Origin of the sequence: Gordonia alkanivorans, assembly GCF_004011905.1 — a bacterium.
Lineage (GTDB): Bacteria > Actinomycetota > Actinomycetes > Mycobacteriales > Mycobacteriaceae > Gordonia > Gordonia alkanivorans.
The window spans coordinates 1,496,077-1,552,512 of the sequence record NZ_CP027114.1; the positions used below are offsets into that span (position 1 = coordinate 1,496,077).

The 56,436-nt window shown below is 67.4% G+C and carries 54 protein-coding genes and 3 pseudogenes (2 of these 57 cut by a window edge); 32 read left to right on the top strand and 25 right to left on the bottom strand.

The features are described from left to right. From C5O27_RS06815 to C5O27_RS06825, 3 genes are all read left to right on the top strand, one after another. A protein-coding gene (locus tag C5O27_RS06815; RefSeq protein ID WP_035752932.1) for a dihydrofolate reductase family protein crosses the window boundary here: on the top strand, positions 1–10 show its final stretch. It extends 542 nt beyond the left edge of the window; only the last 10 of its 552 coding nucleotides appear in the window; its start codon lies beyond the left edge, outside the window; its stop codon occupies positions 8–10. Positions 11–133: 123 nt separating this feature from the next. Further along, entirely contained in the window at positions 134–1,492 is a 1,359-nt protein-coding gene (locus C5O27_RS06820) for a styrene monooxygenase/indole monooxygenase family protein (RefSeq protein WP_127962257.1), read from the top strand. Between the two features lie 156 nt (positions 1,493–1,648). Continuing rightward, the gene (locus tag C5O27_RS06825; protein WP_035752931.1) at positions 1,649–2,581 is read left to right on the top strand and encodes an oxidoreductase; all 933 of its coding nucleotides are present in this window, start codon (positions 1,649–1,651) and stop codon (positions 2,579–2,581) included. Positions 2,582–2,660: 79 nt separating this feature from the next. Here the strand turns inward: C5O27_RS06825 and C5O27_RS06830 are convergent, their stop codons facing one another. Further along, positions 2,661–3,746, bottom strand: coding sequence for an NAD(P)H-dependent amine dehydrogenase family protein (locus C5O27_RS06830; RefSeq protein ID WP_006359890.1), 1,086 nt, complete (start codon positions 3,744–3,746; stop codon positions 2,661–2,663). A gap of 30 nt (positions 3,747–3,776) precedes the next feature. Beyond that, complete coding sequence (locus C5O27_RS06835; protein WP_127962258.1) at positions 3,777–4,841, bottom strand: Rieske 2Fe-2S domain-containing protein; 1,065 nt, start codon at positions 4,839–4,841, stop codon at positions 3,777–3,779. A 211-nt stretch (positions 4,842–5,052) separates the two neighbouring features. Between C5O27_RS06835 and C5O27_RS06840 the strand changes: the two genes are divergently transcribed. Together C5O27_RS06840 and C5O27_RS06845 are read left to right on the top strand one after the other, a co-directional pair. Beyond that, positions 5,053–6,081, top strand: a complete 1,029-nt coding sequence (locus C5O27_RS06840; RefSeq protein ID WP_127962259.1) for an alpha/beta fold hydrolase — start codon at positions 5,053–5,055, stop codon at positions 6,079–6,081. Between the two features lie 64 nt (positions 6,082–6,145). Then, complete coding sequence (locus C5O27_RS06845) at positions 6,146–6,802, top strand: TetR/AcrR family transcriptional regulator (protein ID WP_127962260.1); 657 nt, start codon at positions 6,146–6,148, stop codon at positions 6,800–6,802. Here C5O27_RS06845 and C5O27_RS22710 read toward each other — a convergent pair. Then, entirely contained in the window at positions 6,799–6,954 is a 156-nt protein-coding gene (locus tag C5O27_RS22710; protein ID WP_164905309.1) for a hypothetical protein, read from the bottom strand. The two genes, C5O27_RS06845 and C5O27_RS22710, sit on opposite strands and share 4 nt — an antisense overlap. Positions 6,955–7,153: 199 nt before the next feature. Between C5O27_RS22710 and C5O27_RS06850 the strand changes: the two genes are divergently transcribed. The 4 genes from C5O27_RS06850 (at position 7,154) to C5O27_RS06865 (ending at position 10,916) form a co-directional block, all read left to right on the top strand. Continuing rightward, on the top strand, positions 7,154–7,798 hold the full coding sequence (locus C5O27_RS06850; RefSeq protein ID WP_127962261.1) for a hydroxyethylthiazole kinase: 645 nt from the start codon (positions 7,154–7,156) through the stop codon (positions 7,796–7,798). Positions 7,799–7,862: 64 nt separating this feature from the next. Continuing rightward, positions 7,863–9,239 carry an LLM class flavin-dependent oxidoreductase gene (locus tag C5O27_RS06855; protein WP_127962262.1) on the top strand — a complete coding sequence of 459 codons (1,377 nt, stop codon included), beginning with the start codon at positions 7,863–7,865 and terminating at the stop codon, positions 9,237–9,239. Further along, positions 9,236–10,117, top strand: coding sequence for a sulfurtransferase (locus C5O27_RS06860; protein ID WP_127962263.1), 882 nt, complete (start codon positions 9,236–9,238; stop codon positions 10,115–10,117). The genes C5O27_RS06855 and C5O27_RS06860 overlap by 4 nt, the downstream gene beginning before the upstream one ends. A 133-nt stretch (positions 10,118–10,250) precedes the next feature. After that, the gene (locus tag C5O27_RS06865; protein ID WP_042375186.1) at positions 10,251–10,916 is read left to right on the top strand and encodes a GntR family transcriptional regulator; all 666 of its coding nucleotides are present in this window, start codon (positions 10,251–10,253) and stop codon (positions 10,914–10,916) included. 7 nt (positions 10,917–10,923) lie between these two features. Here C5O27_RS06865 and C5O27_RS06870 read toward each other — a convergent pair whose 3' ends face one another. Beyond that, entirely contained in the window at positions 10,924–11,637 is a 714-nt protein-coding gene (locus tag C5O27_RS06870) for a cutinase family protein (protein ID WP_127962264.1), read from the bottom strand. A gap of 161 nt (positions 11,638–11,798) precedes the next feature. Between C5O27_RS06870 and C5O27_RS06875 the strand changes: the two genes are divergently transcribed. From C5O27_RS06875 to C5O27_RS06895, 5 genes are all read left to right on the top strand, one after another. Next, positions 11,799–12,182 carry an SRPBCC family protein gene (locus C5O27_RS06875; RefSeq protein WP_208651448.1) on the top strand — a complete coding sequence of 128 codons (384 nt, stop codon included), beginning with the start codon at positions 11,799–11,801 and terminating at the stop codon, positions 12,180–12,182. A 133-nt stretch (positions 12,183–12,315) separates the two neighbouring features. Further along, positions 12,316–13,593: a hypothetical protein gene (locus tag C5O27_RS06880; RefSeq protein WP_127962266.1), complete on the top strand. Its 1,278-nt coding sequence runs from the start codon at positions 12,316–12,318 to the stop codon at positions 13,591–13,593. Next, on the top strand, positions 13,590–13,943 hold the full coding sequence (locus C5O27_RS06885; RefSeq protein WP_336619258.1) for a hypothetical protein: 354 nt from the start codon (positions 13,590–13,592) through the stop codon (positions 13,941–13,943). The genes C5O27_RS06880 and C5O27_RS06885 overlap by 4 nt, the downstream gene beginning before the upstream one ends. 57 nt (positions 13,944–14,000) lie before the next feature. After that, the gene (locus C5O27_RS06890; RefSeq protein WP_127962267.1) at positions 14,001–14,513 is read left to right on the top strand and encodes an alpha/beta fold hydrolase; all 513 of its coding nucleotides are present in this window, start codon (positions 14,001–14,003) and stop codon (positions 14,511–14,513) included. 153 nt (positions 14,514–14,666) lie between these two features. Then, entirely contained in the window at positions 14,667–16,151 is a 1,485-nt protein-coding gene (locus C5O27_RS06895; RefSeq protein WP_127962268.1) for a DHA2 family efflux MFS transporter permease subunit, read from the top strand. Between the two features lie 40 nt (positions 16,152–16,191). Here the strand turns inward: C5O27_RS06895 and C5O27_RS06900 are convergent, their stop codons facing one another. Then, the gene (locus tag C5O27_RS06900; RefSeq protein WP_035752906.1) at positions 16,192–16,611 is read right to left on the bottom strand and encodes a DoxX family protein; all 420 of its coding nucleotides are present in this window, start codon (positions 16,609–16,611) and stop codon (positions 16,192–16,194) included. Between the two features lie 285 nt (positions 16,612–16,896). Here C5O27_RS06900 and C5O27_RS22715 point away from each other — a divergent pair, with 285 nt between their 5' ends. The 3 genes from C5O27_RS22715 (at position 16,897) to lon (ending at position 20,188) form a co-directional block, all read left to right on the top strand. After that, positions 16,897–17,040, top strand: a complete 144-nt coding sequence (locus C5O27_RS22715) for a hypothetical protein (RefSeq protein ID WP_006359874.1) — start codon at positions 16,897–16,899, stop codon at positions 17,038–17,040. Positions 17,041–17,108: 68 nt separating this feature from the next. Beyond that, entirely contained in the window at positions 17,109–17,714 is a 606-nt protein-coding gene (locus C5O27_RS06905) for a VOC family protein (RefSeq protein ID WP_127962269.1), read from the top strand. Between the two features lie 131 nt (positions 17,715–17,845). Beyond that, positions 17,846–20,188, top strand: coding sequence for an endopeptidase La (lon, locus tag C5O27_RS06910; RefSeq protein ID WP_127962270.1), 2,343 nt, complete (start codon positions 17,846–17,848; stop codon positions 20,186–20,188). Between the two features lie 57 nt (positions 20,189–20,245). On the opposite strand, the gene C5O27_RS06915 is transcribed toward lon, so the two are convergent. From C5O27_RS06915 to C5O27_RS22935, 5 genes and pseudogenes are all read right to left on the bottom strand, one after another. Beyond that, positions 20,246–21,064, bottom strand: coding sequence for a DUF1353 domain-containing protein (locus C5O27_RS06915; protein WP_127962271.1), 819 nt, complete (start codon positions 21,062–21,064; stop codon positions 20,246–20,248). Between the two features lie 117 nt (positions 21,065–21,181). Further along, entirely contained in the window at positions 21,182–22,447 is a 1,266-nt protein-coding gene (locus C5O27_RS06920) for a sulfotransferase (protein ID WP_127962272.1), read from the bottom strand. Then, a pseudogene (locus C5O27_RS06925) lies at positions 22,447–23,545 on the bottom strand (DUF1214 domain-containing protein). The gene C5O27_RS06920 and the pseudogene C5O27_RS06925 overlap by 1 nt, the downstream one beginning before the upstream one ends. Continuing rightward, positions 23,542–24,201 (bottom strand): hypothetical protein, encoded by a 660-nt coding sequence (locus C5O27_RS22930; RefSeq protein WP_244216657.1) that lies wholly within the window; start codon positions 24,199–24,201, stop codon positions 23,542–23,544. The pseudogene C5O27_RS06925 and the gene C5O27_RS22930 overlap by 4 nt, the downstream one beginning before the upstream one ends. Positions 24,202–24,460: 259 nt before the next feature. After that, a pseudogene (locus tag C5O27_RS22935) lies at positions 24,461–24,694 on the bottom strand (hypothetical protein); the annotation flags it as partial. Positions 24,695–25,047: 353 nt separating this feature from the next. On the opposite strand from C5O27_RS22935, the gene dnaK reads away from it, so the two are divergent. The 8 genes from dnaK (at position 25,048) to C5O27_RS06970 (ending at position 32,524) form a co-directional block, all read left to right on the top strand. Next, complete coding sequence (gene dnaK, locus C5O27_RS06935) at positions 25,048–26,895, top strand: molecular chaperone DnaK (protein WP_035752900.1); 1,848 nt, start codon at positions 25,048–25,050, stop codon at positions 26,893–26,895. Beyond that, positions 26,892–27,515, top strand: coding sequence for a nucleotide exchange factor GrpE (grpE, locus tag C5O27_RS06940; RefSeq protein WP_127962273.1), 624 nt, complete (start codon positions 26,892–26,894; stop codon positions 27,513–27,515). Before dnaK ends, grpE begins: the two co-directional genes overlap by 4 nt. A gap of 215 nt (positions 27,516–27,730) precedes the next feature. Then, positions 27,731–28,927, top strand: coding sequence for a molecular chaperone DnaJ (gene dnaJ, locus C5O27_RS06945; protein ID WP_127962274.1), 1,197 nt, complete (start codon positions 27,731–27,733; stop codon positions 28,925–28,927). Positions 28,928–28,930: 3 nt separating this feature from the next. Further along, positions 28,931–29,329, top strand: coding sequence for a heat shock protein transcriptional repressor HspR (locus C5O27_RS06950; RefSeq protein ID WP_006359865.1), 399 nt, complete (start codon positions 28,931–28,933; stop codon positions 29,327–29,329). Positions 29,330–29,383: 54 nt separating this feature from the next. Beyond that, positions 29,384–29,851 (top strand): SRPBCC family protein, encoded by a 468-nt coding sequence (locus C5O27_RS06955; RefSeq protein ID WP_127962275.1) that lies wholly within the window; start codon positions 29,384–29,386, stop codon positions 29,849–29,851. 75 nt (positions 29,852–29,926) lie between these two features. Further along, positions 29,927–30,229 (top strand): antibiotic biosynthesis monooxygenase family protein, encoded by a 303-nt coding sequence (locus C5O27_RS06960; protein ID WP_006359863.1) that lies wholly within the window; start codon positions 29,927–29,929, stop codon positions 30,227–30,229. 40 nt (positions 30,230–30,269) lie between these two features. Continuing rightward, positions 30,270–31,364 (top strand): hypothetical protein, encoded by a 1,095-nt coding sequence (locus C5O27_RS06965; RefSeq protein WP_127962276.1) that lies wholly within the window; start codon positions 30,270–30,272, stop codon positions 31,362–31,364. 83 nt (positions 31,365–31,447) lie between these two features. Beyond that, positions 31,448–32,524, top strand: a complete 1,077-nt coding sequence (locus C5O27_RS06970) for a DUF7159 family protein (protein WP_006359861.1) — start codon at positions 31,448–31,450, stop codon at positions 32,522–32,524. A gap of 16 nt (positions 32,525–32,540) precedes the next feature. On the opposite strand, the gene C5O27_RS06975 is transcribed toward C5O27_RS06970, so the two are convergent. Beyond that, complete coding sequence (locus C5O27_RS06975) at positions 32,541–33,692, bottom strand: FAD-binding oxidoreductase (RefSeq protein WP_127962277.1); 1,152 nt, start codon at positions 33,690–33,692, stop codon at positions 32,541–32,543. 131 nt (positions 33,693–33,823) lie between these two features. On the opposite strand from C5O27_RS06975, the gene C5O27_RS06980 reads away from it, so the two are divergent. Then, complete coding sequence (locus C5O27_RS06980) at positions 33,824–34,951, top strand: amidohydrolase family protein (protein WP_040004269.1); 1,128 nt, start codon at positions 33,824–33,826, stop codon at positions 34,949–34,951. Between the two features lie 15 nt (positions 34,952–34,966). Here C5O27_RS06980 and C5O27_RS06985 read toward each other — a convergent pair whose 3' ends face one another. After that, positions 34,967–35,926: a serine/threonine-protein kinase gene (locus tag C5O27_RS06985; protein ID WP_127962278.1), complete on the bottom strand. Its 960-nt coding sequence runs from the start codon at positions 35,924–35,926 to the stop codon at positions 34,967–34,969. 87 nt (positions 35,927–36,013) lie between these two features. Beyond that, positions 36,014–36,439: a nitroreductase/quinone reductase family protein gene (locus tag C5O27_RS06990; RefSeq protein ID WP_127962279.1), complete on the bottom strand. Its 426-nt coding sequence runs from the start codon at positions 36,437–36,439 to the stop codon at positions 36,014–36,016. A gap of 87 nt (positions 36,440–36,526) precedes the next feature. On the opposite strand from C5O27_RS06990, the gene C5O27_RS06995 reads away from it, so the two are divergent. Next, complete coding sequence (locus C5O27_RS06995; protein ID WP_035752887.1) at positions 36,527–37,891, top strand: FAD-binding oxidoreductase; 1,365 nt, start codon at positions 36,527–36,529, stop codon at positions 37,889–37,891. Here C5O27_RS06995 and C5O27_RS07000 read toward each other — a convergent pair. Further along, the gene (locus tag C5O27_RS07000) at positions 37,869–39,077 is read right to left on the bottom strand and encodes a GGDEF domain-containing protein (protein ID WP_127962280.1); all 1,209 of its coding nucleotides are present in this window, start codon (positions 39,075–39,077) and stop codon (positions 37,869–37,871) included. The two genes, C5O27_RS06995 and C5O27_RS07000, sit on opposite strands and share 23 nt — an antisense overlap. Positions 39,078–39,371: 294 nt before the next feature. On the opposite strand from C5O27_RS07000, the gene C5O27_RS07005 reads away from it, so the two are divergent. Beyond that, positions 39,372–40,283: a LysR family transcriptional regulator gene (locus C5O27_RS07005; RefSeq protein ID WP_127962281.1), complete on the top strand. Its 912-nt coding sequence runs from the start codon at positions 39,372–39,374 to the stop codon at positions 40,281–40,283. Between the two features lie 19 nt (positions 40,284–40,302). Here the strand turns inward: C5O27_RS07005 and C5O27_RS07010 are convergent, their stop codons facing one another. Continuing rightward, a complete protein-coding gene (locus C5O27_RS07010) occupies positions 40,303–41,985 on the bottom strand; it encodes an acyl-CoA dehydrogenase family protein (RefSeq protein ID WP_127963780.1) in 1,683 nt (560 codons plus the stop codon). After that, entirely contained in the window at positions 41,985–42,626 is a 642-nt protein-coding gene (locus tag C5O27_RS07015; RefSeq protein ID WP_006359852.1) for a TetR/AcrR family transcriptional regulator C-terminal domain-containing protein, read from the bottom strand. The genes C5O27_RS07010 and C5O27_RS07015 overlap by 1 nt, the downstream gene beginning before the upstream one ends. A 195-nt stretch (positions 42,627–42,821) precedes the next feature. Between C5O27_RS07015 and C5O27_RS07020 the strand changes: the two are divergent. Further along, positions 42,822–43,840, top strand: a pseudogene (locus C5O27_RS07020) (zinc-dependent alcohol dehydrogenase family protein). Between the two features lie 107 nt (positions 43,841–43,947). Here C5O27_RS07020 and C5O27_RS07025 read toward each other — a convergent pair. From C5O27_RS07025 to C5O27_RS07060, 8 genes are all read right to left on the bottom strand, one after another. Further along, a complete protein-coding gene (locus C5O27_RS07025; protein WP_127962282.1) occupies positions 43,948–44,703 on the bottom strand; it encodes an enoyl-CoA hydratase/isomerase family protein in 756 nt (251 codons plus the stop codon). Continuing rightward, positions 44,700–45,551 (bottom strand): SDR family oxidoreductase, encoded by an 852-nt coding sequence (locus tag C5O27_RS07030; RefSeq protein ID WP_005197938.1) that lies wholly within the window; start codon positions 45,549–45,551, stop codon positions 44,700–44,702. The genes C5O27_RS07025 and C5O27_RS07030 overlap by 4 nt, the downstream gene beginning before the upstream one ends. Positions 45,552–45,719: 168 nt before the next feature. Further along, the gene (locus C5O27_RS07035) at positions 45,720–46,763 is read right to left on the bottom strand and encodes a ferredoxin--NADP reductase (protein ID WP_127962283.1); all 1,044 of its coding nucleotides are present in this window, start codon (positions 46,761–46,763) and stop codon (positions 45,720–45,722) included. Continuing rightward, positions 46,760–47,473, bottom strand: coding sequence for a TetR/AcrR family transcriptional regulator (locus C5O27_RS07040; RefSeq protein WP_127962284.1), 714 nt, complete (start codon positions 47,471–47,473; stop codon positions 46,760–46,762). The genes C5O27_RS07035 and C5O27_RS07040 overlap by 4 nt, the downstream gene beginning before the upstream one ends. Next, the gene (locus C5O27_RS07045) at positions 47,470–48,954 is read right to left on the bottom strand and encodes a pyruvate, phosphate dikinase (protein WP_127962285.1); all 1,485 of its coding nucleotides are present in this window, start codon (positions 48,952–48,954) and stop codon (positions 47,470–47,472) included. Before C5O27_RS07045 ends, C5O27_RS07040 begins: the two co-directional genes overlap by 4 nt. A 13-nt stretch (positions 48,955–48,967) precedes the next feature. Continuing rightward, on the bottom strand, positions 48,968–49,792 hold the full coding sequence (locus C5O27_RS07050; protein WP_127962286.1) for an SDR family oxidoreductase: 825 nt from the start codon (positions 49,790–49,792) through the stop codon (positions 48,968–48,970). Further along, a complete protein-coding gene (locus tag C5O27_RS07055; RefSeq protein WP_127962287.1) occupies positions 49,789–51,243 on the bottom strand; it encodes an aldehyde dehydrogenase family protein in 1,455 nt (484 codons plus the stop codon). Before C5O27_RS07055 ends, C5O27_RS07050 begins: the two co-directional genes overlap by 4 nt. After that, on the bottom strand, positions 51,240–52,439 hold the full coding sequence (locus tag C5O27_RS07060) for a cytochrome P450 (protein WP_127962288.1): 1,200 nt from the start codon (positions 52,437–52,439) through the stop codon (positions 51,240–51,242). The genes C5O27_RS07055 and C5O27_RS07060 overlap by 4 nt, the downstream gene beginning before the upstream one ends. A gap of 165 nt (positions 52,440–52,604) precedes the next feature. Here C5O27_RS07060 and C5O27_RS07065 point away from each other — a divergent pair, with 165 nt between their 5' ends. Next, the gene (locus tag C5O27_RS07065) at positions 52,605–54,185 is read left to right on the top strand and encodes an AMP-binding protein (RefSeq protein WP_127962289.1); all 1,581 of its coding nucleotides are present in this window, start codon (positions 52,605–52,607) and stop codon (positions 54,183–54,185) included. Further along, a complete protein-coding gene (locus tag C5O27_RS07070; protein WP_005197962.1) occupies positions 54,182–54,811 on the top strand; it encodes a MarR family winged helix-turn-helix transcriptional regulator in 630 nt (209 codons plus the stop codon). Before C5O27_RS07065 ends, C5O27_RS07070 begins: the two co-directional genes overlap by 4 nt. A gap of 99 nt (positions 54,812–54,910) precedes the next feature. Here C5O27_RS07070 and surE read toward each other — a convergent pair whose 3' ends face one another. Continuing rightward, complete coding sequence (surE, locus tag C5O27_RS07075) at positions 54,911–55,699, bottom strand: 5'/3'-nucleotidase SurE (RefSeq protein ID WP_127962290.1); 789 nt, start codon at positions 55,697–55,699, stop codon at positions 54,911–54,913. A 272-nt stretch (positions 55,700–55,971) separates the two neighbouring features. On the opposite strand from surE, the gene C5O27_RS07080 reads away from it, so the two are divergent. Continuing rightward, positions 55,972–56,436 carry the 5' end (the start) of a PEP-utilizing enzyme gene (locus C5O27_RS07080; RefSeq protein ID WP_127962291.1) on the top strand. The gene runs 1,269 nt beyond the window's last position, so only the first 465 of its 1,734 coding nucleotides appear in the window; it begins with the start codon at positions 55,972–55,974; the stop codon falls past the right edge of the window.

The following is a 56,436-nucleotide window of genomic DNA, read 5'->3' on the forward strand; positions in this document are numbered from 1 at the left end:
CCGCGACTGACGCCGCCCGGCGACCACCCATTTGTTCGTGCTGCGTCTAAACCTTCAGCGACGACGATCGCCCCGGCACCCTGTCTCCCAGTCATCACACGCAGTGCATGCAACCGATCTCAGGGAGACACACATGACCACACGACGATCCGTCGCGATCATCGGGGCCGGACTCGCCGGGACCACTGCCGGTCTCGGACTTCTCGACGCCGGCTTCGACGTCACGATCTACAGCGACCGCGACCGTGACTCGCTGCGCAACAAGGTGCCGCCGACCGGCGTCGGCGTGCTCTTCGGCAAGTCCCAGGATTGGGATGCCGAGATCATCGAGGATCTCTACGAGGTCGGCAAGACCACCGGCATGAGCGTCCGCCTGTACGGCGGCGCGGGGGAGGATCGCGCCCCCGTTCTCGAATACGACCCCGACTACGGTTACATCTCCGCTGCCGTCGACCTCCGCCTGCGTGCCGACGACCGCCTCGGCCGGTTCCTGGACCGCGGCGGACGATTCGAGGTCACCACCGTCGATCTCGACAACCTCGACGAGATCGCCGGGGCGGCCGACCTCACCCTCGTCGCCACCGGCAAGGGCGGACTGTCGACGCTGTTCCCGGTCGACGAGTCGCGCACCAAGTACCGCGAGCCGCAGCGTCGACTGCTGCAGGTCACGTTGACGGGCGTCGACCACGGACCGGACGTGTTCGCCTACCGCTCGCAGGCGGGCGGAGGTCACTCGCTGTACAACCTCGACAGCGAGAACGGTGAGCTGTTCGTCGGTCCGTTCCTGCACAAGGACGAGGGTGCGACCTGGTCGTTCATCGTCTTCGCGAAGCCTTGGGGCGCCTGGGCGGCGCGCATCGACGACGTCCACGACGCGGTGGGTGCCCGTCGTACCATCGCCGGCATCTTCGCAGAGTTCTTCCCGGAGGACGCGCCGGTCATCGAGCAGCTCGAGGTCATCGAGTCCGACCCGGTGTCGTGGCTCAAGGGTGCGGTCACCCCGACCGTGCGTCGGGCCGTCGCGACCACCAGCGGCGGTCACGCGGTCGCGGCCATCGGCGACACCGCGATCTCGTTCGACCCGGTCGCCGGTCAGGGTGCACAGAACGCGCTCATCCAGGTCGCCGAGCTGGTCAAGGCCGCGCGCGCCCACGACGGTGAGTTCATCGCGGACTGGCTGGCCGAGGAGTTCGAGAAGCATTGGGAGCGTCGTGGTCACGCGGCCACCGAGGTCACCCGCCTGTTCCTCGGCGACCCCGACTTCGCGACCCACCTGGAGCTGTCGTTTCCGGCTGCCGCCGTCGATCCGAACGTCGCGCAGGCACTGCTCGGCCTGCTGTCCGACCCGAATCCGCTCCTCGGTCTGCGGACCCGTGAGGATGTCGAGAACTTCATCACAGCTGTGGCGGGAGAGCCGTACGACCAGGTCCTCGCCAGGTTCGCGCCGGCCGGTCAGTTCAGCGGCGCCGCCCCGGCGCCCGTGACGGTCTGACCCTTTCGTCGCACGACCACCGGGTGCACCGCACCCCGACTGCGTTCTCCAGAACGCGGCCGGGGTGCGGTCGCGTGTGACACCCGAACCGGAACTGTCACATGAGATGTGATACGAACAACAGCGTCCGTTGTGCCGGAATCAGAGGGGGAGCGCGTGAAGACGGGTTGGACATTGGCCGACGCGCCTCCACAGACCGGGCGGGTCGCCGTGGTCACCGGAGCCAACGGGGGCATCGGCCGTGAAGCCGCCCGCGGGCTCGCCACTCTGGGCGCCACCGTGGTGCTGGCGTGCCGCAACGCCGAGACCGCCGCCGCCGCACGCGACGACATCGTCGCCGAGGTACCCGGCGCGGAGGTGGAGATCCTCGACCTCGATCTCGCCAGTCTCGACTCCGTCCGCGCAGCCGCCGAGGAGATCCGGCGATGCCATCCCCGCATCGACGTGCTGGTGAACAACGCCGGCGTCATGCGCGCTCAGCGCGACCTGACTCCCGACGGTTTCGAGATGGACTTCGGTACCAACTATCTCGGTCATTACGCGCTCACCGGGTTGCTGATGGACCGGTTGCTCGCCGCCGACGCCGCGCGGATCGTCACCGTCGGCAGTCACGCCCACCGCGCGGGCAACATCGATTTCTCAGACCTGCCCATGGACCGCACGTTCACCAGTGCCGGGGCGTACTCACGAGCCAAGCTCGCTCAGATGCTGTTCTCGCTGGAGCTCGATCGCCGGCTGAAAGCGGCTGGGGCCACGGCGATCTCGCTCGCCGCCCACCCCGGTGGCACGCGGACCGGGGTGATGCGCGAGCAGAACAAATTCCTGCAGTGGGCGTATCACGCGCCGTCGCTGCGGTGGCTCACCGATCGGTTCATCATGGATCCGCCCGAAGGGGCCCTGCCGATCCTTCGGGCAGCCACCGATCCGAAGGTCTCGGGCGGCCAGTATTACGGTCCGACAGGGAGTTTCGGCCTCGCCGGCCCGCCGATGCTCGTCGAGCCGTCGCCGAAGGCCAAGGATCGCGCGGTCGCCGAACGGCTGTGGGATATCGGCGCCGAGCTCACCGGCATCAGTATCGATCTCGGCTGAAGGGGATTCCCGAAGAGGCTTCTCGAGGGAGGGAACCCGAGGGTGGATTCACCCAGGTCGATACCGACACCGCGCCGGCTCAGCGCTTGAAGCGGCCGGCGAAGCTTCGTAGCGGGAGATCGGCACTGGTCACGATCCCGGGCGGGGCCGCGACCACCGATCGGATCGAGTTGAGTGCGGGCAGGCCCGTGACGGTCATGCCGATCGACGCGAAGTTCTCCGGGTTGGAGAGGTCGAATCCCTTGCGCGGGAAGATCATGTGCTTGGAGTAGATGTTGGGGTCGCCGGTCACCTGGGTGATGTAGCAGGCCTGAATGTTCCACGACGGGTCGGTGTGCGGTGTCATCTGCCATTCCAGATGCGATTCGACGCGCGGCACACCGTCGACCATTCCCTGGTACTTGATGTAACTACCGCCCAGCGACCCGGCGGGGAGCTGGTACCAACCGAGGTCGACGTCCTTGGTGCACGCACCCAGTTCGTAGGAGAACGCCACCTCGTCGAGTTCGAGATCGAAGGCGTCGGCCATGAGGTACACCGAGTCGGCGAAGACGGCGGTGTACTTGTAGAGCGAGTCCGGGATGGACGGGTCGTCGACCGGCAGGCCGTAGCCGACGGCCTTCCAGGTGTCGACCGAGTGGTGGCAGGAGACGTCCACCGACTCGGTGACCGTGACGTTCTCGATCTCGGCGACGTCGGCGGTGTGCACGATGCCGAGGATCTGTGCCAGACCGGGATTCATGCCGGTTCCGTAGAAGGTGGCACCGCCCTTCGTGCAGGCATCGGCGATGATCTCGCTGACCTTGCGGCCGGAGTGGTGCGGATGGTTGGTGTCCCGGTGGAAACCGGTGATCCAGTCGGCGGTGGTCACGATGTTGATCCCGGCTTCGAGGACCTGGACGTAGAGGTCCTCGTCGGGGAACACGCCGTGGAAGGTGAGCACGTCGGGTCGTGCGGCGATGATCTCCTCGACGGTGCCGGTCGCGATCACACCGACCGGTCCGATGCCGACGATCTCGCCGGCATCACGGCCGACCTTGTCCGGTGAATAGCAGTGCAGACCAACCAGTTCCAGGTCCGGATGATTGCGGATGCGGTCGATCATCTCGGTGCCGAGGTTGCCGGTGGCCACCTGGAAGACCCGGATCGGTTCGGGTGTGGTCATCGTTTGGTCCTTTCGGGACGGGCGTGGAAGTCAGGATTGCGCTGCCGCGCGAAGTGCGTCGAGCTCTGAGCGACGGATACGGACGAACTCGTCGGCTGACGCGCCGCCGTCGGGATAGAACTGTCGGGCCCATTGCCGCAGCGCGGTGAATCCGGCGTACTCCTTGCGGGACAGGGCGGGTGGATCGGAGTAGCGCTGGTGCGCCCAGATGTCGATGTCGGCGGCGAACTGTTCGATGACCAGGTCGGCCATGGTCTTTCCGTATCGGGTGATGTCGCCGGTCTCCTCGCCGGGCTTGCGGCCGATCCAGACGGTGAAGCGCACGTCCGAGGTGTGCTCGTCCACCGGTGTCACCGCGGGCATCGTCCGGTTGTCGACCATGCCCCAGCTCCGGGTGACCGAGCAGCCAAGGCCGGCGTTGATGGATTCGACACCGCTGGTGGCGTTTTCGAGAGTGGCGCCCTCGTCGAAGGCGATGGTGAAGTCGACGTAGGACACCGGACCGGAGAAGTCGTGCCGGGTGAAGTCCGGCATGAACGGTGTCTTGTGGACGAACTTGAAATGTGCGAAGTCGACGCCGTTCTCCATGATGTACTGCGGATGGATCTCCAGGCCCGGTCGGAAGAGCGTCGCGGCGGGCACCGGCGGGTAGTAGTCGTCGGCGGTGGCCTGCCTGTTGTCGCTGCCGAAGTCGGCGAAGATGTCCGGGACGTCGAAATGCGGTGAGCGCCCGTCGACGTCGTGCCAGATCCAGACGGCCTCGTTGCGTTCGACCACGGGGTAGCTGCGGATGCGCCGACCCTTGTTGGGGTGGTTCTCGTAGGGGATGCAGACGTTGCGTCCCTCCTGGTTCCACTCCCAGCCGTGGAAGGGGCAGACCAGGTTCTCGCCCTCCACGTGACCTCCGTGGCCGAGGTGGGCGCCGAGATGTTCACAGTAGGCGTCGAATACGGAGATCCGGCCGGACCGGGATCTCCAAGCGACCATGTCGCGACCGAAGTACTTCATCGTGTGCACGGTCCCGACGGCGATCTCGGTCGACCATGCGACCTGAAACCATCCGGTGGGTGTCATCGACAGCGGCGTTCGCGCCATGCGGTCACGGTAGGACGCGCCGGGCAGGAATACAAGAGGGCTCTGTGAAAAGGGTGAAACCCGCGTTCAAATGGAGGTTTGAGGGGTGCTTCGACCGGTTACTCGGGTGTCCAACAATTTCCCTTCGAAACTGTTGGAACATTCAACGCTGGTTTGTATCATTGAACCGGTGCTGTGACGTGGCTTACAGCAATGACGCCGGGAGGCCGAGATGAACGCAGGTGGAGGGATCGGCGCTGCACGATTGGCGCTGACCGGACTGGTACGACCGGCTGAGGCCCGTCGCCGGCTGCGCAATCAGCAGTTCGAGAACGCGCTGTACAACTCGCGTGCGCCCGAACGCGCCTCCTGGGCCCTCACCGACGACGGTGCCCGGCTTCGGGTCCACCACTACGGTCCGGCCGATGCTCCGGTCCTGGTCCTGATCCACGGCTGGTCGTGCTGCATCGAGTATTGGAACCCACAGATCAACGCCCTCGCCGAGCGTTACCACGTCATCGCCTATGACCAGCGGGGCCACGGGGAGAGCACGTGGGGCGGCCGCACGTTCGACGCCGACGTGCTGGCCGACGACCTCCAGACGGTGGTCGACCAGTCCGTGCCGGTCGGGTCGAAGGCCGTGTTCGTCGGCCACAGCATGGGCGGCATCACCGTGCAGTCCTGGGCGTACCGTCACCGCGACCGGGTCGAGGAACACGCCTCCGCGCTGGTTCTCGCGAACACGACGTGGGGCGGGATCGTGGACGAGACACGCGTCCTGCCGCTGCTCAACAACCTGTGGAAGGCGCCGGCATGGCTCCCGCAGGCAGCCCTCTCGGTGCCCTTCCCGCTGCCCGGCGGCCGGTTCGCCCGCAGCCTTGTCCGGACCCGCATCCTCAACGGCCGGTCCGCGACCGTCGACCACGCCGCCTTCGTCCTCGCGATGACACGCTCCTGCGACCCGGCCGCCCGCGCGAAGGCCGCGGTCGGGCTCACCCGGCTGGCTCTCGGACCCGTGGGTGCCGAGGCGATCACGGTGCCCACCACGGTCATCGGTGGACGCCATGACCTGTTGCTGCCGCACGCGATGACCCAGCGCATCGCCCACACGCTCTCGATCCGGGGCTACCTCGACCAGCTCGTCGTGCTCGACACCGGTCATGCCTCCAACATCGAGGCGGCAGACGACTTCACCGCCGAGATCCATCGGGTCATGTACTCGGCATCGACGCCTCCCCGGTTGGAGGGTGCCGCGAGCTGAGCGGCCGGGTCTTCGCCGAGCGGCAGGGTCGAGGGTGGGTTCGCAACGGATACCATCAGCGTCCATGCCACCCGTCGAAGCCGGTCGGCCGCCGGTTACTGCGGCGGCTGCCGCCCGCCGCGTGAACCGTCGCGGCCAGGCCACCCGCGAGGCGATGCTCGACGCCGCGATCAGTTCGCTGGCCTCGGGTGACCCCGCGTCGGTGTCGGGCAACCGCATCGCCAAGGACATCGGCGCCACCTGGGGTGTGATCAAGTATCAGTTCGACGACATCGACGGCCTCTGGGCGGCGGTGCTGCACCGGACCGCCGAACAGCGTGGCGACCTACCTGTCAGTGTGAAACCCGAAGCGCCACTGGGCGAACGGGTGGAGGCGATCATCGAGCTCATGTACGAGGGACTGACCGCGCCGGAATCCCGCGCGATCGAGACACTGCGGGCCGCCTTGCCGCGCGATCCCGACGAACTCCGGCGACTGTTCCCCAAGACCGCAGCCGAGTTCGCCTCGTGGGGGCCGTCCTGGACCGAATCCTGTCAGCGCGCCTTCGCCGACCTCGACGTCGACCCGGAACGTGTCCGGGAGGTCGCGGCGTTCCTGCCCGGCGCCATGCGAGGTCTGGTGTCGGAGAAGCAACTGGGCAGCTTCCAGGATCAGGTGCTGGCCCGCCGCGGACTCGCGCGGGCGATCGTCGCACTCCTCGCCCCTGCCCGGTTCGGCTAGCCTCGCCAGGCGTCCGAGGTCCGCGAGACGACGGTCTCGACGGTGAGTATCACGACGCACAGCATGGCGACCGTGCCCGGGATGAAGACCAGCAGGAGGACGGCGAACACCGACAGGAGCACTCCGAGGTCGTCGGGTGTGAGGTCACGCATGGCATCCATCGTCGCCCAGGTCGGGGCGGATCGGAGTGAGGCCGCGTGGCTCGTTTCAACCCGGCGTGAATTCAAGTACGACCTCGCTGGCGAACTCCGCATCCAACTGTATACAACTAAATGCAGTTGTCGCCGTGCGATCACCTGGCGTCGTGAATCGGGCATCCCAGACTGGATCAACCAAGGAGTGAAGGTGGAGATGGAGACGACGACCATCGAGTCGTCCGAGGTGAAGACAGCCATCGCACGCCTTCGGGAGAAGGCGCCGTTCGTCTACGGCCTCACCAACTACGTCGCGGCGAACCTGAGTGCCAACGTGCTCCTCGCGCTGGGTGCCGGCCCCGCCATCGGGTCAGCGCCCGGGTGGGCCGCTGCGTTCCCCGCCGGTGCCGGCGCCGTCTGGATCAACGGTGCGGCCCTGATGTCGTCGGTGACAACCGACGAGCTCGACGAGGCGGCCGCGACGGCGCACAAGGCCGGTACTCCATGGGTGCTCGATCCGGTGGCGATCGGTGCCGGCGCGAGCGAGTACGACGCGATCCTCGCGTCGCTCGCCCGGCGTCTCGACGCGGTCGTCGCGGTGTCCGGTGAGGTCGACTATCTCTGCGACCCGGCGGGTCGCGCGACCGCCGTCCCCGGTGGCGACGCGAAGATGCCGCAGGTCACCGGGACCGGATGCAGTCTGGGTGCACTCAGTGCGGCATTCTGCGCTGTCGTCGATCCGTTCACTGCCGCGGCGGCCGCACATGCGGCGTTCGCAACCGCCGGAAAGCGGGCCGGTGAGCGTGCGACCGGCACCGCCTCCTTCGCCATCGCCTTTGTCGACGAACTCTCCCTCCTCTGACGCCGACCGCCTCCGACGTCTGCCGAACCGCCCATCGCCGATCACTCGCAAAGGAGCGAATGAGATGCCCAGCAAGAAGATTCATCTGGCCGCGTTCATGAACGCCGGTCCGCAGGGGACGGTCGGTTGGCGGCACCCGGACGCCGGTGACGGTTTCCTCACCGCCGAGCACTACCAGCACATCGCGCGGGTTCTCGAGGCGGCGCGCTTCGACATGGCGTTCGTGCCCGATGCGCTCGCCGTACCGCGCAGCCTGGGCGGCTCCTTCGCTCCGGCCGTCAGATTCGGTTCGGGCACACCGCGTCTGGACCCGATGACGGTTATCACGCTGATGAGTTCGGTGACCACGAAACTCGGGGTGGCCGCGACGATGTCGACCGGCTACCAGGAGCCCTACAACCTCGCTCGCAGCATGGGCACCCTTGATCACCTGAGTGGCGGTCGCGCCGGGTGGAATGTCGTGACCAGCTTCCAGGATGCGGAGGCGCAGAACTTCAACCAGGACAAGCTTCCCGACCGTGAGGAGCGCTACGCGCGAGCCGAGGAGTTCCTCGAGGTCACCACCCGATTGTGGGACTCCTGGTCCGACGACGCGTTGATCCGAGACAAGGCGTCGGGCCGCTTCGGTCATCCCGATCAGGTGGAGGCCATCGATCACAAGGGTCGGTTCTTCCGGGTTCAGGGACCGCTCGGCGTCCCGCGCCCGCCGCAGGGCTATCCGGTCATCGTCCAGGCCGGCGCGTCGCCGACGGGCCGTGACTTCGCCTCTCGCTGGGCCGATGTCGTGTTCTGCGGTCACGAGTCGCTCGACAGTGCGGTCGCCTTCTACCAGGACATGAAGCAGCGCGCGGCAGCCCACGGTCGAGATCCCGAGCAGCTCAAGATCCTGCCCGCCGCGACCACCGTCGTCGGCACCGACTACCGCGATGCGATGGCCAAGCACGAGGCGTTCTTCGATCTCGTCGACCACGAGGCGGGCCTGTCTCGACTGGCCTATCACGTCAACGTCGACCTCACGAAGTACGACCTCGACGGTCCGCTGCCTTCGCTCGAAGTGGTTGGTGTGGAAGGCCATTACCGCGAGGTCGTGGAGTTCGCCGAGCGGGAGAACCTGTCCGTCCGCGAGATCGGGCGCTGGTACGGCGCCCGCACCGAGGGCAACATGATCGGCTCGGCCACCGACATCGTCGACACGATGGAACAGTGGCTCGACGCCGGTGCGGCCGACGGTTTCATGATCCAGGCGACGCACGTCCCGGCAGCCTTCGAGGACTTCGCCACCCTCGTGGTGCCGGAACTGCAGCGGCGCGGGCTGTTTCGCACCGAGTACGAGGGCGACACCCTGCGCGAGAATCTCGGTCTCGCGCGCCCCGAACGCGGTGAATGGCGCAACCGCGCCAAGAGCGTCGCCGACGCCGCAACTGGTGGGGCAGGTGCGTGACCGGTACCGAGACCGCCCTCGTGTCCGCCGGATGGCTTCATCGCCGGCTGGATTCGACGATCGTCCTCGACGCGAGTGTCGAACGCTCGGTCGACGACAACGGGCAGACCGTGTTCGCCCCCGGTGGTGAGGTGTTCCGCACCGCCCTCATCCCGGGAGCGCGGTTCGCCGACCTTTTCGCGGTCTTCTCCGATCCCGCGGCGGCGGTCCCCTTCACGCGGCCGACTGTGGCGCAGATGGCCTCGGCGGCACAGCAACTGGGCATCACGCCGTCGGACGAGATCGTGGTCTACGACCAGCTCAGCGGTGCGTATGCGGCGCGGGTGTGGCTGGTGCTGCGGTCCTTCGGGTTCGACCGGGCCAGGGTGCTCGACGGCGGTTTCGCCCAGTGGGTGGACCAGGGGTACCCGGTGGCCGATGGCGATGCATCGGGTGAGACCACCGAACCGCGCATCGACGTCCACCTGCGCGATCTCACCGGCCGGGCATTCGCCGACCTGGACGAGGTCCGGGCGGTGGCCGTCGACGAACAATCGTCCACGACGCTCGTGTGTGCGCTCCGCACCCCCGACTACACCGGTGAGTCCGGCGGCGCGCGTCCCGGCCACATCCCCGGCAGCGTGAGCGTGCCCTACCCCGACCTGCTGAACGACGACGGCACGTTCTCGACCGACCGAACCCGAAAGGCACTGCGGGCATCCGGGATCGACGCCGGTTCCGAGGTGATCCTCTATTGCGGCGGCGGGATCAACGCGGCCGGAGCCGCCTTGGCGTTTGCCGAGGCCGGATACCCGCTACCTCGTGTCTATGACGGATCGATGAGTGAATGGCGCGCTCATCCCGAACTCCCGCTGGTGACGGGTCCGCATCCACGATGAGCCCTGTCGCGCCCGGACACGGCCACCGGCTGGGAGGCCCACCGCAACACGTGCGGTGTCACGGCCGGTCTGTCTGCGAGGATCGAGGGGTTCGTCTGCCCGCCCCGCACGACCCCACGGAAGGTGACCGCCGATGAAGAGCGCCCGCGACGCGGTCTACGAAGCGCTGCACGAGCGGCTGACGCACGGCCACTACCCGGCCGAAGCGACACTGATCCCGCAGGCGTTGAGCGAGGAGTTCGGGGTGTCGCGGACTCCTGTTCGGGAGGCGTTGGGGCTGCTCGAACGCAAGGGACTGCTGGTCGCGGCGTCTCGGGGTTTTGTCCTGCGCATCCGCGGCGACGAGGAGATGCTCGAGATCTTCGAGGTGCGGGCCATTCTCGAGTCGAGTGCGGCCGCGGCGGCCGCTGAGCGTCACACGCCGGTCGACATCGCACGACTCAAGGAAGCGTTGGCGCTGAGTTCGAACTACACCGAACCCGCCGATATTCGGCAGGCGCTCAACGTCTTCCACGACTGTGTGCTCCGCGCCGCACACAACCAGACGATCTACGACATGGAACGAGACCTGCGCGACCAGATCAAGGTCAGTGCACCGTGGTTCACCCCGACCGGCCGCGAGAGCTTCGAGAGTTCGGTCAGCGAACACGAGCAGATCCTGTCGGCGATCATCGGCGGATCGGCTGAAAAGGCTCGGTTGCTGATGCTCGAACACCTGAATCACGACAGGGACGTGCGTATCTCGCAGCTGGTCTCCCGGACGATGGGCGGCGTCGCGGGGGAGAGCTCCGCTCCCTGAGCGGCAGTCAGGCGCGTCGGGCGACGAAGCGCGCGGCGTCGAGCGTCATGCCGTTGACCGAGTAGAGCGTGTGCAGGGCGTTCGGGCCGCCGACCGGCGAGCCGTCGCAGATGGTGTCACCGGCGACGCAGTAGCGCACCGTCTTGCCGCGGTAGGGGGTCGACACCCGCACCGGGGGCGCTCCGATGTCGGTGATGAAGCGATCCGACGGGGCTCCGAAGAAGACGATCGCCGCAACGTTGCGCGAGAGGGACGCCGGCAGCGGCGGCGGGACGAAACGGTCGTAGGCGGCGTACCGCGCCGGCAGGTCCAGGCCGGCGTGGACCGCATACCCCGCGACGACGGCGCCCTGGGAGTAGCCGCCGAGAACGACCTTGGTGCCCGGGCACTTGGCGGACAAGTACTTCACGCGGTTCTGCGTGGTGCGGACCCCGTCGGCGACGGTTTGGGCGAACTTCAGGCGGTTGCCGAACTGGTCACTCGCCGGGTACGGGACGCCGTAGGCGGCCACCGACTTGCCCGGCAGCTGGCTCCGAACGGCCTCGACGAACGACAGACCGGTCAGTCCCAGCGGTGGCGCGGGCTCGATGGTCCCGCGTGCGAACACGACCTCGACGTCGGGGCAGCCCGGCCTGGCCTCGGCCGCCGGGCTCCCGGCGATCACCGACCCGGCGACGGCCGCGATCAGGGAGGCGGCGACGATGCCCAGTCTGGTGATCATGCCTGTCGGCCGGGTCGTTCGTGGGTTCGCGTCGTGGTTCATTCTGATCCCGTCGGTGGTGGAGTCGCTCGTCGTCACGGTTCGCATGGGGTGACCCCCGTAGTCGTGACCATTCCAGGTTCCCCGTCATGTGTGCCACCAAACGCGGAATACTGTTCGCCATGCGGAGTCGTCATGTGAGCACGGTGATCGGTGCGTCCGCCGACCTGGTGTACGACTTCGTCTCCGATCCCGGCAATCTCCCGAAGTGGGCGGCCGGACTCGCGAGTTCCGAGGTCGTCCGACGCGGCGACGACCTCCTGGCCGAGTCGCCGATGGGCACCGTGACGGTCCGGTTCGTTCCGCGGAACACTCTCGGGGTCGTCGACCACGACGTGATCCTCCCGAACGGCGACACCGTGCACAATCCGCTTCGCGTGCTGCCCCATCCGGAGGGGGCCGAGGTGGTGTTCACTCTGCGGCAGCTGGCGATGTCCGACGCGGAGTTCGACCAGGACACCCGCACGGTGGAGGAAGACCTGGAGCGCCTCAGGGCGCTGTTCTGAGAGCTTCCTGCCAGAATCTTGGTCCGGCCGAACGTATTTCGGGGGATTCCTCCCGATTTACCGATGTCGAATTGCCGTCTGACTACATCAACGACTAGATTCCCTCCAGTTATACGAATGTGATTCGGCCGTGATGGTCGGGGGCCTGAACGGGAGCGTCGTGACCAGGGTCGTACGGGTGTCGGTCTGCGCGGCGGTGACAGTTGTCGTCGCGCTCGGTTCGCTGGTCGGTGGGGGTGCGGCAACCGCCGACTCCCTCTCGCGGTATCTGAACCTGCCGCTGGTCAATCGTGATGCGTCGCAGGGGCCGGGCGGTGTGCACCCGGCGCTGCCGACGGATGCCAGCACTCTGCAGCGGTTGGTCGACCAGGCCCGCGATCGCGGACTCGACCCGTCGTCGTATGAGGCGTTGCTGTTCCAGTACTGGCTCGTCGAGACCACGACTCGCGCCGGCATCGACCTCGCATCGTGGAACCCGCGCGACGGCGTCGGCGCCAATCATCAGAATCTGCTGAAGTCCTACCGCTACTACGAGGATCTGCAGCTCGCCCATCGCGAACTGCAGTGGGCCGGGATGGGCGGCCTGGTCGGCGGCGACTTCGGCGGTGGCCTGCTCGACTACAAGGACGCCACCGAGATCTTCGAGTTCAGCCGGCTGCAGCCCGTCGCACACGCGATCGTGGCCCGCGCCAACGAACTCGCGGGACCGCAGGCGGTCAACAGTCTGCCGGGCGGACTGCGCGCGCTGGCTCGCGTGGGCGCACAGATCACCGCCGACGATCTGCGCCAGGTCCAGGGCCAGATCCTGGTGATGCAGAAGAACATCTTCTCCGACCTGATGCCGATGCATCGCGCGTACGTCGTGGGCGGCCTGTCCGCGCTCCGGGAGATGAACGCCGCGGGCCTCTTCGACGACGAGATCATGCGCGCCTGGGAGGGCATCGCCTCCAAGGAACCCGCCGCGGTCGCGGCCGGCAATGCCCGACTGCTGCAGCGTGAACAGGGCGAGGTCATCGCGAAGCAGTGGGACGCCACCCGCAACTACAAGGGCGACGTCGGCGAGGCGATGACCTACGGCAGCACCGTGGCGGCCGCGCCGTCGGTTGCCGGTGTGGTCCCGCCGCGCGACATCCGTCTGCTGACGGTGCCGGGCCGTGCGCCCGACGGCCGTAAGGTGATCGTGAGTCTTCCACTGCCGGAATGGAACTGGTCGGTCTACGAGGACCGCTGGGTCTACATCTCCACCGAGCTTCTGCCGAAGTTCCGCAAGCAGGTCGAGTACAACTGGCCGGCACTGAGCGCAGCCATGAGGGCTCCGTACTTCGAGCAGATGGAAACGCACCGACCCACCCGTATTCTGCTGCCGCTGATGCAGTCGGTCCTGACCTCGATCAAGGTGACCTACCAGTGATCTCATCCTTCTCGCGCATCTCCCGACGCGCCTCGCTCGTGGCCGTGCTGGTTCTGGTCCTGTCGGGTATCGGATTGGTCGCACCGGCCACCGCCGCACCCAACCGGACGCCGGGCCTCGACGAGGTGTTGAACGGCTTCGTCGTCGGCGCGCTGCGCGACGGCCGTCTCGCCAGCCCTCAGGAGGTCATCGATCCGCTCGTCTCCGGCGACCCCTTCTACGCCGAGCCGCGTCTGACCGGCCGCGAAAAGCCCAGCATGGTCCGGTTCCTCACCAACCTCTACGGCTGGGGCACCGACCTGTTCGGCATGCAGACCGTGGACTGGCTGGCCGAGAAGCTGGCGAAGTAGCCGACCAAGGCGGGTGAGTGCCGGTGAGAAACCGCCTCGCGGCAGGTCCTTACCCGTATGACCCCACAACGACTGCTGTTCATCCACGGCGCGGGTGGTTTCACCGACGACCGCCGGATCGCCGACGGTCTCGGGGACGCCCTCGGCCTGTCGGTCGACATGCCTGAGTTTTCCAGTGGCGACATGTCCTTGCAGGCCTGGGCGGATCCGCTGCGCACCCGGTTGTCGACGTTGGGCGCCGACGACCTGCTGGTCGCGCACTCGTTCGGCGCGACGATCCTGCTCCATGTGCTGGCCGAGCCGGGGTACGCCGGACCGAGACGCGCCGTCCTCCTGGCGATGCCGAACTGGGGGCCGGACGGATGGGACGTCGACGAGTACGACTTCGACGGACAACCGCCGCGCGGCGTCGCGCTGTCCCTGCACCACTGCGTCGACGACGAGGAGGTCCCGATCGGGCACCTGGACCTCAACGCGGCACTGCTCCCGGACGTGCAGCTGCACCGCTACGAGACCGGCGGTCACCAGTTCGTCGGGCAGGTGGACGCCGTCGCTGCCGACGTGCGATGACCTGCCGCCACCGGTCGACCTCACGTCGACTGCCAGACCTCGATCGAAGTCTGCCCGTCGAGCTGACGTCTGCCCGCGCCGGCGGTGGTTGCGCGTACGCGTTCCGGCCCCGACCCTGGGTAGACAGCGACCCGAGGCGTCGGGAAGGCAGGCATGACCGCGAACCGTCCGGCGGATGCAGTCCCAGGCGGGATACCGGCTGCGTCGACGGCGGGCCGATGGCTGATCGTCGCGGCGGTCCTGGGGTCCGGCGTCGCATTCCTCGACGGCACGGTCGTGAACGTCGCACTGCCGGCCATCGCACGTGACCTCGACACCGGACTCCGGGGACAACAGTGGGTGCTCGACGGCTATCTGCTGACCCTGAGCTCACTCCTGCTGCTGGGCGGTGTCGCCGGCGACCGCTATGGCCGTCGGCTGGTCTTCACCGGCGGCCTGGCGATGTTCGCGGTGGCGACGATCGGCTGCGGAATGGCCCCGACCGTCGAATGGCTGGTGGTCGCCCGGCTCGTCCAGGGTGTCGCCGCGGCGGCCGTCGTGCCCGGCAGCCTGGCACTGATCAACGCGGAGATCGCGCCCTCGGATCGTGGTGCGGCGGTGGGGTTGTGGGCCGGGATGTCCGGTGCGACCAGTGCACTGGGGCCGTTCGTCGGCGGCTGGCTCGTCGACGCGGCGTCGTGGCGCTGGGCGTTCTTCCTGAGTGTGCCTCTGGCGTTGGGTGCGCTGGTCATCGCGATCAGACATGTGCCGGAGTCGCGCGATCCGTCTGCGCCGAGGCGGCTCGACGTCGCGGGAGCCGTGACGATGACCCTCGGTCTCGCAGGCGTCATCTACGCGCTGATCGAGGGCCCGTCGCGCGGGTGGTCGACCGGAACGATCGTCGCGGGCCTTGCGGGTGTGGCGGTGCTTCTCGCGTTCGCGGTCATCGAGACGCACGTGCGGTCACCGTTGTTGCCGCTGAGACTGTTCCGCTCGTCGCAGTTCACCGGCGCCAACCTGACGACGCTGCTGGTGTACGCAGCGCTGGGCGGAGCGCTGTTCCTGCTCGCTCTGCAACTGCAGCAGAGTCTGGGCTACTCGGCCTTCGAAGCGGGCGCGGCGATGTTCCCGAGTACGTTCATCATGCTGTTCGGGTCCCCACTCGTGGGAAGGCTCGCCCAGACCACCGGGCCGCGGCTGCCGATGACCGTCGGCCCGCTCATCGCCGCCGGCGGCTTCGCGTTGATGGCGCGCGTGCAACCGGGCACGGACTACCTGGCCCAGGTGCTGCCGGGCGTCCTGCTGTTCGGGCTCGGCATGACGGTGACCGTCGCGCCGCTGACCGCGGCCGCGCTGGGAGCGGTCGACGACGCCCTCGCCGGCACCGCGTCGGGCGTGAACAATGCGGTGGCTCGCGTCGCCGGGCTGCTGGCCGTGGCGGTGTTGCCCGCGGTGGCCGGGATCGACGCCGGGCCCGGCGAGCCGCTCGGCGACGGATTCCGGACGGCGATGTACATCTGCGCGGCCTTCTGTGCCGTCGGCGGGCTCGTCGCCGCGCTGACGATCAGCTCCGGTGCGGGCTTCCGGCCGCAGGTCCGGGCCGGGGTGGACACCGCCTGTCAGGACGCCTGCACCCGTGAACGCGCAGCCAACTCATAGCTCGAAACCGCGGTGACCGCGGCTTCGAGCTACAAGACGGTTAGTCAGAACGCTTCCCGGTTCCAGCCGCGATCGCCCACAGCACCAGTACGGGTTGGAAGAACAGACGCGTCAGGCGCTTCTGGTCGGAGTCGAGACCGAAGGCGTCGATGTGCTCGACGTACTGATGGATGTTGCCGGGGAACACCGCGACGAAGAACGCCGCCACGATCCACGAGACGATCTTGCGGTGCCGCGGCAGGGCGATGAGCGCCGCACCCAGCGCGATCTCCACCCCACCCGACGCCAGCACCACGAAGTCCTTGCTGAAGGGAACCCAGTCGGGGACCTGCGCCTGGAACTCCTCGCGCTGCGCGGTCAGATGACCGATGCCGGCGATCGCCAGGATCGCTCCGAGCGCGATCCGGGCGATCGCGCGCCCCAACGGCTGACGGGCGGTGGTGGGGGACAGGATCGACATGCAGGCTCCTCGGATGGTGACGTGTGCGTTGCGTTCCCGGTGGTTCGTGGCCGTTGCGGTCAAGGACTGGCCGGGAGGGCGATTTGTCTGACTCATCCTTGGGCGGCGACAGTCGAAATTTGGTCGCGGTACCTAGTAAATGTGTGATACATATGTGATCCCGGACACTGTCGTCCGGGATATTTGTCCGCACGGAGGTCAGCCCATGCCCCTCGACTCGATGTCGGTCCGCCGACACCCGTCCATCGTCCACTCGTTCGCCACGACGCGCCTCGGAGAACGGTCATGACGCTGAAGTCGGTGTGGGATGCGCTGAAGGCTTCCGCGGGAGTGGTCATCACGGCGGCGGCGTTCGCCGTCGCGCTGGCGGTACTGGTCGTCGCTCAGGTCGTCGTACTCGCGACCCGCCTCGTCGACCTTCCCGGCTGAGCGGCCCGCCTGCTGATCGGTCAGGAATCGAGAAGCGGAGGCAGTTCGACGCCCCATAGCGTCGAAGCATGACGAACATCAACGCACTCACCCTCGAAGTTCCCGACCTCAGCACGGCGGAGGTCTTCTACGACAAGGCTTTCGGACTCGGCGACCGACTTCGGTTCCGAGTAGCCGAATCACCCAGCCAAGGCTTCCGCGGCTTCGTGATCTCGCTCGTGGTTGCCGACCCGACGGTCGTCGACTCCTTCCTCGAACCCGCGGTCGACGCCGGCGCCACCGTGCTCAAACCCGCCAGAAGGTCCTTCTGGGGCTACGGCGGCGTGGTCCAGGCGCCCGACGGCACGATCTGGAAGGTCGCCGGCTCGTCGAAGAAGCCGACCGGTGCACCCGCGCGCAGGGCCGACGACCTGGTCCTACTCCTCGGCGTCGACGACGTTGCCGCCACCAAGCAGTTCTACGTCGAGCGTGGATTCACGGTCGGGAAGAGTTACGGCCGCAAGTATGTCGAGTTCGAGAACGACCCGGGCTCGGTGAAGCTCGCGCTGTACGGCCGCAAGGCCGCGGCGAAGGACGCCGGCGTCGACCCTGCGGGGGCCGGGTCGCATCGGCTGGTGGTCGGCGGCGACGCCGGGCAGTTCAGCGACCCGGACGGATTCACCTGGGAGTGTTGAGCCCTCGGTGGCATCACCACTGGGCGGCGCTCGCTCGTTGACCTCACCCCGTTCGCCCCTGGCATAAATCAGTCGGGAACAAACTTCCAGCCATCTCAGTTGAGCCGATCAGACTTAACTCTGGAGGTTTCATGTCCCAAGCTGATCAGTCCAAGACATATTCACTGCCGGTCCTCTTCGTCCCGGACGTCGTCGTCCTGCCCGGCATGGTCGTGCCGATCCCGCTCGACGATGCAGCTCAGGCCACCGTCGACGTCGCCCGGGCGAGCGAGAGCGGAAAGCTGCTGGTCGCCCCGCGCCTAGACGACCGGTACCCCACGTACGGGGTGATCGCCTCGATCGTGCAGGTCGGGCGCATCCCGGGCGGCGGTCTGGCGGCCGTCGTCAAGGGTGAGAAGCGTGCGCAGATCGGGGCGGGAACCCCCGGTCACGGGGCCGCGCTGTGGGTCGAGGCCACCGAGGTCACCGACCCCGAGGTCACCGATGAGGTGCGGACCCTGGCCGGCGAATACAAGAAGCTCGTGCTGGCCATGCTGCAGCGCCGCGAGGCGTGGCAGCTCATCGACGCCGTCAACAAGATGTCCGACCCGTCGAATCTCGCCGACACCTCGGGCTACGCGTCCTGGCTCACCGACAAGCAGAAGCGCCAACTCCTCGAGACGCCGGACACCGCCGCGCGGCTGCGGCTGTTGATCGAGTGGACCGGCGACCATCTCGCCGAGTCCGAGGTCAGCGAGAAGATCGCCGAAGACGTCCGCGCGGGGATGGACAAGCAGCAGAAGGAGTTCCTGCTCCGTCAGCAGCTCGCCGCCATCCGCAAGGAACTCGGTGAGGACGAGCCCGAGGGGGCGGACGACTACCGGTCGCGCGTCGAAGAGGCCGACCTGCCCGAGAAGGTGCGCGAAGCCGCACTGCGCGAGGTGGGCAAGCTCGAGCGCGCCAGCGACCAGTCGCCCGAGACCGGGTGGATTCGCACCTGGCTCGACACCGTCCTCGACCTGCCGTGGAACACGCGCACCGAGGACTCCACGGACATCAAGGGTGCCCGCGAGATCCTCGACGCCGACCACCACGGCCTCGACGACGTGAAGGACCGGATCGTCGAATACCTGGCGGTGCGTGCCCGTCGCGCCGAACGCGGCCTGCAGGTTGTCGGTGGACGCGGATCGGGTGCCGTCATGGTGCTCGCCGGCCCGCCCGGCGTCGGCAAGACGTCACTCGGTGAGAGCGTCGCCCGGGCACTGGGGCGTAAATTCGTGCGCGTCGCCCTCGGCGGTGTGCGCGACGAGTCGGAGATCCGCGGTCACCGTCGAACCTATGTCGGTGCACTGCCCGGCCGCATCGTGCGCGCCATCGGCGAGGCTGGCTCGATGAATCCCGTTGTGCTGCTGGACGAGATCGACAAGGTGGGCTCGGACTACCGGGGCGACCCGGCCGCGGCGCTGCTCGAGGTCCTCGACCCCGCGCAGAACCACACCTTCCGCGACCACTATCTCGATCTCGACCTCGACCTGTCCGACGTCCTGTTCCTCGCGACCGCCAATGTCATCGAGAACATCCCGTCGGCCCTGCTCGACCGCATGGAGCTCGTCACCCTCGACGGCTACACCGAGGACGACAAGGTGGCCATCGCCCGTGACTACCTGCTGCCCAGGCAGGCCGAGCGTGCGGCACTCACCACCGACGAGGTGACCGTGACCGACGCGGCGCTCCGCGAGATCGCGGCGAACTACACCCGGGAACCCGGTGTGCGACAGTTCGAACGGTTACTCGCCAAGGCGTTGCGCAAGGCAGCCACCAACCTCGCTCAGGAGAGTGTCACGGCACCGATCACCATCGACGAGCCCGACCTGCGCGACTACCTCGGCCGGCCCCGGTTCACCCCGGAATCGGCCGAGCGGACCGCAGTGCCCGGTGTCGCAACGGGTCTCGCCGTCACGGGAATGGGTGGCGACGTCCTCTTCATCGAGGTCAACGCCACCGACGGCGAGCCCGGACTCAAGTTGACCGGCCAGCTCGGCGACGTGATGAAGGAGTCGGCGCAGATCGCGCTGTCTTACGTGCGGGCGCATGCCGAACAGCTCGGCGTCGACCCCGAGTCGCTCAACAAGACCGTCCACGTGCACGTTCCGGCCGGAGCGGTGCCCAAGGACGGTCCGAGTGCGGGCGTCACCATGGTCACCGCGCTGGTGTCGATGGCGACGGGCCGACGGGTGCGCGCCGAGGTCGGCATGACCGGAGAGGTCACGCTGAACGGTCGCGTCCTGCCGATCGGCGGGGTCAAGCAGAAACTGCTTGCCGCACAGCGCAACGGGCTGAAGACCGTCTTCATCCCGCAGCGCAATGAGCCCGACCTCGACGACGTGCCGGCCGAGGTCCTCGACGCCCTCGACGTGCGTCCGATGACCGACGTCGCCGAGATCGTCGCGCAGGCTCTGGAACCCGCAGCAGGAGAACAGGTCAACGCGGCCTGAGGCAGATACAGGAGCGGGGCATCGTCCGGAACAAGCCGGACGGTGCCTCGCTTCTCGTCATCGAAGCCCCACCGTGCGGGCGGTCCACTCCAGCACGCGGTACACCACCCAGGCGAGACTCGTCACGGCAGCGGCAGGCACCAGCCATAACGCGCCGACGGCCGCGATCAGACTGGCGGCCCACTGGCGTCCCCACAGTGGCGCGGCGACGAGGATCATCAACAGCGCCACCACGAGCGACCAGCCCGGCGACGACACCGGCCACGGCCAGTCGACCAGAAGCGCGCCCGCGGAGCCGACGGTCGCGGTGATCCCCACCACGCTCAACAACAACCACAACACGATGCTCCAGCGACGGTAACCACCTGCAACCCAACGGGTCCGGAGTGCCACGGCCGACCACATGATCCAGCGCTTCAACCACGGGACCCCAGAGGTTCGCATCATCTCCCGGAAGAACCGGTCGGACAGGGTGTCGCTGCCGAGCGCGCCCGAATTGACGGTGTCGGTGATGAGTTCGTCGTGGATCAACGCAGCGAGGGAGTGCCTTCCGTACGAGTCCTCGAACCAGCGCATGAAACGCGGCACCGATGCCAGGTCTGTCGGATTGTCCTCGCGCGGAACGAACGTCCGGGCTTTGTCGATCGCCGCACGGGCCTCCGGTTCCTCCATGTCACCGCGAACCAGCTTGGTGAGCAGGTCGTTCTCGACGACCTCGTCCGAATATCGAAAGGTGTTGAGGACGACGAATTGTCGCTCGTTGATCTGGACGACACCGACGCTGCCTCTACCGGTCGGGTCGTCGACCTCGAATCCCGAGGCCGGTGCCACGCGCCAGGGCGCCCACCGTGTGACACTCGATGTGGTCTCGCCCATCTCGACCTCCCGACATCGGAATATCCGACGGTAGCGCCGCATGAGACAGCTCTACCGGGAACCCGACGGACGGAGACCCAAGTGCAACCCGACGTTGCGGGATCCGCGACCCGGCGATCACCGTGGGGTGGGGCTCGACGTCCATTCGGCGACGCCATCGGTGTAGAGCGCCATCCGTTCCCTGAGCGCGTCGGGCTCGATCCCGAACTCCTCGGGGCTGTACCGATGTCTGCCCTTCCCGTGACGCGGTTGTTCCGCGTTGTGCTCGGCGAGCATCGTCGCCACGTCTGGAGCATCGAGATCGGCTGCTGCATAAACCCGTTCGATGGTCTCTGCGGGCCGGGACACCAGGTCCTGGTAGTCGATGTCGACGACTGTCGCCGATCCGGCCGCGCGGGAGTCGCGGAACTCGAGCGCACGCCGGAACCACAACTCCGACTGCTCGATCTGGAATCGACCGACGTCATGGCCGTCGACCTCGTCGCTGTAGGTCGAGCGGTAGGTCGCGAACAGGCTCGCGCCCGACGCCACGGTCTCCACGACGTCGCGATGCAGATGGACGATGCAGACGCCGGGATATGTCTGGGCAAGGTCGACCAGCTCGGGCGTGTGGGCCGGTGCCTTCAGCAGCCAGCGTCGTCGGGAGCCGTCGTCGAGGATCTGCAGCATCGTCCGATGCGCTGCGTACTCACCGGCGAAGTCCTGGTCTGCCAGCCACCGGGAGTAGCTGTCGAGGCGCATCGTCGAGCTGAATGCCCAGTTGCGCATGGTCGTTCCCATGCCGAGTACGCATTCCTCGGGGAGCGCCGGTCCGGAATCGTGGACCGCGGCCATCGCCGGATTCAGCAGGTGCAGCGGGTTGGGCTCGGCGGCCTGGGTCTCGATCAACCGTTCGCGTTCTTCCGGGGACAGCTTCGCGACCCGCCACGGGGCGTACAACTCCACGGGCCGCGGTGCGCGGAGCCGGGGGTCGCGGGCCATCAGCCGGTACAGGAACGTCGTCCCGGTGCGCCACCCGCCGATGATCACGATCGGCGGGAGCACCGCGCGCTCGGCCACCTCCGGGTTCTCCACCAGGGTCTTGTCGAAGATGGAGCGCGCCCGTAGCTTCCCGATCACCGCGTCCTGCGCATTGCGGACGCCGACTGCGTTCAGACGCCCGTCCTCGGCTGCCGAAGCCAGGTACCGCTCCAAGCCAGGCCGCCACAGCGCCGGGTCGCCCAACCCCTCGACACCGTGCTCGGCAGTGGCCCGTTCGACGATCGCGTCGGTTGCCTCGACCCCCAGCCGGTACCGCTCGGGGCGGGCAAGCCGATCGGCTTCCGCGGCCGCGTAGATGTCCTCGGCGACCTCACTCCGCTGCGGCGGCGTCCACTTCACCATCACTCACCTCGCAGTTCGACGAGCGGGACAACCCGAGCGGACGGCAGGGGAGGGGGCGCGGCCGGCTGCAGGAAACGCATCACGATGATCCCGAAGTCGCGTCCCTCGGAATCGATCCAGTCGCCCGAACCGCCCGGATTCTCCGCAGCGACCACGAACCGATACCGACCGTCGACGACCGTTGCGGTCGCGCCCGTGTACGAAACCGGCCGATACCGGAAGTCCAGGGAGTTCAGAAAGCGGCTGTAGGCCAGGATGTTCCAATACCGGCAGTCGACGACCTCCCCTTCGATGACCAGCGCCTCGCCGGGTCCGAGCTGCCAACCGCCGCGGACGTAATGGATTCCGGGTTCGGTGAAGACGGCACCACCGGCCATCTCCGACCAGTGCCGCAGGGCATTCGGTGGATTGAGATCGTCCTTGGTCGAGATCTCGAAGATCGTCGGCAGCATCGAGGTCGTGGCCGCGAGGGTGCCCAACGAGGTCGCGAACCTCCCCGGATCGATCGACGGTGGTACGGCTGTCTCGGCCACCGGTTCGATTCTGCACCAGCCCAATTCGTCCCGGTCGACGTCGTCGTGGAAGAACCGTACCCAGATGACACCGGACTTCTCCGGCAACTCCAGCCAGTCGCCTGCGCCCGGTGCGGTACCGCCGAGGACGATCTCGAAGCCGCCGTCGTCGTCGAATCCGATGGCATCGCTGTCGATTCGAGCCGTTGCCTCCGAACCGATGCCGCCCGTCCGCCGGTAGACGGTCACCGACACGTACGACGCATCGCCGCGGTTGCCGCGGATGCGGTACGCGCGGTCACCGCGCACCTCGGTGACCCAGTACCGGAAATCGGGGTTGTCCATCAGGAACTTGTGACGCCACCCGTTGAACGGCACCAGTTCGGGCCGTTCACGATCGACCTCGAAGCGCGACAACTGATTCGACAACCCGCGCATCAGGGCGCGGAACCCGTCGGCCTGCTCGGCCGGATCGAGGTCCGCCGGTGTCGGCGGCGAGCTTGTCGCCGGCGGTCCGCAGTGCGTCGACCAGACCGTTCCACGCGGCGACCTCGGGCCGCGCGCCGCTCGCCGACTCCTCGCTCACGGGAGTCGGACCCGGTCGTCGTGACGGTAGTGGGGACCCACGTCGTCGACGAGGATGCCCGCCTCGGCCTCGACGACCGCCGGGATGGCGTCGAGAACGGCGCGGACCGACGCGGTGGTGATCGGATTGGTATGGCCGGTCCCGATGCCGAACTCGAGTTGGGGGCGCATCTCGGCCGGTTCCCCGCTGATGACCAGTGTGTAGGCGATCGGGCTGGTGAAGCCGCCGAACGGCAGGTCGTCGCCCCGGTACACGAGTTCCGGAGCGAGATACCAGCATTCCTCGTTGGTGAAGAAGTGATGGTCGCCGAGGTGGCCGCGATGGGTCAGGTGCAGGGCGGCGGCGGTGCCCTTCTTGATGGTCGTCGCCCCGACCTGGGCGTCACGTTCGGCGGGGATTCCGCGCAGCGAGGTCTCGACCCTGACCTCGGTACTGTCCGCGCCGTACAACGCGTGCGCGACGTTGCCGGTGAGGTCGCCGTAGTAGCTGTCGCCGCCACGCGCGACCGGGGACTCGGCGCTGAGGGAGTCCGGGTCGGCGCCGAAACCCAGAGCGTCCAGGCCGCCCCACATCGAACCGGCGCGCGAGAAGTCGACCGCTTCCACAGACCGCACATGGCTCACCGACGACATCGCCTTGGCCATCGTCATCGCCACCCGTTCGACGATGAACGTCGGATGTACGCACGGTCCCGTGCAGGGTGGCGCCGCCGGTATGGCAGGCCTCGAGCATGCGCTGGGGGGACTTGCGGAACGGACTGAGCCAGTTGGGCATCGACACGTTGTGATACGCGGCGGTGGCCACCACGTTCTTCCCCGACTCGAGGAGGTCGATGACGTCGTCGTCGAGTCCCTTGATCACTGCGGCCGGTGCCGGGGTGAGGACGACGCAGTCGACGTCGAGCGCCTTGAACGCCTCGCGATCCCTGGTGGCGGCGATCCCGATCGGATCGGTACGCGCCAGCTCACCGATGTCCTTGCCCTCCTTCTTGCGGTTGTGCACCAGCGCGCCGACGACCTCGAACGCCGGGTCGGCGATCGCGGCACGGATGACCGCGCCGCCGACCTCGCCGGGACCCCACACCGCGATCCGGTACGGGCGTGTGGGGGAGGGGCCGGCTTCGGCGGTCGTCGGGCGGGGCAGCGTCATGGGGAAGGTCCTCGCGGGTCGTCGAAGTGGAATCGCTTGCTTCCTGTTGAAATCTGCCCGTCGGCGCCTGGTGTGTCAAGGACCACAGGGGTTGAGCGAAATTCGCTCAACTTTTTCCTGTGACCCGGGAACAAACCGGGAAGGGCCCCCGTTACACACTTCGAGAAACCTGAGCGGTCTAGACTCAAGTAGGTTTGACTCATCGCCCCGAGTTCAGTAGGACATGAGTCGGACGCACTGAAGTCCGCCTCGCGCAGGGTTCGGACATCATCCCCGCGTCCGACCGCGGGGGCACAACGACTTGAGTGCACACCGACTGGGGTGCACACCCACAAACTAGGAGGAAGCCAAACATGTCTCGTGCTGTTGGAATCGACCTCGGCACCACCAACTCCGTGGTTTCGGTGCTCGAGGGTGGCGAAGCATCGGTCATCGCCAATGCCGAAGGGTCGCGGACCACGCCGTCCGTCGTCGCCTTCGCGCGTAACGGCGAGGTACTCGTCGGTCAGCCGGCCAAGAATCAGGCGGTCACCAACGTCGACCGCACCATCCGCTCGGTCAAGCGCCACATGGGTGAGGGCAACTGGACGATCGAGATCGACGACAAGAAGTACACCCCACAGGAGATCAGCGCGCGCACGCTCATGAAGCTCAAGCGCGACGCCGAGGCCTACCTCGGTGAGGACGTCACCGACGCCGTGATCACCGTCCCCGCGTACTTCAACGACGCCCAGCGTCAGGCCACCAAGGAAGCCGGCCAGATCGCCGGCCTCAACGTTCTGCGCATCGTCAACGAGCCCACCGCGGCCGCCCTGGCCTACGGACTCGACAAGGGCGAGAAGGAACAGACCATCCTGGTCTTCGACCTCGGTGGCGGCACCTTCGACGTCTCGCTGCTCGAGATCGGCGACGGTGTGGTCGAGGTCCGCGCGACCTCTGGTGACAACCACCTCGGTGGTGACGACTGGGATCAGCGCGTCGTCGACTGGCTCGTCGAGAAGTTCAAGAGCCAGCATGGCGTCGATCTGACCAAGGACAAGATGGCCCTGCAGCGTCTGCGTGAGGCTGCCGAGAAGGCCAAGATCGAGCTGTCCAGCTCGCAGAGCACCTCGATCAACCTGCCCTACATCACCGTCGACGCCGACAAGAACCCGCTGTTCCTCGACGAGCAGCTGTCGCGCAGCGAGTTCCAGAAGATCACCTCTGATCTGCTCGAGCGCACCCGCGCGCCGTTCCAGGCCGTCATCAAGGATGCGGGCATCTCCGTCGGCGACATCGACCACGTCGTGCTCGTCGGTGGTTCGACCCGTATGCCGGCCGTCACCGACCTGGTGAAGGAACTGACCGGTGGCCGCGAGCCCAACAAGGGCGTCAACCCGGACGAGGTCGTCGCCGTCGGCGCCGCCCTGCAGGCCGGCGTTCTCCGCGGCGAGGTCAAGGACGTGCTGCTGCTCGACGTCACCCCGCTGTCCCTCGGTATCGAGACCAAGGGCGGCGTGATGCACAAGCTGATCGAGCGCAACACCACCATCCCGACCAAGCGCTCGGAGACCTACACCACGGCCGAGGACAACCAGCCGTCGGTGCAGATCCAGGTGTACCAGGGTGAGCGTGAGATCGCCTCGCACAACAAGTTGCTCGGCAGCTTCGAGCTGGGCGGCATCGCGCCTGCGCCGCAGGGTGTCCCGCAGATCGAGGTGACCTTCGACATCGACGCCAACGGCATCGTGCACGTCACCGCGAAGGACAAGGGCACCGGCAAGGAGAACTCGATCCGCATCCAGGACGGTTCCGGCCTGAGCAAGGACGAGATCGACCGCATGATCAAGGACGCCGAGGCGCACGCCGACGAGGACCGCAAGCGTCGCGAGGAGGCCGAGACCCGCAACCAGGCGGAGTCGCTGGTCCACCAGACCGAGAAGTTCCTCAAGGACAACGAGGACAAGGTCCCGGCCGATGTGAAGGACAAGGTCGAGGCCGCGGTCAACGACGCGAAGGAAGCGCTGAAGGGCACCGACTCGGCCGCGATCAAGACCGCGATCGAGAAGCTGTCGGAGGAGTCGCAGGCTCTCGGCCAGGCGATCTACGCCAGCGCCGCTGCGGAGTCCGCCGACGGTGAGGCCGGTGCTGCCGCCGACAACGATTCCGATGTCGTCGACGCCGAGGTCGTGGACGACGCCGACACCAAGGAGAACAAGTGACCGCAGGATCCCATTCGTCGAATGGGTCCGGCGAGGAGCCGGTGACGGTGACCGACCGTCGTCGCATCGACCCGGAAACGGGTGAGGTGCGCGACGAGCCGGCCGCCGGCCCCGGCCCGGCCGACGCCGAACCCGTCGTGGACGAGTCCGACACCGAGCAGCCGGCCGACGGGGCGTCCACGGACGCCCGGCTCGTCGAGCTGACGGCCGACCTGCAGCGGGAACGCGCCCAGTTCGCCAACTTCCGGCGACGAGCTGCCGAGGAGAAGCAGGGATCGGTTGCCTACGGCAAGCAGATCCTGATCGACAAGCTCCTCCCGGTTCTCGACGACCTCGACCGTGCCCGCGAGCACGGCGATCTCGAGACCGGCCCGCTTCGGGCCGTCGCCGACAAGCTGGCCGCAGTGCTGAACGCCGAAGGTCTCAAGTCCTTCGGTGCCGCGGGTGACGAGTTCAACCCCGAACTCCACGAAGCGGTCCAGCACGACGGCACCGGTGACCACCCGGTCATCGGCGCGGTGTACCGCTGCGGTTACCGCCTGGGCGAGAAGGTGATCCGCACCGCCATGGTGACGGTCACCGATCCCGAGCCCGCCGGCGACCAGACCGGTGCACAATAAGGCAACAGTCGCCCGTGCATGAGGGGCGATCCGACCACCGATCCCTGAGGTGCGAGGAGCGCAAGCGACGAGCCACGAAGGGCGACGAACCCTTCGTGGCTCGCTCCGCTCGCACCTCAGGGAGCGGGTGGGCTCGCTCCGCTCGCACCTCGGGGAGCGGGGAACAACTGAAACACCAATCCAGACAACAGAAGACCTGAAGGAGGTGACGTCTGGTGGCTCCACAACGTGAGTGGTTGGAACATGACTTCTACAAGGACCTGGGCGTTGCTTCTGACGCTTCGGCTGAAGAGATTCAGAAGGCCTATCGCAAGCTCGCCGCTGAGCTCCACCCCGACCGCAATCCGGGTGACGCGGAAGCCGAAGAACGATTCAAGCGAGTGTCCGAAGCAAAAAGCGTGCTGACGGACCCGCAGAAGCGCAAAGAGTACGACGAGACCCGTGCCATGTTCGCCGGCGGACGATTCCGCGGCGGCGGCAACGGCTTCCCGGGTGGATTCCCGGGCGGCGGCACGACGTACACGACCGGCGGCAACGACTTCGACCTCGGCGACCTGTTCGGCGGCGGTCAGGCCGGCGGCGCCGGCGGATTCGGCGACATCTTCGACGGACTCTTCAACCGTGGCGGCGGATCCCAGCGCACGTCGACGGCCAGCCGTCCCCGTCGCGGCAAGGACCTCGAGACCGAGACGACGCTGTCCTTCAAGGACGCAGCGCTCGGCACGACGGTCCCGCTGCGGGTGACCAGCCCGTCCCCGTGCACCACCTGTCACGGCTCGGGTGCCAAGCCGGGCACCAGCCCGCGAGTGTGCCCCAACTGCAACGGCTCCGGTTTCGTCAGCCGCAACCAGGGCGCCTTCGGGTTCAGCGAACCCTGCCAGGACTGCCAGGGCACCGGCTCGCGGATCGACGACCCGTGCACCGACTGCTCCGGCAGCGGCGTGAAGAACCGGACGCGCACCATCAACGTGCGCATCCCCGCCGGAGTCGAAGACGGACAACGGATCAGGCTCGCCGGACAGGGCGAGGCCGGACGCCGCGGAGCGCCGTCGGGCGACCTCTACGTCGTCGTCCACGTCACCCCGCACAAGCAGTTCACGCGCAGTGGCAGCGACCTTCGGGTGCAGCTCCCGGTGCGGATCTCCGAACTCGTTCTCGGCGCGACGGTCTCGGTACCGACGCTCGAGGGCTCGGTCGGTGTCAAGATCCCGCCGAACACCACCGACGGCCGGACGCTTCGCGTGCGCGGCCGCGGCGTCCCCAAGCGATCGGGTGGCGCAGGCGACCTGCTCGTGACGGTCAAGGTCGCGGTGCCGGACAAGCTCGACGACGCCGCGATCGAGGCGATGCGCGCCTACGATCAGGCCGAGCGGGCAAGCGGGTTCGATCCACGGGCGAACTGGGGGAGATGAGTCATGGCCGGCCAGAAGAACTTCGACGCCGACGGCGCGACCTTCATGATCTCGGTGGCCGCCGAGCTCGCCGGCATGCACGCCCAGACCCTGCGGACCTATGACCGCCTCGGTCTGGTCACCCCGCAGCGGACGAGTGGCGGCGGTCGTCGCTACTCGTCACGCGACGTCGACCTCCTGCGTGAGATCCAGCGTCTCTCGCAGGAGGAGGGTGTGAACCTCGCCGGGATCAAACGGATCATCGATCTGAGTAATCAGGTCGAGGCGCTGCAACAGCGGGTCCGTGAGCTCACCGACGAGGTCGCCGCGTCGCGGAACCGCCGCGGAGGCGAGCTCGTCCCGGTGCCCCGGACCAATGCCCTCGTCGTGTGGCAGCCGCGGCGCAGACGATCCGGCGACTGAACGGTCTGACTCGTTCCACGAGGGTGATCGGCAGGGTCCGCGTACGTTGGATGTATGGCTTCCGACACCGTCATCACCGTTGACACGGGCCCGCACCGCGTTTCACGGCGCATCGTCGTCGACGCGCCGGCCGCCGAGGTCTTCGCCCTCATCGCCAACCCGCATCGTCATCACGAGCTCGACGGTTCGGGGACGGTTCGCGACACGCCCGTCAAGGGCCCGGAAAAACTCACTCCCGGTGCGCGATTCAGCGTCGGGATGAAGCAGTTCGGCATCCCGTACACGATCACCTCCACCGCGACCGACGTCGACGCCGACCGGGTCGTCGAGTGGAAGCACCCCATGGGTCATCGCTGGCGCTGGGACCTCGTCGCCACGTCGCCGACGACCACGCAGGTCACCGAGACCTTCGACTATTCCACGCTCAAGATCCCGAAGATCATGGAACTGATCGGCTACGACAAGAAGAACGGTCAGGGCATCGAGAGCACGCTCCGGGCTCTCGCGAACCGCTTCGGCTGATACCACCGCCATCTTGCCGACATCGTGTCGGTAAGATGGCGGAGACCTATCGGACCCGAACCAGGAGTCGACGAGATGTTCGTGATCACCAACCGCATCGATGTCACCGAGAACGCCGAGGCCTTCGAGAAGGCATTCTCGGACTCGATGCGCACCACGCTGAAGGGTGTCCCCGGCCTGCACCGCGCGACCCTGATGCGTCCGGAGGCCGAGGGCCTGCCCTACGTCTCCACCATGGAGTTCGACGCCAAGGACGACTTCCTGGCGTGGCTGAAGTCGGATTCGTTCCGCGCCTCGCACTCCGATGACCAGGCCCCGGGCATGCAGGCTCCGTCGGCCGTCGAGCAGCACACCCTGATCGAGACCTTCACCGCCTGACCAGGCCGTCCCAGGGCGGCCGCGAAAGGAAGCCCTCTCCATGGAGTTCGAGGACGATACGCCGACATCAGACGACGAAGCGGTGGTCGTCCTCGGAGTCGTGGCCGCCCCCGGGCAACCGATCGGGTTGGCGCGCAAGCTCGTCGACGCGAACCTGATCGAGCACGTCCAGACCAGCTTCCCCGGAGCCCGATGGCAGATCGAGATCGTCGAGGCATCCGTGGTGCAGCCGCCCGCGACCGATGCCCAGATCGTCGACGCCGCGAGAGACGTTCTCCTCGAACGTGAATGGGACCTGGTGATCTGTCTGACGGATCTGCCTCTGCACGTGGGCCGGCGCCCTGTCGTCGCGCATGCGAACGCGGTGCACGGCGTCGCGGTCCTGTCGGTCCCCGCCCTCGGCCCGACCGGCCTACGTCAGCGGGCGCGGACCACGGTCACCGGTCTCGTCGGACAACTCCTCGGTGCCGACGCCGACGACCTCCGCGACCACGAGAAGTCCCCGTCGAAGTCGCCGCTGCGGCATCGTGTCCGCCAGCTCGGCACCGACACCGACGAGGCGGGCACCGCCTTCACCGCCCGGGTGCTGACCGGCAATCTCCGGCTCCTTTCGGGGATGGTGCGCGCCAACCGACCGTGGCGCCTCGCGCTCGGACTGACCCGGGCACTGACCGGCGCCATCGCCGCCGGTGTCTTCGCACTGGTCACCGCCGACATCTGGCTACTGGCCGACACCTTCGGCTGGGTCCGCCTCACCGGCGTCGCCGTCGGTTCGATCGTCGCCATCACCGCCACCCTGATCGTCGGCGCCAACCTGTGGGAACGGGGGTCGTCGCGGCAGTCGCGCGAACAGATCGTCCTGTTCAACACCGTCACCGTCATCACCGTCGTGCTGGGAGTCGCGGCGTTCTATGCCGCTCTCTTCGTTCTCGCGGCCCTCGGCGCCCTGTGCCTCGTGGTCCCACAGGTCTTCGGCGACGCCCTCGGTCACGACCCCGGGATCACCGACTACTTGGAGGTCGCGTGGCTGACGTGTTCGCTCGCCACCGTCGGCGGTGCGCTCGGTGCCGGGCTCGAGACCGACGAGGCGGTGCGCGACGCCGCGTACACCCAACATCCCGCCGAGTCGGTTTGACGGGGTACCACCGACGGTCCGGCTGCCACGAATTCGGTCCAAGCCGTTAGGCTGCATGGGCAAACGTCGATGTGGAGGTGACGATGACCCAAGATCCGGCGAGTGGGGGACTGCCCGGATCCGTGGTTCTCGGGATATCTGTCGTGGACGATCAGATCGCGTCCGTGGTGCGCGACGCCGATGGCCACATCCTGGCCAGCAACCTCGTCGACCTGCCTGATCCGTCGGCACCCGCGGTCGAGGCCGCGATCATCGAGCTGGTCGATTCGGTGCCGGTCGTCGTCGATCAGATCGGCGTCTCGGTGTCACGCGAGGACGTCCGCAAGCACCTGGCGCAGGCCTTCGGGTCGAGCGGCGCCGGGGAGTCCTGGCACGACCGCGTCGTCGTCACCGGTTACGCCTCGGCACTCGCCGAGATCGCGTGCACCCATGCCACCCGGGGCGGCGTCGTCGCCGTCGTGGACCTCGACCGGGATGCCGCTCCGGCATCCGGTACGTCGGTGGCCACCGTCGACACGACCTCGGGTGCGGTCCTCGGGACCGCCGACTTCACCACCAACCGGCTCGCCCCCGTCACCGATCCGGACGGGGCGTCCGAGCTGGCGACGGCGGTGTCCAAGCTGCCGCGCGGCCGCGACATCACCTCGATCATCGTGGTGGGACCCGGCGCGGAGATGCCCGGTATCGCGCCCGCGTTCGAATACGCCGCACAGCGGCCCGTCACGGTCGCTGGCAACCCGCCACTGGCCTCGGCCATCGGCGCGGCCGACGCCGCCCTGGTGGCGTTGTCGACGCCGGCGGCGGCCCCGCGGGTGTCGACCGGGCGACGCTGGTGGTTCGTCGGCGCCGCGATCGGTGCGGCGATGTTCCTGGGCGCGGTCGGTCTGACCCTGCTGCTGTCCGCGGAGCGCAACACCACCGAACCCGCCCCCGTGACGGTCACCGAGACGCCCGCTGCCGTGACCGTCAGCGCGGACGCGAAGACGGTCACCGAGACCGAAACCCAGACGCAGCAGGCGCGCACGACGACGATCACCAGCACCCCACGTCCGGTCACGAGGACGACCACGGTGACCGAGGAGATTCCGGGACCGTTCACGATCACCGAGACCGAGACGACCACGGTCGAGGTGCCGGCTCCGGGAGAGCCGGCTCCCTGACGCGGTGACCCGCGGGTCAGTACACCGGGTCGTGCTGGATACGGCTGGCGCGGACCCCGGCGATGATCAGTGTGCGTCGGGTCGCCTCGATCATCTGCGCCGACCCGGCGATGAGCACCTGGTGGTCCTCCCAGTTCCCGGCGCCGACGACCACGTCGGCGAGGGTGCCGATCTCGTGGTCGATCCCGAGTTCGGCCGGCGTCGCCACGGCGGTGATCCACCACGGGTCGCGCTCCTCCTCCGACACCGCGGTGACCTGCAACCACGGGTTGGTGGCGGCGATCCGCCGAAGGACACTCAGGTCGTAGAGCTCGCCGGGGTAGCGCATCCCGTAGAAGATGTGGGTCGGGGGCGAGTCCGCGCGTTTGGACATCTCGATGAGCAGGGCACGCAGTGGGGCGAGCCCGGTGCCGCCGGCGACCATCAGGACGGGCCGGTCCCGGTCGACGTGCAGGGTCCCGTGACTCTGCGACAGGGTCCAGACGTCTCCGACGCTGGTCTCGCTGACGATGGCCGAGCTGACCGTCCCACCCTGGATCGCCCGGACATGGAACTCCAGCTCACCGGCCGGGTTCGGCGGGATCGACGGCGAGAAATTGCGCCACTGCTTGGGCCACTGCGGGATGTGGACCTCGAGGTACTGGCCGACGTTGAACGTCAGCGGCGCATGTGCGATGAGTCGTACCACGGCGAGGTCGCGGCTGATTCGGTACTTCTCCACGACCTCTGCCGTCCACCGGGCCGGGTGGGTGGCGGTCTCGGCAGCCCCGCGCATCACACCGGTGACGAGCATCATCGCCTGCGAGACGGTCTGCTGCGCCTCTTCGTCCCAGTACCCCTCCATCAGACTGGCGAACTCGCCCATGAGCGCGGTGTACATCACGTGGTAGTGCTCGGGTTCGACCCCGAACTTGCGATGGTCGCGGCCGAGCTGGGCGAGGAACTCGACGAGGTCGGCGTGGCCGGACTCCGCAGGGATGGCTTCGAGGACGTGGTCGATCACGCGATGGAAGGCGATCTGCTGTGCGGCCATCGAGACGCCGAACAGATCCCGGAGGTCGGGATCGATCGCGAACATCCGGGTGTAGACGTTGGTCACGAACCGGTCGGGCTGCCGGTTCACCGCTGTTCGCAGGTGATGCAACGTGTGGCGTGAGTGGCTCGCCATTCTCTTAGGACAACCTCCGTCGGCGTTCGTCCCCCGCCTGTTCCGAGAGCTCAACACTAGCGGTCGACGGTACAGAATTCAGGATCCGTCATCGTATGTCGGACTGTGATCCGGTGTGGCAAGGTACCAACATGACGTCCCTCGACGGTGTCCTCCCGGCCATCGTCGACGCGCATGTGCAGCACTGGAATCCGCGGCGCACCCCATGGGCGGCAACCCGCTCGTCGCGGCTGTACGGGTTCGTCCCCCGATTGGGGGACCGAGCCTTCCCGCTCATCGCCTCGCGCGCCGACCGGGAGTTCGTGCTGACACCGCGAACCGTCGCGCGCCCGTACGAGCCGCGGCAGTACGCCACCGATGCCGCTCTCGTCTCGACGGTCGTCGGGGTGCCCATCGACACCGTGGTGCACGTCGAGTCGCATTGGCGCAAGGCACTACCCGCGGGAGAGCAGGCGGCGGCACACAGCACCGCCGTGGAGGAGACGCGCTATCTGGAGCACCTGCCGTTCGGCCACTCCGGCGCTCCGCGTCTGGGGGCGATCGTCGCCCACGGCGACCCGCGCGACCATGACTTCGCCGAGACGCTCGATCAGCAGTTCACGGTCTCGTCCCGTGTCCGGGGCATCCGGCTGGTGGCGACGCGCCATCCCGACCCGCGTGTCCGCGACGGCGGCGACTCCGACAACATCCTGGCGTCGGCCTCCTTTCTCGACGGTTTCGCCGAACTTGCCGCGCGCAAACTCGTGTTCGAGGCGGCGGTCTACTCCCACCAGCTCTACGACGTCATCGTGCTGGCGCGCGAGTATCCCGACACGGCGATCGTCCTCGACCACTTCGGGATACCCGCCGGGGTGTTCGGGCCGATCGGGACACGTACCGGCGCGACGGCCGCGGCGCGCGCCGACATCTGGCGGCTGTGGCGGGAACGGATGACCACCCTGGCGTCGTATCGCAATGTGGTGGTGAAGCTTTCCGGGCTGGCCATGCCGGTTCTCGGTTACGGCCACGAACGGTGGGGCAACATCGGGGGACAGGCGACGCTGGGCGAGATGATCGGTCCGTTCGTCGAACACGTCGTCACCCACTTCGGTTCGGACCGCATCATGTTCGGCTCCAACTATCCGATCGACCGCCCCAATGCGGCGATCGACGTCCTCGTCGGCGCGCTGGTCGACTGTGCGTCCCAGTGGGGAGACGAGGCGTTGCGACGCATCTTCCGCGACACCGCGGTCCGCGTGTACGGACTCGACGAGGGCTGATCCGCGACCGGTCGGTCACGGATGACGCGGACGTCCCCACCATCGTGAGCGGGTCGGCTCGGGGACGGGCACGTCACGCATGAGACGGACCAGGATCTCGACGAGAGCCGTACACGTCGGATAGCGGTTCTGCGGTGACTTGGCGAGCGCCTTGGCGAAGATCGAATCCATCGCCGACGGGAGCCACGGACGGCGCCGGGTGAGGCGCGGCGGTTCGTCGTTGATGTGTGCGTAGGTGATCGCGAAGGACGTGCGCCGCGGATACGGCGGTGTGCCGGTGAACAACTCGACGAGACTGCACGCGAAGGAGTAGTTGTCGCTGGCCGGCGAAAGGTGATGTGCCTGAAGCAGTTCGGGCGAGGCATACCCGATGGAGCCCTGGACCCGGCCGTTGCGTGCGAGTGGTCTTGTGTCATCGAGGAATTGGGCGATCCCGAAGTCGGAGAGGTAGGCGTCGACCGGTGCGGAGGAGCCGGGCGTGGGCCCCTCCGGGTCAGAGTCGAGAGGTCGGGAGAGCAGGATGTTGGCGGGCTTGACGTCGCGGTGGAGGATCTCCTGGCCGTGTGCGTGGTCGAGGGCACCGGCGATCTGCGCGGCGACCCGCAGGATCGCGTCCACGTCGGGTTCGGTGTCGTCGCCGGGAATGAGTGCGGTGGCCGCCGGGCCCGCGACGTACTGCATCGCCAGCCACATCGACGGCTGGTGGCGAGGGCCGAGAGAGCCGGGCGGCGCGGCGATCTCACCGTGGGCGCGCATCCGGACGATGTGCGGGTGGTGGAGAAGCGACGCAATCCCGAACTCGCGCTCGAACCGTTCACGGACCCGGGCGTGATCGGCGGCGTCAGGGTGCAGCACCTTGAGCGCGACCGGCCCGTTCCCGTCGTCGCGATGAGCCCGGAAGACGTCCGCGCTCGCACCACCGCCGACGAACTCGTCGATGGTGAAGCCGTCCACGCGGTCGCCAACCTCGAACACCCTGCCCAGAGTAGAGCGGCGTCGATCTGCGGGTGCGGTGCCGGACAAGGGTGTCGAGACCAGGGTGCCCGTATCAGGCTCGAGAGGTCAGGATCTCGGGGTCAGACGGAAGATCGGGAACTTCCGGCCCTGAGCGGTCTCGGTGTACTTGACGAACTGGTCGGTGAACGCCGTGAACTTCGCCCAGGCGGCGTCCCAGTCGTCATCGGTGATCTCGGCGACCTGCGTCTCGTGGTGTTCGATGCCCTCGGCTGCGGGGGTCTCGACGGCAACCGAGTCGGGGTGCGCGCGAAGGTTGTGGACCCAGGCCGGCGTCGTCGGCGAACCCGCGAAAGATCCGATGACGAGCCAGGAGCCGTCGTCGGCGAGACCGAACAACGGGCTGATTCGCGGCTCCCCGGATTTCGCGCCGACGGTGTGCAGCAGGACGAGGTTCTTCCCGAACCCCGCGGTCTCGACATGTCCGTTGTTGGTGCGGAACTCGTTGATGATGGTCGAATTGAAGTCAGTCACGATCTCCTTGATACGCCTGCGGAGCCCTGACCGGCAGGTGTGCCGAAGTGAAACCGCGGTGCGGGCGTCGAAGAATACGCTGAACGCATGAGTGCCGAAACGAGTTCGTTGGCCGCCGCCCTTCCCGACGGAATGGTGATCACCGACCCCGACATACTCGCCGGGTATCGCCAGGACCGCGCTTTCGACCCGGCCGCCGGTACCCCACTCGCACTGATCCGCCCGACTTCGACCGATCAGGTCCAGACGACGGTTCGGTGGTGTGCCGAGAACCGGATTCCGATCATCACCCGCGGTGCCGGCACCAGCCTGTCCGGCGGCTCGACCGCGGTGGACGGCGCCGTCATGATCTCCACCGAGAAGATGCGCGAGATCGCCGTTGACCCCGCGACGCGCTCCGCCGTCGTCCAGCCCGGGCTGTTCAACTCCGAGGTCAAGGCCGCGGCGGCGGCGGAGGGTCTCTGGTACCCGCCGGACCCGTCGTCGTTCGAGATCTGTTCGATCGGCGGCAACGTCGCCACCAATGCGGGTGGGCTGTGCTGCGTGAAGTACGGGGTCACCACCGATTACGTGCTCGGGCTGCAGGTGGTGCTCGCCGACGGTCGAGCGGTTCGGGTGGGCGGCAAGCAGCTGAAGGACTCCGCCGGGCTGCCGTTGACCAAGCTGTTCGTCGGCAGTGAGGGACTCCTCGGCATCATCACCGAGGTGACCTTGCGGCTGCTGCCGCCGCAGGGGCCGGCGAGCACGGTCGTCGGGGTCTTCGACTCGGTACACGACGCCAGCCGTGCCGTCCTGGCCGTCACCGGCGAGATCCGCCCGGCGATGCTGGAATTCATGGATTCGGTGGCGATCAACGCGGTCGAGGACATGCTGCGCATGGGACTCGACCGCGACGCGGGCGCACTGCTCGTCGCCCAGTCCGACGCACCCGGGGCCGCCGGTGCCCAGGAGGTCGAACTCATCCGGAACGCCTTCGAGTCGAACGGTGCCGGCGAGGTCTTCACCACCGACGACCCCGCCGAGGGCGAGGCGTTCACCGCTGCCCGGCGAGCAGCGATCCCGGCGGTGGAGAAGCTGGGTTCGCTGCTGCTGGAGGACGTCGGGGTCCCGTTGCCCTCGCTGCCCGACCTCATCGACGGCGTCGCCAAGATCGCCGCGGACAACCAGGTGATGATCTCGGTGATCGCACATGCCGGCGACGGCAACACGCACCCGCTGATCGTCTTCGATCCGGCCGACACGGCCGAGGCCGACCGTGCGCAGACGGCATTCGGCCAGATCATGGACCTCGCCATCGAACTCGGCGGCACCATCACCGGCGAGCACGGCGTGGGCCGGCTCAAGAAGGGCTGGCTGCCCGACCAGGTGGGTCCGGACGTGATGGAGCTGACCGCGCTCATCAAGAACGCTCTCGACCCGGACGGGCTCCTCAACCCGGGCGTGATCCTGTAGGCGTGGTCGGCACCACGGCATAGGTGCCGCGCCTCTTCGCCTTCGCCTCGAACAGGGCGTCGTCGGCGAGGGCGAAGTCGCGTCGAATGCGCTCGGTCGCATCCTCGTCGGTCATGTGCTCGCTGTGCAGGGGACCCACCGCGATGCCGAGACTGACGGTCGCCCACTCGCCGTCGCCGGCGTCGACCGGTTGGCCGCGGATGTCTTCGGCGACGGCACGCACCGCCTGTTCGTCGAGCCGCGCCGCGATCGCGAACTCATCGCCGCCGAGCCGGGCGACGACCGCAGGCTCGGGCACGGCGCCCTGGAGGATGTCGGCGACCTGCTGCAGGACGGCATCGCCCACGGCGTGCCCGTGGTCGTCGTTGATCCGTTTGAAGCGGTCGACGTCGGCGATGACCAGTGCGAACCGGTCACCGGGACCCCGACGCAACAGTGTGGTCGTGGCGAGGATGAATCCGCGGCGGTTCAGCAGTCCGGTGAGCGGATCGGTATTGGCCATCCGCAGTTGGTGTTTCAGGGATCGCTGGAGGTCGGAGGTGTAGCCCTGGTGCAGGGTGACCGTCCCGCTCACGGCGACGAGCAGAGCAAGGGTGGCGGCGAACGCGGGCACGGGCGGAGCGCCGTCCAGCCAGGCGAGAACTCCGAGTGTGCAGGTCACTGCGCTCGACAGGGCCAGGTGCAGGTACACGACGCGGGCACGTACGAAATGTGCGCTGTAGGAGCCGATCACGGCGAACAGTGCCGAGAAGTACAGCGCCAGGCGTGGATCGGCGACGGCGAACAGGCACACCGCCACACCGATGTCCGCGTAGGCGACGAAGGCGTCGTTGAACCCTCGGACGTGTGACTTCTTGGTCCACCACATCACGCCCAGATGGACCCGGCTCACCGCGATCGCGGTGGGGATGGTGGTGGCGGCAGCGGTACCGAGGATCAGCGACCGCCACAGCGAACCCTGCGCGCCGCTCGGCGTGAACAATCCGAGCGCGCCCACGACGCCGAAGATCAGCACCAGCCCGGCGATGGTGTACCGGATATGGCGTTCGCGCAGACGCAGCTGCCGGAGAACGTCGAGTGTTTCGTCGTAGAGCCCGCTGCGCCGTGCGATCTCCGCGGTGATCGAGTCGCGACCGAGCCCGCCGAACGGAGTAGATCTCGGCAAACGGCCGACCGGTTCTTCCACCTGATCGAACTCCGGAAATGGGGGTTGGGGCGAACAACGCGAAGTCCAGATGAGCATTAGCGATGCTTCATCAGAGCAATTGATAGCCGCCGACGCCCGGTTGCGGCAGCGAAAACACCGAAATGTGAGAAAGAAGCACCTGCCGAGGTCCTCCCGTCCCCTCCGCGGGGGGACCTCAGCAGGTAGCCCAAAACGCGAATGACATCTGAACACGATGCCATGCAGAAATGAGCATATTGGGTTGAAGGTCAACCTACAATCACATCAATCCGGATAACTGACAGGAGATGGTTGATGAATGGTTCCGGGGACGCCGGACTCCGCGATATAGACCTGCGCCGACTCCGAATGTTCGTCGTCGTCATGGAGGCTCCGAGCCTCCGCGTCGCCGCCGACAACCTGTTCATCAGCCAGCAGGCGTTGTCCTCGGCGATCCGTGAACTCGAGCGACAGCTGGGAGTCGAGCTCTTCTCCCGTTCGCGGCGCAGCCTGACGCCGACGCCGGCCGGGGAGGCGCTCTACCGCGGCGCGGTGCCGTTGCTGGCCGGCGGGGAACAGCTCGCCACGCAGGTCAGACGGGTCAACGCAGGGGCACCCGCACCGTTCGTCATCGGCCATGCACCCGACCTCGCGTCGTCGGAGGTCTTCCGGATCATCGAACCCGTGGTCCTCGCCGACCCCTCGGTGCCGATCACGGTGCGCCCGGTGTTCGCCGACTTCATGCGTGAGGAATTGCTGTCGGGCTCGATCGACCTGGCGCTGGGCCGTGGTGTGTCGGCGCCACCGGACATGGCGACCACGATCGCGACCGAACACGAGCTCCGCCTCGCGGTGCGCAGCGATCACCCGCTCGCCGCGCATGCCCGTGTCGACATGGCCGCCCTCGCCGGTTACGAGGTCGTCGTGTGGGGGCCCGAGCACGAATACGAGTACACCGACATCCTCGTCGGGTTGTGCCGGCGTGCGGGATTCGAACCGCGCATCATCCTGTCGACGCTCCTCGGTACACCGCCGCACACGGCGGTCATCGCCCACCCCAAAGCCTGTGCGTTCGTCACCAACGAGCCCGGCTGGATCTACGCGAACTCCATCCGCATCGTCGAGTTCACCGATCCGCCGTTCGCCCCCGTCCGGGCGATGTGGCTGCCCAACACCGCCTCGACGCTGCGCCGGCAGATCCTGGCGGCGGCGGAAGGGGTGGTGTGAGAACGGAAGGCGGGGTGTCTCAGTGACGTTCGAGGATGGCGGCGAGATCGGCGCCGTCGGGGAGCGCGCCGTACTCGAAGCTGCGGTCGGGGCCCAGCCGGCTGACGATGAACGCGTCGGCGACCGCCGACGGGCTGTGCCGCACCAGCAGTGACGCCTCGAGCGCCAGTGCCATCGACTCGACGGTGGATCGGGCTCGGCGCTGGGCGTCGGCCGGGGCGAGCCGCGACAGTTCGCCGAGCTGGTCACGGAGCCGGTCCAGGTGCGCGTCGAGAGTCCGGTCGGCGCCGCGGGCGAGGCTGACCTCGGCGTCGAAGGCGGCGACCGATTCGGGTTCCCGCGTCATCGCGCGCAGGACGTCGAGGGCGATGACGTTGCCCGAGCCCTCCCATACGGCCATCACCGGTTGCTCGCGGTAGCGCATGGCGAGCGGGAAGTCCTCGGTGTATCCGTTGCCGCCGAGGCATTCCAGTGCCTCGTAGGCGTGGTGGGGGCCGCGCTTGCAGATCCAGTACTTGGCGACCGCGGTGGCGAGCCGGCGGAAGGCGCGCTCCTGCGGATCGGCATCCTCGTCGTGGGCGCGGGCGAGGCGGATCGCGGTGGTGGTCGCGGCCTCGGATTCCAGTGCGAGATCGGCCAATACGGCGGTCATCGCGGGTTGGTCGGCCAGCGTCGCGCCGAAGGCGGCACGATGCCGGGCGTGCCACACGGCCTCGGCGACGGCCTGGCGCATGCCCGCCGCGGAACCGAGAACGCAGTCGAGGCGGGTCTGCGCGACCATCTCTATGATCGTGCGCACGCCGCGTCCCGGCTCGCCGACCATGACGGCGACGGTGCCGTCGAGTTCGATCTCGCTGGAGGCGTTGGACTTGTTGCCGAGCTTGTCCTTGAGACGCTGGATGCGGAAGACGTTACGGGTGCCGTCGGGCAGAATGCGGGGGAGCAGGAAACACGAAAGTCCTTCGCCGCCGGCGCCGTGCGCCTGGGCGAGAACGAGGAAGGCATCCGACATGGGCGCCGAGCAGAACCACTTGTGTCCGGTGAGGAGGTACTCGGCACCCGGTCCGCCGGTTCCGGCGGGGACTGCGACGGTGGTGTTGGCGCGGACGTCGGAGCCGCCTTGCTTCTCGGTCATCGACATCCCGAAGATGGCCGACTCCTTGGTGGCGTTCAACTCGGGGGAGTAGCTGCGGGACAACGCCTTCGGCACCCAGTTCGCGGCGACGTCGGGCTGGAGTTCGAGTGAGGGGATGACCGCGTGGGTCATCGACACCGGGCAGGCGTGGCCAGGTTCGATCTGGCCGAACAGCATGAACGCGGCCGCACGCACGACATGCGACCCGGGTTGAGGATCGGACCAGCAGCGCGTGTGGGCGCCGTGGGCGATGGATGCGGAGATGATCCGGTGGTATGCCGGGTGGTATTCGACCTCGTCGATGCGGTGACCCCAGCGGTCGAACGTCCGCAACACCGGCGTGATGGTGTTCGCGAGATGGGCGTCGTGCTTGAAGGATTCGCTGCCGACGAGCGCCCCGATCTCGCGAAGCTCGGCGTCGCCCCAGGCGGCGTCGTGTCGCGCGACCGCCTCGGTGAGGACGACGTCGAGCTCGTACTCGTTGACGTCCAGTCGCGGAGCGGACTGGTTGAACACCTCGTGGGTGAGGTGCGGCTGCGGATGGATGTGCGTCGCGGACTGGGTCATCATGCCTCCTGGGGCGTGGGTACGAGTGGCCGGTCCAGAACCCGGTCCGGGATCTGCAGATTCGTGAAGATCACCGCGACCGCGTCCTCGAGTCGATAGCCGAAGTCGGCCCCGGTGGCGGCCTTCTGAACCGCGAGACCGAAGATCGCCGACCAGAACGCCTTCGCCTCGACATCGATCCCGGCACGCAGTTGCCAGCCGGTGCGCACCAGCGTCGACATCAGCGCCTGCTCGCCGCGTTCGTGAAGTGTGCGCAGGGTGTCGGTGATGTGCTCCCGCAGGTCGGTGCGGCGCGACGTCAGCAGCATGGCGGTAGTGAACAGTTCGACGTCCCGCGCGCAGGGACCGAGGAGGGTTCCGACGAGCGTGTTCGTGTAGTCACGGACGGTCGTGGTCTCGGCGGCGGCCTCTTCGGCTCGACGTCCGGCCCGCAGTACACCGGCGCACGCGACCTCGACGAAGAGTTGTTCCTTGGAGCCGAAGTAGTAGGTGACCTGGTTGGGGTAGGCGTCGGCGCGCTGGCAGATCTGAGCGACCGACGCCGCGTCACCGTGCTCGGCGAACACCTCGCCGGCGGCACGCAGCAGCGCCTGGCGGGTTGCCCTGCCGGCTTCCCGGCTCGCGCGTCCGGTGGTTGCCACAGTGGGTTCCGATCGTCGACGTCAGTGTTTGTATGGCAAACAATAAACGCCGGGTGGCGCGCGGGCAAGGGTTGATTTCAGGAACGTGAGTCTTTTTCGCTCCCGAGTTGTCGGGAACCCGCCCTGGTATCGACGTGCCTGCCTCGATGAGTACGGACCGTCCCGCCGCCGACGGCGGGCTGAAGTGGAGGAAACATGCTCGGCGTGATCATGGACGCCCCTGGGGAGATCCGGGTGGACGAACGAGAGAACCCGACGATCGAGGAGCCCACCGACGCGATCATCAAGATCGCCGCGACCTGCGTGTGCGGGTCGGACTTGTGGCCGTATCGCGGCATCGAAGACGTCGACCACGCGCCGATGGGGCACGAATACGTCGGCACGGTCACCGAGGTGGGAGACCAGGTGTCGACGGTGAAGGTCGGCGACTTCGTCGTCGGCTCGTTCTTCGCATCCGACAACACCTGCGAGATCTGCCGGGCGGGTTATCAGTCCCGGTGTGTCCATGCGGAGCCGATGGGTGCCATCGGCACCCAGGCCGAATACGCCCGGGTGCCGCACGCCGACGGCACCCTCGTCGCCACCCCGGGGCAGCCCGACGCCGACCTCATCCGTCGCTGCTGGCCGCGTCGGATGTGCTGGGAACCGGGTGGTTCGGTGCGGTGGCGGCCGAGGTCGGCCCGGGGAAGACGGTGGCCGTCGTCGGCGACGGTGCGGTGGGCCTTCTGGCTGTCCTGGCCGCTCAGCGGCTCTGCGCCGACCGGATCATCGCGATGAGTCGGCACGCCGACCGGCAGGCGCTCGCCCGTGAGTTCGGCGCCACCGACATCGTGACCGAGCGCGGCGACGAGGGCGTGGCCAGGATCAAGGAACTCACCGACGGTCTCGGGGCGCACTCGGTCATCGAAGCGGTCGGGACACAGGAGTCGATGATGCAGGCGATCCGCTCGGCACGCCCCGGCGGGCACGTCGGATATGTCGGTGTCTCCCACGACGTGGAGTTGCCCGGGATGGAGCTGTTCTTCTCCGAGATCCACCTGCACGGTGGTCCTGCCCCGGTGCGGCGTTTCCTGCCCGAGCTGATCGACCTCATCTGGAAGCGGGAGATCGATCCCGGGAAGGTCTTCGACCTGACCCTCCCGCTCGATCAGGCGGCCGAGGGCTACCGGGCCATGGACGAGCGTCGCGCGATCAAGGCGCTCTTGACCGTCTGACGTCACCGTCCGACTCGCGCCGAGAGCTGATCGTCGACGACGCGGCGGGCCGACGATCAGACGGAAGGGCGGCGGTCACCAGCCCGGTCAGGACCGCTTCCAGGCGGTCACTTCGAGCGGGAAGAGAGCAAGGCGCCCACTTCTTCGGTACCGCCCAGACGGGTGATGGTCAGGGCTTCATCGTCGAGGTGCTCGGCAAATTCCCGCTGGTAGGACGCTCGAACGAGCCTCCGTGCCTGGCCGACGGCCGACGTCTGTCGATCGAGAAGCAGTGACACAACACCGTCGACGTCGGTGGCGAGTTCGTCCAGCTCCACCACCGCATCCACGAGGCCCCACGCGAGTGCGGTCGACGCATCGATACGTTCGTTGAGAACGAGCATCTGAAGCGCCCGCCGCATGCCGATCGCGCGGGGGAGGCCGATCGACACCCCACAATCCGGTGACAACCCGATCATCGAGTACGCAGCGACGTAAGAGCTGGCGGGAGTGGCGGCCACATAGTCGGCTGCAAGGAGAAGGCCGAGCCCGGCGCCCGCAACCGGGCCCTGGATTGCGGCGACTATCGGGACGGGCAGCTCGTCGAGTGCGATGAGCGAACGATGTATGGACCCCGCGAGGTCGGCGAGGAACCGCGGGCGGTCCGACGCCGCTGCCATCGCCCGTACGTCGCCGCCCGCGCAGAAGATCTTTCCGGTCGAAGACAGGCGGACGACCCGTACGTCGGCATTCTCGCGGATCGACGTGATCGCCTGTGCGAGGCCGCCGGCGACCTCGAGATCGAGTGCATTGCCCGCGGACGGCCGGTTGAGTTCGATGGAGGCAACACCTCGATCGTCCACTCCGAAAATGACCGAACTCATGCCCACTCCATCCAGAAATCCAGTTCCAGCTCCACGTCGCCGGGTACGACGCGATAACCCGAGAAATCGGTCACACCGTCACCGGCCAGGACCTCGTCATCGATGAAGCACCGTCCGGTGACGAGGTCGGAGGGCTTGGTGATGATGCTGATCGCTGCATCGGCCATGATGTCCGGCGTTCGGCTACGCGAGATGAGTTCCTCACTCAAGATGTTGCGAACCGCCGCCGTGTTGATGGTCGTTCGCGGCCACAGGGAATTCACGGCGATGCCGTCGCCGGCGAGCTCGGCGGCAAGTCCGATGGTTACGAGGGACATCGAGAATTTCGAGATCGTGTACGCAGTCCCTATGTCCGCGAACCACTTCGGCTCGAGGTTGAGCGGCGGCGACAGGGTCAGGACGTGCGGGTTGGCCGATCGCCGTAGATGCGGGATGGCGGTCTTCGTCAGGAGAAAGGCGCCGCGCGCGTTGATGTCCTGCATGAGGTCGTACTTCTTCATGCTGATATCTGCGGTCGGTGTCAGATCGAGCGCGCTGGCGTTGTTCACGACGACGTCGATGCCACCGAACTGTTCGACCGTGCGCACGACGGCGTCGGCCACCGACTCGTCGTCCCTGATGTCACCGACAAGTGGCAGCGCCTTGCCGCCGGCCGACTCGATCGCAGCAGCCGCGGTGTAGATGGTGCCGGGCAGCTTCGGGTGCGGCTCGGTCGTTTTCGCGATCAGGGCCACGTTGGCTCCTCGACGGGCCGCCTGGATCGCGATCGCCTCGCCGATTCCTCGGCTGCCGCCCGACATGATCAGGGTGCGGCCTTCCAGTGATCTGTCCTCGGGTTCAGTGTGCACGACTGGTCCTTTCGCGAAGGGGCGCCGCCTTCAGGCGCGATGGAAAGTGGGGATTCTCGATGTATTCCAGGAATTACACGAGAGGATCCGGCCCGGAGGGTTCCCCAGGCGCGAGTGCTCCGGACGGCGCTGCGCCGATGACCGGATCGGATCAGGTCTGAGAGTTGTTCAGTCGAACTCGATCCCGATGCGGTCGCTCGTCGGGGTCGCCTGACAGGTCAGCAGGTAGCCGTCGTCGATGTCCTCGGGTTCCAGTGCAATCCCGTTGCCGTGGTCTACTTCTCCGGCGGTCAGGCGTGCCACACACGACCCGCAGTCCCCTTCGCGACACGAGTACGGGGCGTCGACGTCCGCGGCGAGGAGCGCGTCGAGCAGGACGGTGTCCGTGCCGCACCGGATGGCTCGGACGTCTCCGTCGATGGTGACCGTGATCTCCGATGCGCCGGAGCCCTCGTGAACGGGAGCGTCCAGCGTGAACGGATCCCCGGTCAACGACACATATCGCTCGACGTGTACCCGGTCGTGGTGGATGCCGTGTGCCCGCAGGGTGTGCTCGACGAGGTCCATGAAAGGTGCTGGGCCACAGATGAATGCTTCGCCCGTACCGACTGCGTCGGTGAGGACTCCGCTGACCGCATCCGCGGTGGGAAGACCCCGCTCGGTTTCGAGCCAGTGGTTCACGGTCAGTCGCGCGGGATGACGAGCTGTCAGTTCGTCGATCGCGCTCGCGAAGATGGTCGACTCATGGTCGCGGTTGGCGTAGAACAACACCACGTCGGTGTCGTGCTCCGCCAGTGCCGAACGCAGGATCGACATCACCGGGGTCACCCCGCTTCCGGCCGCGAAGAGGTACAGCGGTCCTTCCCAGGACCGTGGCGTGAAGACGCCCGACGGTGGGAGGATATGCAGCACCAATCCCGGTTCGGCGTTGTCGCACAACCAGTTCGACCCGTAGCCGCCGCGGGTTCGTTTGACGGTGATCGCCGGGGAAGCGTCGACGTTCGGGGCCGTGGACAGGGAGTAGCTGCGGGCGACGGGGCCGGTGCGGTCACTGGGGATACGGACGGTGATGAACTGTCCGGGCCGGTAGTCGGTGCCGGCAGGGAAGTCCAGCACGATCGTGCGGGCCTCCGGGGTCTCGTCGATGACCGCGGTGACGGTCACGTCGATGCCGAGGGTCCGTGCGACGGGAGAGATGGTCGATTGGGTCATGTGGTGGTCCTGGAGATGAGGGGAATGGCTCGGTACCACAGTTCGCCGAGTGCGGTGCCGAGCGCTTCGAGTCGCTCTCGTCGAGGGGTGCTGGTCGGCAGGCCGACATGGATGTAGGCCATCTGTTCGGTGGCACATCCCAGCGTCTCCGCGAGCAGATTGGTGTCACAGCTTTCGATCGCGCCGCTCGCGACGAGGCGTTCGAGCCAACGTTCGGTGCGTCGGACGAAGTCTCCACGAAGGTTGAGCCACAACTGTTTGAATCCCGGGTTCTCGCTGGCCGCGGCGGCCTCGCGGAGCAGGCGCAGCATGTGGCGGCTACGGGCGTAGGCCTGTAGATATGTCGTGTTGACCTCGATCAGCGATTCCAACTCACCGTGGGTTCGGTCGGGCCGCAACCGGGCGGTGGCCAGTTCCTGCAGCGACGGCCGGAGAGCCGCGAGGAAGATGTCGTCCAGGCCTACGAAGTGACGGTAGAAGTTGCCTTGAGAAACGTTGGCGCGGTGGGTGATGTCCGAGATGCGGGTGCGGGTGTATCCGTACTCGGTGAAGCACTCGGTGGCCGCTTTCACCAGTTTGTCGCGGGTCTGTTCACCGCGCTTGTTGGCGCGTTTGGTCGAGACCGCGGTCTCGTCGAGCAGTCCGGCCGCCGAATAGGCCGCGTTGATCCCGTCGTGCTCGCGTGTGCCCGGGCCGGTCTCGGTACTCACCGGGTCGCTCCTTCCAGCGACCGCGCTGCCTGTAGTGCCTTCAGCGGATGGTCATCAGGCAAGGTGTCGGGGAGGAACGACAGCAGTTCGTCGAGATACTCGTCGCTGGTGTTCCCGGAGTTCAATGCGTCGCCTGCGTAGACCTTTCCGGTCGTACCGTCGACGGTGACCGTCTGTCCCGCCAAGGTCTGCGAGAGGCCGATCCCACAGCCGACGACGCACGGGACGCCGATCTCGCGGCACACGAGTGCGGCATGAGAGGTGGTTCCGCCGACCTCCGTGACCACGGCGACGGAGTCGAACATCGCCGGGACATCGGCAGGGGAGGTCGATGGGCGCACGAGGACCACGCGTTCGCCCTCGGCGGCCGCGATGCAGGCGGCGTCGGTGTCCGTGTAGACGACGCCGACGGCGGCTCCCGGTCCTGCGCCCGTGCCCGAGGCGAGCAGTTCGGCGCACGCGTCGGCCGAGTTGTGCTGCGCGAGGGTCTCGGCCTGCTCTGCGCTGATGCGCGAGACGGCCTCCTCGCGGCTGATGAGGCCCTCACGGGCCAGATCGACGGCAATGCGTACCGCCGCACGTGCAGACCGTTTGCCCGATCGACATTGCAGCATGTAGAGCGTGCCGCTCTCGACGGTGAACTCGATGTCGACCAGATCGCGATGCTCGGCTTCCAGAGTGGCCGAGATCGCACTCAGATCCCGGTGCAGCTGCGGGGAGTGAACCTGGAACTGATCGATCGTCTGCGGAGTGCGTTCTCCGGAGACCACGTCCTCTCCCTGTGCTTGCGAAAGCCATTCGCCGAAGAGCTGAGGGTCGCCGGTGGCCGGGTCGCGGCTGAAGATCACACCGGTGCCGGACTGCTCGTCGCGATTCCCGAACACCATGGCCTGCACGGTCACCGCGGTGCCACCGCCCTCGCCGAGTCCGTGGTGGCGGCGATACGCAGTGACCCGCTCATTGGTCCACGAGCGGAACACCGCGCCGATGGCCTCGCGCAACTGGTCGTACGGATCGGCGGGGGGTGCGGACGTGGCGTCACCGAGAACGATCTCGCCGTATCCCGCGCAGAACCGCGCCCAGGTGTCGCGCGCCCAGTCGTGGTCCCCGGTCGCCTCGGCCAGCTCGGCGGTCAGCTGCTCGGTCAGACCCAGGTTGAGGACGGTGTCCATCATCCCGGGCATGCTCTGCGCGGCACCCGAACGCACCGACACCAGAAGGGGAAACGGTCCGGCGCCGAAAGTCTTTCCGGTCTGCTGTTCGAGGACATGCAGTTGGTTGACGACCTCGTCCCACACCTCGTCGGGGAGCTGGCCTCCGTTGTCGTGGAACCGTGCACAGACCGGCGTGGTGATGGCGAAGGCCGGCGGGACCGGCAGCCCCAGCGACCGCATGCGGTTGACGCTGTAGGCCTTGCCTCCCAGCAACTCCCGGTCGGCCGGAGCGGTCCCGTCCAGTGCCAGGACAGCGGGTGTGTTCATCAGAGTGGTCCTTTCACTCGGTGGTGTCGACCCGAGCTCGAGGCTGGGACAGAGGGGTGGGGAGGGCTGCTGAACGCAGCGCGGTGAGTCCGCCTTCGACCGGGACGTCGATGCCGTTGACCCAGTCTGCAGCAGGGCTGAGCAGGAAGTCGATCACCGACGCCGATTCCGCGGCGGTGCCATGGCGGCCGACCATCGATGCCGACCGTGCAATGGCGTCGACGCCCATGGACTGTTCGAAGTCGGTGAGGATCGGGGTGTCGGTGGGTCCGGGACTGACCGACAGCACGCGGATGCCTCGGGCCTGCAGAGACGCCGACAAGGCGATGGTCCAATCCACGACAGCACGCTTGGACGTGTCGTAGGCCGCCGGGCCGTCTAGCTGTGTCCGGTCCAGCCATTCACGTAGCTCGTCGCGGTCGCGGACCTCGAGGAGTTCGACGATGTCGTCGTGCCCCAGGGTGTTCCGGTGTGCCGCGATCGAGGCCACGTTGACGACCGCACCTCCTGACATCCGCTCGAGCACAGCGAATGTCAGCGCCCGCAGGCCCAGGGTGTTCACCGCCAGGACGGTCTCGGCCGGCGCGGTGCCCGGCACGCCGGCGACGTTGGCCAATGCGTCGACGTGGTCGGGTAGATCCAGTGTTGCGATGGCCGCCAGGTCGGACAGGTCGCACCGGAGGGAGTGCGCGCGATCGTCCGGGCAGGCGGCTATGTCGATCGCGATGACGCGGGTGTCCGGCTCTCGGTCGAGCAGCCGATTCACCAGGGCCAGACCGATTCCCGACGCGGCGCCGGTGACGATCACCGTACGTGCGATGGAGGAGGCGTCGTTCATGCCATCACCGCCGATACCTCGGTGAACTCGGCGATACCCACACTGCCGAGTTCGCGTCCGTAGCCGGAGTTCTTGACCCCACCGAAGGGGACGGTGGGCCGTTCGCGGGTACGCACCCCGTTGATCTTGACCTGGCCGACCTCGAGGTGTGTCGCGACTTCGACCGCGTGATCCCGGTCTGCGGACCACACCTCGGCGGACAGGCCGTACTGGCTGTCGTTGGCCACCTCGATCGCCTCGGCCACATCGCGGTAATACTGCACCACCAGGACCGGTCCGAAGATCTCCTCGTGCACCGCGGACGCGGAGCGGTCGAGATCACCGAAGACGATCGGGGCCACGAAGCAGCGGGAGTTGCCTATGCCGAGTTGCTCTCCGGTACCGGCGATCACGCGACCACCGTCGTGCCGGGCGAGATCGATGTGGTCCAGAACTCGGCGGGCGTGCGCGGCTGATGCCAGCGGACCATGGGTGGTCTGGGGTGCTGTCGGGTCGCCGAACACGAGTTCGGCGAGCGCATCGCCGATCAGCTGCTCGATGCGGTCGGCATGCGCGGCGGGGAGCACGAGTCGTGTGGTCGCGTTGCAGGCCTGGCCGGAGTTGACCAGCCCGGAGGCCAGGATCCTCGGGACGACGGCGTCGAGGTCGGCGTCGGGCAGCACCACGGCGGGTGACTTGCCGCCGAGTTCGAGCGTGGTCCGGGCCAGTGACTCTGCGGCCGCCGCAGCGACGGCTTTTCCGCCGCGGACGCTACCGGTGAACGACACATGGGTGATGTCCGGGTGTGACGACAACGCCTGCCCGGTCTCTGGTCCCGTGCCGTTCACGATGGCGAATGCGCCTGCGGGAAGCCCGGCTTCGAGGAAGCACCGACGGACCAGTGCGGCATCGAAGGGCGTCGCCTCGGAGGGCTTGAGCACCACGGTGCAGCCGGCGGCGAAGGCGGCGGCGACCTTGGCGATGATCTGATGTACGGGCATGTTCCACGGTGTGATCGCCGCGACGACGCCGCCGGCAACGCGGCGCACGATCGCGCCGTCCACGGTCTGCTCCCAGGGAAAGCGCTCGGCAGCGTCTGCGGTGGCGCGCAGGACCGATGCAGGCAGCACTTGCTGGGTGGTGGTGGACAGAGCGGTCGGCATTCCCATCTCGGAGGTTACGGTCGCCGCGATCCGGTGACCATGGTGATCGATCAGATCCGCGGTCGCACGCAACACCGTTGCCCGATGCGCCGCGCTGGTCCGGGACCATGACGGCAGGGCGGCCACGGCTGCGGCGACGGCCTCGTCGACGATGGCACCACCGGCCTCATGGGTCGTACCGATCTCGCGGTCGGTGAACGGGTTGATCACCGGGATCGGTGCGCCATCGGCGATGACGCGGTCCTCGATCAGGGCCGCGGGACCCGCTCCGACGCCGGCGGGTGTCTCCAGCTCGCCGATAGCGCTCATCGGGTTGCTTCGATCCGGACCGGGAGCGACTTGATGCCACGGAAGAAGTTGCTCTGCAATCGATTCGGCTGATCGAGCACCTTGATGTCCAGTCCGCGCTCGATGACGCGGGTGAAGAAGAGCCGTGCTTCCATCCGCGCGAGGTTCGAGCCGAGACAGGCATGCGCGCCCCACCCGAAGCCGACGTGCTCGTTGGGGAAGCGGTTGCCGACGAACGTCTCCGGGTTCTCGAAGGCGCGTTCGTCGCGATTTGCCGAGCAGAACCACATCACGACCTTGTCGCCCTGGCGGATGGTCTTGCCGTGCATCTCGAGGTCGCGGGTTGCGGTGCGCCGCATGGAAAGGACCGGCGAGACCCAGCGAACCATCTCCTCGACGACCACCCGGATCTTGGCGGGGTTCTCACGCATGAAGTCCCACCACTGCGGATTCTCGGACAGGACGTTGACCCCGCCCGACAGCAGATTGCGCGTCGTCTCGTTGCCCGCGACCATCAGGATCAGGTAGTAGGCGTCGAGGTAGCCACGGCTGAGCGGTACACCGTCGAGTTCGGCCGCGGTCAGCACGCTGATCAGATCGTCGGCGGGGCATTCACGGCGGAGTTTCTCCAGCCCGCGGAAGTAGTCGAAGACCTCGTCACGCGCTTTCACCGCGGTTTCGGGTCCCTCGGAGTAGTCGGGATCCTCGCTGGCCATCTGGTTCGTCCAGCGCAACAGGTTCGGGCAGTCCTCGAGCGGTGCGCCGAGGAGGCGCCCGATCATCACCAGGGGGAGCTGCGCGGCGATGGATGCGACGAAGTCGATGTCACCGGTGCCGGTGTGGGCATCGAGGAGTTCGTCGATGACGGCGGCGATGTCGCCTTCGAGCGACTTGAGCTTCACGGGCCGCACATGTGGGGTGACGATGCCGCGCAGCTTGCCGTGCTCGGGAGGGTCGACGTGGTGGATGCTGCGCGCACCCTCTCCTTCGGCGCGTCGACTGGCGATCTGGGTACCCTGCGTGACAGTGAAGTCTTCGGCGTTGGAGGCCACGGCCTTGATGTCCTCGTAGCGGATCACCGACCAGAATCCCGGGCCATCGTGTTCGGCGTTCCAGTGCAGCGGGTCCGTGTCGCGCAGCTGTGCGAACAGCTCGTGGTCGACGCCCGCGGCGAAGGGGCTGAGATCCATCAAGTCGATGTTGTCAGCGATTGTCATGTCGTCTCCAAAAGACTCTGGTTTGTGACTGCACTTTCACTAAACCATAGTCTATGGTGTGTTGTGAACCACAACAAGAGAAAAGTCCGAGGTTGCTTGCCTGCGATAACCGGCTGATCGTCCGGGGGTGAGCAATGCGACTTGCGATTCGCAATCAGGAGTGACGTGTACCCACCGCCGACCGTGCGTGACCGCCCCGACGCCATCGCCTATGTGATGGCGGGGTCGGGGGAGCGCATCACCTACGCCGAGCTCGATCGACGATCGAACCAGCTGGCTCGATTCTGGCAGTCGCGCGGCGTCGGCCCGGGCGGCTCGGTCGTGTTGGTGATGGAGAACAACCTGGCCTGGCCGGTGGCGGTGGCCGCCGGGATGCGCAGTGGCCTCTACGTGACGCCGGTGAACTGGCACCTCAAGCCTGCCGAGTTGGCGGCACTCATCAGTGAGGACCGTCCGGCGGCGATAGTCACCAGCGTTGCGCTCGCCGGGCAGGTGGTCGCCGCGGTGGGCGGCACGACCGACGATCACCCGGTGATCGTGTGCGCCGACGGGGCGGTCGAGGGGTGTGTCGAGTGGGATACGGCCCTCGCCGGTCAATCCACCGACCCACTGGAAACCGAGTTGCTCGGTGCGCGAGTGCTCTACAGCGGCGGGACCACCGGGCGCCCGAAACGGTTCGCCCAGCCACTGCTCGGAGTACATCCCTCCGAGGCGCCGCGCCGACACTCCGGGCTGGTCGACAAGCTCGGGGTCGGTGCCGACTCTGTCCTGCTCTCCCCGGCACCCAACTATCACGCGGCGCCGTTCACGTTCCAACTGATCACCTTGGCTGCCGGCGGCACGGTGGTGTGCATGGAGAGGTTCGACGCCGCAGGGGCGATGAGGGCGATCGTCGACCACGGCGTCACCCACTCACAGTGGGTGCCGACCATGCTGGTCCGCCTGCTGCGTCTACCGGATCGGGAATCCATCGCGCTCTCGCCCCGTCACCAGGTGGCCTTCACGTCCGGTGCCCCGTGCCCGCCGCACGTCAAGACGGCGATCTTCGACTGGTGGGGGCCGATCCTCCACGAGTACTACGGAGCCTCCGAAGGCTATGGCCACACCTACATCTCGCCGCTGGAGGCGCAGTCGCACCCCGGGTCGGTCGGCCGCCCCCTCGGCGCTGCCAGGGTGCACATCACCGACGCCGACGGCGCCGACGGCGCCGACGTCGACCCCGGCGAACAGGGCACAGTCTGCTTCGAGGCCACCGCCGGTTCCGGTGACGCCTCCCGTCCGGCACTGAAGCAGATGGGGGACATCGGGTACCTCGACGACGAGGGTTTCCTCTATCTCGTCGGGCGTCGTGGCTTCATGATCATCTCGGGCGGGGTCAACATCTACCCCGAGGAGATCGAGACGGCCCTGATGGCTCACCCCGCCGTCGCCGACGTGGCGGTGGTCGGTGTCCCGGATGCCGAGTTCGGCGAGTCGGTCAAGGCGGTCGTCGAGGTGCGCCCCGGAGCGGTGGTCACCGAGGCCGAGTTGATCGACCACGCGCGCGAGCGCCTGGCGCACTTCAAGGCGCCCAGATCCGTCGAATTCACCACGGACCTACCCCGCCTCCCCACCGGCAAGCTCGACAAGCGCACACTGGTCGACCGCTTCGCCACCGCGGACGAGGGCGCCGGCCCCGGTTCGTCGAAGGTCCCCGATTCGCAACAGTTGTCCAGCCCGTCGACGTTTCAAGGAGAGAAAGTATGACGACGAAGACCTCAACCGCCGAATTCGATGTGCTGCACGCCCTCAAGGTGAAAGGACTCGCCAGTGACGAGGCCTTGGCTGCGCTGACGGGTCTGGCCTCCGACACGCTGACCGCGACGGTCGATGCGCTCCGGGAATCGGGCTTCGTCCTGCGCCGTGAGGGCGGACGCATCTCCGGCACGATGATCACTCCGGCAGGCCGCGAGGAGTACGAGCGGTTGGCCGCGGAGTTCGTGCTCGGTGATTCCGAGCGTGTGGCAGTGGGTACGTTCCACGAAGCCTTCGGACCGATCAACGGCGATTTCAAGAGAATCTGCTCCGCGTGGCAGGTTCGTCCGGACGAAACGCCCAACGATCACACCGATCCCGACTACGACGCATCTGTCGTCGCCGAGTTGGGCGAGGTTCACGAGCGGGTCTCCGCTGCGCTGGATGCGGTCGGCGCCGACATTCCCCGGTTGGGTCGGTACAGCGCCCGACTGTCGGTCGCACTGCAGAAGGTGCGCGACGGCGACACCGCGGCGTTCGCCCGTCCGATGTACGACAGCTACCACGACATCTGGATGGAGTTGCACCAAGACCTGCTGCTGACGTCGGGCCGCGAGCGCGGCGCCGGTGACGAGTGAGAACTCGGTTCGGCAGCAGCGACTGAGCTCCATATCGATCGAGCCGCCCGTCACCTGGTGACGGGCGGCTCAATCGGTGTACAGGTTTGCTCGGCGCTGTCAGGCGAGTCGCGTCAGACCCAATGCGTCGTCCAATCGCTCCGCTGCGTCCGCGTCGCGAAGGGGCTCGGTGTCCGCGTCGACTCCGCGCAACGCCGACACCGAGACGAAACCGTCGGCCACGGCGGCACTGTCGGTGCCCTCGCGGAAGCCGGCATCTCGCAGCACACGATTGATCAGCAGTGCGTTCTCGGTGCGTGAGAGTCGAAGGGAGAACATGCTCCTGGCGGCGAGCGAGGTCATCCGGATACCACGGAGATCGGCGAAGTCGACGTCAGGAACATTGACGTTCAACGTCATTCGCGGGGCGTTGGAATCGGCGATCCACCCGACGATGCGCTCGGTCACCGCCGCGGCGGTGTCGTAGCGGCTACGCGGGGCGAAGCCGCAACTGACCGCGATGCCCCCGACTCCGGCCACGCGCGCGGCGAGGACGGCCCCGACCGTGCTCGAGAACAGGATCGAGCGTCCGGTGTTGTGGCCCTCGTTGATGCCGCTGACCACGAGCTCAGGCGGCGGTCCGAACGCGCCCGAGCAGAACGCGATCGTCGTCAATGCCGGCGGACAGTCCAACGCGAACACCGGGGTGTCACCGAGTTCGGCGAGCCGGTGCTCGGTCGTGGGAATCAGCGCGCCGTCCTCGATGGTGCCCAACGAACTGCCACTGCCGCTGCGCTCGGAACTAGGTGCGCCGACGACCACCTCGTGTCCCGCCGCGATCAGCGCCGACGCGACCGCGATCAACCCATCGGCGTCGTATCCGTCGTCGTTGGTGACCAGCACTCGCATCAGACTTCTCCTCTCGGCAGCCTGTCATCACCGGCGTGCCTGCCGTAAATAGTGACTCACTCATCACATCTGTGTCCAGTGGGGACGGAGTCGCCGGACGAAATCGCGTGTTTAGACGGGCGGCAAGCAGCTACGAGTGGTTGACAACGTGAGTGGTGTCACAGAATAATGTGACACAGCGTTCGCTAACCGCCAAGCCGGCGGCGCGATGCCGGAAGCGGTTCGAGGATTCGGCCGCTGGCCCAAGACGAAACGGAAGGACGCCCGGACACATGACTGCCTGGCCGATCTCGAACGAGACCTCGAAAGTTTTCCCGCTGTACTCCCGCGCCAACGTCGGTGAGATCTTCCCGGACCCGATCACCCCGCTGAACGCTTCCCTCGGGTTCCAGCGCACTCTTGAACCCGGATGGCGCGATGCGTTCATCGCGTGCGGGGTGTGGGACGACGACCTCTACGACGACTCGGTCGACTTCAACATCCTTCCGGCCTTCGGGAGCTACCTCTACATCAACATGTCCCTGATGCGCCTGTTCGGTGTGCGGGTACCGGGCATGGGTGCCGAGGCGGTCGACCTGCAGTACTTCGGCGACATGCCGGGCATCCCGAGCTACGAGAGTGAGAAGCGGGACTTCGACCAGAGCCCCGAGTACGAGGCCAAGGCCGGCGCGTGGCTCGCCGAGCAGGTTCTCGGCGCGACCGACCTCGCCGCCTACGACGCCGATCGCGACGAGGTC

What these genes read in the sequence shown, in the direction of transcription:
- C5O27_RS06920 (WP_127962272.1), bottom strand. Translation starts at nt 22,447, where the DNA reads ATGGTGAAGTGGACGCCGCCGCAGCGGAGTGAGGTCGCCGAGGACATC.
- C5O27_RS07055 (WP_127962287.1), bottom strand. Translation starts at nt 51,243, where the DNA reads ATGAGCGCTATCGGCGAGCTGGAGACACCCGCCGGCGTCGGAGCGGGT.
- C5O27_RS06835 (WP_127962258.1), bottom strand. Translation starts at nt 4,841, where the DNA reads ATGGCGCGAACGCCGCTGTCGATGACACCCACCGGATGGTTTCAGGTC.
- dnaK (WP_035752900.1), top strand. Translation starts at nt 25,048, where the DNA reads ATGTCTCGTGCTGTTGGAATCGACCTCGGCACCACCAACTCCGTGGTT.
- C5O27_RS06890 (WP_127962267.1), top strand. Translation starts at nt 14,001, where the DNA reads ATGACCCCACAACGACTGCTGTTCATCCACGGCGCGGGTGGTTTCACC.
- surE (WP_127962290.1), bottom strand. Translation starts at nt 55,699, where the DNA reads ATGCGAGTGCTGGTCACCAACGACGACGGATACGACGCCGATGGGTTG.
- C5O27_RS07045 (WP_127962285.1), bottom strand. Translation starts at nt 48,954, where the DNA reads ATGAACACACCCGCTGTCCTGGCACTGGACGGGACCGCTCCGGCCGAC.
- lon (WP_127962270.1), top strand. Translation starts at nt 17,846, where the DNA reads ATGTCCCAAGCTGATCAGTCCAAGACATATTCACTGCCGGTCCTCTTC.
- C5O27_RS06955 (WP_127962275.1), top strand. Translation starts at nt 29,384, where the DNA reads ATGGCTTCCGACACCGTCATCACCGTTGACACGGGCCCGCACCGCGTT.
- C5O27_RS06970 (WP_006359861.1), top strand. Translation starts at nt 31,448, where the DNA reads ATGACCCAAGATCCGGCGAGTGGGGGACTGCCCGGATCCGTGGTTCTC.
- C5O27_RS06980 (WP_040004269.1), top strand. Translation starts at nt 33,824, where the DNA reads ATGACGTCCCTCGACGGTGTCCTCCCGGCCATCGTCGACGCGCATGTG.
- C5O27_RS06900 (WP_035752906.1), bottom strand. Translation starts at nt 16,611, where the DNA reads ATGTCGATCCTGTCCCCCACCACCGCCCGTCAGCCGTTGGGGCGCGCG.
- C5O27_RS06950 (WP_006359865.1), top strand. Translation starts at nt 28,931, where the DNA reads ATGGCCGGCCAGAAGAACTTCGACGCCGACGGCGCGACCTTCATGATC.
- C5O27_RS06965 (WP_127962276.1), top strand. Translation starts at nt 30,270, where the DNA reads ATGGAGTTCGAGGACGATACGCCGACATCAGACGACGAAGCGGTGGTC.
- C5O27_RS06975 (WP_127962277.1), bottom strand. Translation starts at nt 33,692, where the DNA reads ATGGCGAGCCACTCACGCCACACGTTGCATCACCTGCGAACAGCGGTG.
- C5O27_RS06895 (WP_127962268.1), top strand. Translation starts at nt 14,667, where the DNA reads ATGACCGCGAACCGTCCGGCGGATGCAGTCCCAGGCGGGATACCGGCT.
- C5O27_RS06855 (WP_127962262.1), top strand. Translation starts at nt 7,863, where the DNA reads ATGCCCAGCAAGAAGATTCATCTGGCCGCGTTCATGAACGCCGGTCCG.
- C5O27_RS06840 (WP_127962259.1), top strand. Translation starts at nt 5,053, where the DNA reads ATGAACGCAGGTGGAGGGATCGGCGCTGCACGATTGGCGCTGACCGGA.
- C5O27_RS06870 (WP_127962264.1), bottom strand. Translation starts at nt 11,637, where the DNA reads ATGATCACCAGACTGGGCATCGTCGCCGCCTCCCTGATCGCGGCCGTC.
- C5O27_RS07060 (WP_127962288.1), bottom strand. Translation starts at nt 52,439, where the DNA reads ATGACAATCGCTGACAACATCGACTTGATGGATCTCAGCCCCTTCGCC.
- C5O27_RS06875 (WP_208651448.1), top strand. Translation starts at nt 11,799, where the DNA reads ATGCGGAGTCGTCATGTGAGCACGGTGATCGGTGCGTCCGCCGACCTG.
- C5O27_RS07025 (WP_127962282.1), bottom strand. Translation starts at nt 44,703, where the DNA reads ATGAGTTCGGTCATTTTCGGAGTGGACGATCGAGGTGTTGCCTCCATC.
- C5O27_RS06960 (WP_006359863.1), top strand. Translation starts at nt 29,927, where the DNA reads ATGTTCGTGATCACCAACCGCATCGATGTCACCGAGAACGCCGAGGCC.
- C5O27_RS07010 (WP_127963780.1), bottom strand. Translation starts at nt 41,985, where the DNA reads ATGACCCAGTCCGCGACGCACATCCATCCGCAGCCGCACCTCACCCAC.
- C5O27_RS06995 (WP_035752887.1), top strand. Translation starts at nt 36,527, where the DNA reads ATGAGTGCCGAAACGAGTTCGTTGGCCGCCGCCCTTCCCGACGGAATG.
- C5O27_RS07035 (WP_127962283.1), bottom strand. Translation starts at nt 46,763, where the DNA reads ATGACCCAATCGACCATCTCTCCCGTCGCACGGACCCTCGGCATCGAC.
- C5O27_RS22710 (WP_164905309.1), bottom strand. Translation starts at nt 6,954, where the DNA reads ATGCGTGACCTCACACCCGACGACCTCGGAGTGCTCCTGTCGGTGTTC.
- C5O27_RS06865 (WP_042375186.1), top strand. Translation starts at nt 10,251, where the DNA reads ATGAAGAGCGCCCGCGACGCGGTCTACGAAGCGCTGCACGAGCGGCTG.
- C5O27_RS06845 (WP_127962260.1), top strand. Translation starts at nt 6,146, where the DNA reads ATGCCACCCGTCGAAGCCGGTCGGCCGCCGGTTACTGCGGCGGCTGCC.
- C5O27_RS06850 (WP_127962261.1), top strand. Translation starts at nt 7,154, where the DNA reads ATGGAGACGACGACCATCGAGTCGTCCGAGGTGAAGACAGCCATCGCA.
- C5O27_RS22715 (WP_006359874.1), top strand. Translation starts at nt 16,897, where the DNA reads ATGACGCTGAAGTCGGTGTGGGATGCGCTGAAGGCTTCCGCGGGAGTG.
- C5O27_RS06830 (WP_006359890.1), bottom strand. Translation starts at nt 3,746, where the DNA reads ATGACCACACCCGAACCGATCCGGGTCTTCCAGGTGGCCACCGGCAAC.
- C5O27_RS06880 (WP_127962266.1), top strand. Translation starts at nt 12,316, where the DNA reads ATGGTCGGGGGCCTGAACGGGAGCGTCGTGACCAGGGTCGTACGGGTG.
- C5O27_RS06915 (WP_127962271.1), bottom strand. Translation starts at nt 21,064, where the DNA reads ATGGGCGAGACCACATCGAGTGTCACACGGTGGGCGCCCTGGCGCGTG.
- C5O27_RS07050 (WP_127962286.1), bottom strand. Translation starts at nt 49,792, where the DNA reads ATGAACGACGCCTCCTCCATCGCACGTACGGTGATCGTCACCGGCGCC.
- C5O27_RS06905 (WP_127962269.1), top strand. Translation starts at nt 17,109, where the DNA reads ATGACGAACATCAACGCACTCACCCTCGAAGTTCCCGACCTCAGCACG.
- C5O27_RS07005 (WP_127962281.1), top strand. Translation starts at nt 39,372, where the DNA reads ATGAATGGTTCCGGGGACGCCGGACTCCGCGATATAGACCTGCGCCGA.
- C5O27_RS06820 (WP_127962257.1), top strand. Translation starts at nt 134, where the DNA reads ATGACCACACGACGATCCGTCGCGATCATCGGGGCCGGACTCGCCGGG.
- C5O27_RS07070 (WP_005197962.1), top strand. Translation starts at nt 54,182, where the DNA reads ATGACGACGAAGACCTCAACCGCCGAATTCGATGTGCTGCACGCCCTC.